Here is a 57,671-nt window from a genome sequence, read left to right as displayed (position 1 = left end):
GAAAACAACAAATTTGTTGTTTCAGTCGATAATGTGATTCCCCGAATGAACCAACGCTGGATGATCATGGTGAATGACAAGGAATTAATGGAAAACGGTTTGGATATGAAGTTGAATCCACGTGATGCAGTAAAGCTTGAATTGACTACTATATCTTAAGTATAACAAAAGCCCAATCTTCGTTATCGAAGATGGGCTTTTTTCATTTGCATATCAAATGTTTATAAGACGGGGAAATCCTCAGATGTCAGATTCGGCAAATTTCGTTAGGGCATAATTCGCAGTGGCAGATGCCCTGCAGCATCTGTAGATCCTTGATGACAATCATGCCGTTATCGTATTCAATGGCGTCTTTTTTACGCAAATCGCTTAACATGCGGTTGACACTTTCACGGGTCGCTCCAATCATATTGGACAGATCCGTGTGTGTTATTTTTTTATGAATCATGACATGCTCTCCATGGGGTTCGCCGTAGGAATTGGACAACCGAATCAGCGTGGAACAAAGTGCACCCGGTTTACCGTACAACATCAGATCACGGAATTTGGTCTGAGTTAACCGGTGATGGATGCCCATCCATTTCATAAAGTCGATCGCAAAGTCACAATGTTGGCAGATTAGCATTTCCAGGTCTTTGTGCTCCAGTACTCCGATCTCACTATCCTCCAGCACTTCCGCTGAAAAGCTGTGTTTGGACCCGAAGAACGGGTCGGCCTGACCAATCATATCACCGGATTGATACATGTACATGATCAGTTCCTTGCCTTCATCCGTGGATTTGGTGATCTGGGCACGGCCCCGTTTCATATAATAAAGTTTGTCAGAGACATCTCCCTCCCAATACAGATGGGTTCCTTCCGGATAGGTTCTGTCCTTCATCGTTACGAGCAGATGGTTGAAATTCGCTTCCGAGAAACAGTTGGTATTGCCGCGTTTTTCCAGTACACTCAGTTGTTCTCTCATAAGTCTATCTCCCCTTTGTGTCCATCGGACGGCCTTCTGCAGCTTGGACTGGCCTCCGTGGTTCGCCGCAAACCGTTGCCGTCCTGATCAGGGTCTAACTCGGCCGGGAAGGACGGTACAAATTGCGGTGGTTCAATTTTTAAGTTCAGTATATACCTAATCTTGCCGTTTGAGGGGCGTGGATAGGGGGCAAAAATGGCGAAATTTCAAACATTGTGATTAAATTCACTTTCAGAAGGGAAAGATGAATTGGACAGCCCTATAGTTTAAATAGGAAGTGTAAATGGCGAAGTGAGGGAACCACAAAACTTAAATTAAATTTGTTATACTTTGTGAAAAAAATCACATAATTAACCCTTTCCCCATGGTACGATGTGAATGTAAAGAAGAGAGACAAACCAATACGAACCTTTAGGAGGATGAGGGAGATGGCTGTAAAGAACGAAGTCGCCCCAGTAAAAGAACCGACAGCAGGTCAGTATATTCAAACGTTAATTGACAAAGCGAATAAAGCACACGCAGCTTTCATGTCCATGGATCAGAAACAGATTGACCGGATCGTGCAAGCGATGGCGCTTGCAGGTCTAGACAAACATATGATGCTCGCCAAAATGGCCGTGGAAGAAACAGGCCGGGGTGTGTATGAGGATAAAATCACCAAAAATATATTTGCAACAGAATATGTGTATCATAGCATCAAATATGACAAAACAGTAGGGGTTATTGAAGATAACGAGTACGAAAGCTTCCAGAAAATTGCGGAGCCTGTCGGCATCATCATGGGGATTACCCCGGTAACCAATCCGACATCCACCACGATGTTCAAAGCATTGATCTCCATCAAAACACGAAACCCGATCATCTTCGGTTTCCACCCATCTGCACAGAACTGTAGCCGCGAAGCTGCCAAAATTCTGCGTGATGCAGCAGTGAAGCATGGCGCTCCAGCAGATTGCATTCAGTGGATCGATGATCCTTCTATGGATCGTACAAATGCCTTGATGAATCATAACGACGTGGCGCTCATTCTGGCGACAGGCGGATCAGGCATGGTGAGAGCTGCATACAGCTGTGGTAAACCGGCACTGGGCGTAGGGCCAGGGAACGTACCTTGCTTTATTGAGAAAAGTGCAGATATCAACCAAGCAGTAACGGATCTGATTTTGTCCAAATCGTTCGATAACGGCATGATCTGTGCTTCCGAGCAAGCAGTCATTATCGAAGAACCGATCTTCGATCAGGTGAAAAAGAAAATGATTGCGAATGGCTGTTACTTCGTTAACAAGGATGAGGCAGCAAAACTGACAGCAGGAGCGATTAACGCTGAAAAATGTGCGGTTAACCCTGCCATTGTTGGTCAATCCGCAGTCACTATCGCACAAATGTGTGGTATTGAAGTTCCAGCAGGCACCAAAATTCTCGTAGCCGAGATTGAAGGGGTAGGTACGAAGTTCCCATTGTCCGCTGAGAAACTAAGTCCGGTACTGGCTTGTTACAAAGTGAAAACGGCGGCTGAAGGGATTGAGCGTGCAGCAGAAGTGGTTGCTTTTGGCGGCATGGGTCACTCCTCGGTTATTCATTCGACGAACGAAGAAGTGATTAACAAATTCGCAGATCGTCTGCAAACCGGACGGATTATCGTGAATTCTCCTTCCACACACGGCGCCATAGGTGACATCTACAATACCAACATGCCGTCACTGACACTGGGCTGCGGATCGTATGGACGTAACTCGACTTCTTCGAACGTAACTGCTGTGAATTTAATCAACGTGAAAAGGGTGGCTCGCCGTACCGTGAATATGCAGTGGTTCAAAGTGCCGAACAAAGTCTACTTCGAAAAAGGTGCAACACAGTATCTTGCCAAAATGCCGGACATCACTCGTGTAGCCATTATTACGGATGCCATGATGGTCAAACTCGGTTATGTAGAAAAAGTAGAGCACTATCTGCGTCAACGTCAAATGCCGGTAGCTATTGAAGTGTTCTCTGACGTAGAACCCGATCCATCGACAACAACAGTAGACCGTGGTACGGAAATGATGCGCCGCTTCCAACCAGACTGCATTATCGCACTCGGCGGGGGATCACCGATGGATGCCGCCAAAGCGATGTGGTTGTTCTACGAATATCCGGACACAGACTTTAACGACTTGAAGCAAAAATTCATGGATATCCGCAAACGGATTTACAAATATCCACGTCTCGGTGTAAAAGCGAAATTCGTAGCGATCCCGACAACTTCGGGTACAGGTTCGGAAGTCACATCGTTCGCAGTTATTACAGATAAAAATCAAGGCAATACGAAATATCCACTGGCAGACTACGAGTTGACACCAGACGTGGCGATCGTGGACCCGGAATTTGTATACTCTCTGCCGAAAACCGCTGTCGCGGACACAGGTATGGACGTACTGACTCACGCCATTGAAGCTTATGTATCCGTCATGGCAAATGACTACACAGATGGTCTGGCGATTAAAGCCATCCAACTGGTATTCCAATACCTGGAGCAATCGGCGCTACAAGGTGACAAACTGGCACGTGAGAAAATGCATAATGCTTCGACGATTGCCGGTATGGCTTTTGCCAATGCATTCCTGGGCATTAACCACAGTTTGGCACACAAATGGGGCGGTCAGTACCATACAGCACATGGACGTACCAATGCGATCCTGATGCCACACGTCATTCGCTATAATGCGAAAAAACCGACCAAATTTGCATCGTTCCCGAAATATTCGCACTTTGTGGCAGATGAGCGTTATGCCGAAATTGCCCGCATTCTCGGATTGCCTGCACGTACGACAGAAGAAGGGGTTACCAGCCTCATCAATGCCATTCGCAAACTGAACAAAACATTAGGTATTGAAGAGTCGTTCCAGGAAATCGGATTTGATGCCAAAGACTTTGAAGCACATGTGGATTATCTGGCAGACCGTGCCTTCGAAGATCAATGTACAACAGCCAATCCAAAAATGCCGCTGGTGACTGAACTGGCAGATGTATACCGCAACGCTTTCTACGGAAAGTTTGAATAACGAATTTAGAACTAAGAGAGTGCCTTACGGTAAAAGAGATCAGGGTTCCCCAAGAGGGGAGCCCCGATTGCCGTCTTTTTAGAGGTTATACGAAATTCGTAATTGAGTGAGACATTAACACGATGACGAACAGAGCAGAACGGGCAGAAAAACGGAAAAGCGAAGTATCCGTTTTTCAGGAAATAGCTCTAAGCCCTTGTTTGCTCCGAGTATAACGGAGCAATAGTTTAAAGAGGTTCAACGAAATCGGTGATGTGGCTGTTTGAGCCAGATGTTCACACAATAACGAAGAGGGCAGAAAAACGGAAAGGCGAGTATCCATTTTTCAGGAAATAGTTCTAAGTCCTTGTTTGCTCCGAGTATAACGGAGCAATGGTGCTATAGAGGTTATATGGAATCCGTGATGTGGCCGTTTGAACGATCCCTTTACACGACAACGGAGGGGCAGAAATAACCTGAAAAAGCGAAGCGCTCGCCTTTATCCCCGGATTTTCCCTTTTCGGAAGGGAATCAAAAAAAATCTGGGGATAACAGCGATTGGAAGGTTGTTCTGCCACGCAGTGATCCTGTGTAAAGTTGCGGGTTCAATGAGACACAGCGCAGGTGGAGTGAGTTAGTTCACTGACTTTGTGATAAAAATCACAGAGTGGGAGAGAACGACGACGTATACTGAAAGTGTAAGAAAAACATTCATTCCGCGGTTCCGGTTCCCAAGTAGAGAGAACGTGTTCCGGTTACATGTGAAATTAATCACATTAATCGCGGCTCTGGGCACAGATGAGACGAGTAAAGCATCCTGTCATGTGTCCGGAAATCCAAATTAGTGGAGGGATTACAATGTCGGTGATCGAAAAAGATGTCAAACAACAAACAGGCTGGAGAAACTTTACCAAAGGAACATGGACCAAATCCGTAGATGTGAATGATTTTCTGACTCACAACCTGTCACCTTATTATGGTGACGAAGCATTCCTTACAGGGGCAACCCAGAATACAAAAGAATTATGGGATATTGTATCTGATCTGACCAAAAAAGAACGTGATAACGGCGGCGTCCTTGACGTTGATGTGAACACACCAGCTACAATCGTTTCACACCAACCAGGATATCTGGATCAAACCAAAGAGCAGATTGTCGGCGTTCAGACTGATGCCCCATTCAAACGTTCCATTCAACCAACAGGCGGAATCCGCATGATGATTGATGCATGTGAAGCATACGGCTTTGAATTGCCTCAAGGCGTCATTGATATATTTACAAATATTCGTAAAACACATAACCAGGGTGTGTTCGATGCTTATACTTCCGAGATGCGTGCAGCTCGTAAAGCCGGAATCATTACAGGTCTGCCAGATGCGTATGGCCGTGGCCGGATCATCGGTGACTATCGTCGGGTAGCTCTCTATGGCGTAGACTTCCTGATTCGGAATAAAAAAGGCGAACTGAATGCACTCGAAGTTGATGTGATTGATGAAGATGTCATTCGTCTGCGTGAAGAACTGTCCGAACAGATTCGGGCATTGCAAGAATTGAAACAATTGGGCGAAATGCACGGTTTCGACATTTCCTTGCCAGCCACAACCGCAAAAGAAGCGTTCCAATGGCTCTACTTCGGTTACCTGGCTGCGATCAAAGAGCAAAACGGTGCGGCGATGTCGCTCGGACGTGTCTCTTCTTTCCTGGATATTTACATCGAACGTGATTTGCAAGAAGGCTTGCTCACGGAGGAACAGGCTCAGGAATTGGTTGACCATTTTGTCATGAAACTGCGGATCGTCAAGTTCCTGCGTACGCCGGATTATAACGAGTTGTTCAGTGGAGACCCAACATGGGTAACCGAATCCATTGGTGGTATGTCCGTTAACGGTGAAACCCGTGTTACGAAAAACAGCTTCCGTTTCCTTCACACCCTGAACAATCTTGGTCCTGCACCAGAACCAAACTTGACTGTGCTCTGGTCCACAAAGCTTCCGGAAGCGTTCAAACAATACTGTACGAAAGTATCCATTGAAACGAGCTCGATCCAGTATGAAAATGACGATCTGATGCGTCCAATCTATGGAGACGATTATGGGATTGCCTGCTGCGTATCTGCCATGAAGATCGGAAAACAAATGCAGTTCTTCGGTGCTCGTGCCAATCTCGCCAAAGCATTGCTGTATGCAATCAACGGTGGTCGTGACGAGAAATCGGGGGCTCAAGTGGGTCCTGAATATCCGGCAATTACAAGCGAAGTACTGGATTACAATGAGGTTATGAAACGTTTCAAACCGATGATGGAATGGCTCGCCAAACTGTATATGAACTCGCTCAACGTCATTCACTACATGCATGATAAATACAGCTATGAGCGTATTGAAATGGCTCTGCATGATCGGGACATCGTTCGTACGATGGCATGTGGTATTGCCGGCCTCTCGGTTGCAGCAGACTCTCTGAGCGCAATCAAGTATGCCAAAGTCAAACCGATCCGCAACGAACAAGGCATCGCGATTGATTTTGAAATTGAAGGCGACTTCCCTTGTTACGGTAACAATGAAGACAGTGTCGACAGCATCGCAGTTGAACTCGTGGAAAGCTTCATGGGTATGATTCGCAAACACAAAGCATATCGTAATGCGATTCCAACGCAATCTGTACTGACCATCACATCCAATGTTGTGTACGGCAAGAAAACAGGTACAACACCGGATGGCCGTAAAGCAGGCGAACCATTTGCACCAGGAGCGAATCCAATGCATGGTCGTGACAAAAAAGGTGCGCTGGCATCTCTGGGTTCTGTAGCCAAATTGCCATATGAACACAGTCTTGATGGTATTTCCAATACCTTCTCCATCGTGCCAAAAGCACTAGGTAAAGAGGAGAATACACGTAAATCCAATTTGACTGCGATGCTGGATGGTTACTTTGGTCAAGGTGCACACCATCTGAACGTAAACGTATTTGATCGTCAGCAGTTGATTGACGCGATGGATCACCCGGAAAACTATCCGCAACTAACAGTACGGGTATCCGGTTACGCGGTTAACTTCATCAAGCTGACACGTGAGCAGCAGCTCGATGTCATCAACCGGACGTTCCATGGTTCCATGTAAATGAAATTAAAATGAGAAAGCCGCCCGGAAAGACAGACTGAACCACATATTAAACGCACAGCGGATGCGGATACAGAAAGGAAGAGGCATCATGGTTAACGGACATATTCATTCACTCGAAACTTTCGGGACGGTTGACGGCCCAGGCATCCGCTTCGTGCTTTTTATGCAGGGATGTCTGCTCAAATGCCAATATTGTCACAACCCGGATACTTGGGCATTGGACGGTGGTAAAGAAATGAGCGTGGAGGAGGTACTGGCCGAGATTGAGCCATACTTGTCCTACTATCGCAGCTCTGGTGGCGGACTCACCGTATCTGGTGGGGAGCCTACATTGCAGGCTCATTTTGTAGCCGAGGTCTTCAAGGAAGCGAAACGGCGCTGGGGCTTGCACACCACGCTGGACAGCAACGGGTTCAATGAACCGGACCGGATTCATGACCTTTTGGATCATACAGACCTGGTATTGCTTGATTTGAAACATATCAATGATGAGAAACATATTAAGCTAACAGGCAAATCTAACGAGAGAACGTTGCGCACCGCACAGTGGTTATCTGAACAGGGACGAAAAATGTGGATTCGCCACGTGTATGTGCCAGGGATTCACAATGAGGAAGAAGATTTGCTTAATCTGGGACGGTTTATTGGAACGTTAAATGGAGTTGAGAAGTTCGAAATCCTGCCTTATCACCAGATGGGCATCTACAAATGGCAGGCGATGGGTAAAGTGTATCCACTCGACGGCGTTCCTTCTCCAAGTGAAGAGGAAGTGGAGCGGGCATATCGCCTGATTGAACAAGGTCGCTCCGAAACAGCGGGTGTCACTTGCTTCAATAAGTAACTACCGTTATATATAGATCTTCCAACCAAGCAGTCCTTGCGAACATGTTTCGCAGGGGCTGTTTTTGTTGTTGTTATCCATTGTAAGTGCAAGAAGTTTTGTCCAGTGAAGGATTTTATCCCTCCATTGATGAATTGTCATCCTTACGATGTAAGCTCCGGCTTTTTATAATCAGAGTGTAAAGCCAAATGCTCAATATCTTGAGGAGGGTCAACCAGATGAAAAAAGGAATGACATTACTGCTTTCATTATTACTTATCACTTCATGGACTTTGGCGGGATGTTCGAGCTCAAGTAGTGAACCGCAGCAAGGAGGCGGTAATGCGCCCGCGGAGACGCGCAAGGAGCCGGTTGAGATGCTTCTCCGTCACACCCAGGTGGGCGCCGACAAACAAAAAAGGCTGGCCATTCTGCAGGACGTCGTGGGCAAAGTAGAGAGCGAGGTACCCAATCTGACCTTTACGCTGGACGGAGTCGAATCGGATGTGAACCGCAAGGAGAAACTTCGCGGGGAGATGGCTGCAGGCAATCCACCGGATATCTTCGAATTGTTCGGTAGCCCGGACTCCAAAGTGTATGCCAAGGAAGGCATGTTGCTGGATCTCACGCCGATTCTGCAAGAGTTGGGTATTCAGGACCAATTCTCATCACTTGAGCCATTCACCTATGAAGGCAAAGTGTATGGACTTCCAATTGGGGGCTCCGGTGAAGGTTTCTTCTACAATAAAGAGTATTTTACACAAAAAGGTTGGAAAGCGCCTACAACGATGGCTGAGCTCGACAACATGCTGGCCGAGATCAAGGCTGATGGCAAAGTACCACTCGCTTCAGCTTCCAAGGCTGGCTGGGTTCCGCTTATGTTAACGAACCATCTGTGGTCCCGTTACGCTGGACCTGATATTACGGCGAAGTTTGCGACAGGCGAAGCCAAGTGGACTGACCCGGGCGTTGTTGCAGGGTTTGCGAAGCATAAAGAATGGGTGGATAAAGGCTATTTCAAAAAAGGTGAACTTGGCTTCGAATATGCGGAGTACACCACTCAATTCACGAGCGGTGAAGCCATTCTGATGTATGACGGAACTTGGAAATCTTCTGTTTTCAAGGAAGGGCAAAGCGGAGAATCGCTGATTGGCAAGGTCGGTTTCTTCAATATGCCTCCGGTAGAGAACGGTGCTGGAGATCAAACAGCTTTGATGCGTGACGTAAATAATGGATACGGTTTCTCCGCAGCAGTTGCGGATGACCCGCAGAAACTTGCGGCAGTTAAAGCGTTTATCAAGAACTTCTACAACGAAGATATGCAAGTTCGCGGGCTCGTAGAAGATGGTGTGTTACCAGCGATGAAGCTGGATGAAAAAGTACTGACAGACAGCATCACCGACGATTTGATGAAAGAAATCGTAGCTGTGCTCAATGCATCCCAGACTTCGTTCCCTGCATTTGATGCCCTCGTACAGGCGGATGTAACCACTGAGATCAGCAACCTGCAAATTCAGAAGCTGGTTGGTGGACAGACCACTCCTGAGAAGATGGCGGAAGAACTGCAAAAAGTTCAGGAAGAGGCTAATGCTTCAGTCGAATAATGGATCTATCTTGCAAAGAATGAATATCTCTTGATCACCATGCTGGCTTACCCCGGTTTGAATTATTTCCGGGGTACGGCTCTTGGTTTAATGAAAGAATTGCACTGCTGAGGAATCTGTACGATTCATGAGCATAAGAAGTTGAAGTCACTGAAGGAGGTTGATCATGAACACTTCACTCCGCAGCCCGCTGATCTATACGTTGTTTGTGTTGCCGGCATTGATCCTGTTTATTATGTTTTTCCTGTATCCGATCGGCAGTTCACTTTATTATAGTCTGACCAGTTGGAACGGGGTATCCGCAGAGCCGCGTTTTGTGGGGCTTTCGAATTACGCAAAGGCACTGACAGACGAACGGTTTTGGATTTCCACTCGCAATAACGGTTTCTTTATCGCATTTTCCGTGTTGATTCAGGTACCTATTATTGTGCTTTTTTCACTGCTTATTGCGAACGTTAAGAAACTGAAGGGATTGTACAAGACGGCTGTCTTTTTACCGTCTATTATGTCAACAGCGGTCATCGGTATTCTGTGGGGATTCATCTACGAGCCCAACATTGGCCTGTTGAATCAGTTGCTTGAAGTCGTCGGTATATCCCCGGTCTATTGGTTGTCCGATAACCGGTTCGCAATGATATCCATTCTCGTAACTAACGCTTGGCAGTGGACGGGATTCTATATTGTCATGGTTTTGGCCGCCATTTTGGCTATTCCCAAGGATCTGGATGAAGCGGCGGCCATTGATGGAGCCACTGCGGTACAGCGAGCGTTTAAAATTACGTTGCCATTAATCAAACCGATCATTTCCGTTGTGGTCATGTTGTCCATTGCAGGAGCGATGAAAGCAGCGGATATTGTGCTGGTTATGACCAAAGGCGGGCCCGCAGGATCTACCGAAGTGCTTGCCACGTATATGATCAAATATGCGATTACCAATTTTAAATACGGTTATGGGAACACGATTGCGGTTCTGATCTTTGCTCTGACGCTTGTGCTCACCGCGGTGTATCAGTTGCTGGTGGCGAGACGCAACGAAAGGGTGGAATATTGATGGCAAAAAGCATAAAAGGCAGTATACCTCATGTGTTGTTAATGCTTTATTTGATTGCAATTCTGTTTCCCTTTTTATTCGTAATCTTCTCATCATTCAAACAGGATAACAACGAGATTGCACTGAATCCGTTCGGTCTGCCTTCAACCTGGGTGTTTAACAATTACGTGGAGGCCTGGGTGAACGCCAAGATCGGAACGTATTTCTGGAACAGTATGTACATATCGGTCTTGTCCTCTGCCGGAACCATTGTGCTGGGAGCGATGTTTGCTTTTGCCATCACCCGGATGAGACACCGCAAATGGAGTATGATTCTGTACAGTCTCATTCTCGCGGGCATGCTGATTCCAAACAATGCACTTATGCTGCCCATATATTTGCTGGTACGCAAGCTGGGCATCTTGGATACACATCTGGCGCTGATTATTCCTTATGTTGCGAATGCAATTCCGTTCACGATTATTATTCTGGCAGCCTTTATGCGATCACTTCCTGGAGAAATTGAGGAGGCCGCGGTAATGGATGGGTTGAGGGCTCCGGGTATCTTTGCTAGAATAGTGATACCCCTTACAGTTCCGGCCATAGTAACGGTGTTTATCGTGAATTTCCTCGGCAACTGGAACGAATTTTTACTCGCCAACTATTTCTTATCTACCGATAAACTGCGTACCCTGCCTGTCGGCATGGTCCAGTTTCGTGATCAGTATCAGATGAATTATGCTCAAATGTCAGCAGGAATTGTATACAGTGTTGTACCGGTTATTGTGATTTACGCTGTGCTTCAGGAGAAAATTATTGAAGGTGTAACGGCGGGCAGTGTCAAAGGGTAATTAACGATGCGCTTTATAGGGAGAACGAGAAATGAACTTGCGGATGAAGCTGGCCATGGCATTTCTGTTGCTCATCATTGTACCGATGTGCGCGCTTGGAATCGGCATGTTTTTGGTCACATCACATACGATTGAGAAAAAATACAATCAGCAGTCTGAATATGCACTCCAGGCGATTAGCTACAATATCGAGAATGTTTTTCAGCAGATCAACAATGTTACGGACAACGGGATTGCCACATCGGTTTTCCAGATGGCATTGAACGCCAAAGATCCGACCAAACAAGATCTTGGAACCGGTAACCAATTGTCCCTGAATGCCAGCCAGCGTAATTTCCGTTCCCTGTTATACAATTATCCATTCATCAGTTATGCCTTTTTGTATGATTTACGTTCGCGTTCATCCGAGGACAGTCAGATTGTCTCTATTTTTACCAAAGAAAATTTTCAGGCTCTCCCTTTTCAACAATTCAAGGTGCATCCATTATTCAAAGAAATTCAGGAACTCAACGGTGTACCCAAGTGGCTGGCCCCTTTGGAATACCCCGAACTGACCGGCGTGGAGCCTGTGTTTACCCAAATCCGATTGGTCAAAGAACTTAGTTATTTTCAGAATATCGGAGTTTTGGTCGTTCAGATCAAAAAAGGGGAGATGGATCGCATCTTCCGCCATTTGAAAATAAGTGATCCTGCACAGGATACTTCGTTCCTGCTGATTAATGAGGAAGGGCTGATCGTATACGATCCTTCCGGTCGCTACAGCGGAGAGAAGATGGAGAACCTGGGCGTGCGTTCTGGAAGTTACGGGACGGGGTTTAGCAGCAACAGAGCCGTGTTTGACGGCAGTGAAAGCATTATTTCACAATATCATCTAAAAAACTATAACTGGAGTCTGGTCAGCGTCACTTCATGGGAAGCGTTATCCGCAGAGACGAATGTATTTGCAGGCTGGTCCATCATTATCATTCTGCTGTGTCTGCTTGCTGCAATGGTCTTCAATGTGTTCTTCATGAACCGAATTACGGGCAACATTGCTGTGCTTGTACGATTCATGAGGCGTGTGGATGACGGTGACTTTAATGCCCGGGTTGAAGGAAAAGGTTTTGACGAGATGCAGCTGCTTGCCCAAGGCTTCAATGAATTACTGGATCGAATCGGCGGTCTGTTCCGGCGTGTACGTGCGGAGCAGCAACAGAAGGCCAAGGCGGAGCTGCGAGTGCTTCAAGCCCAGATCAAACCTCATTTTCTGTTCAATACACTGGAATCCATTAACGGACTAGCATTGAGGGGAGAAGGGCGTAAAGTAAGTGAAATGGTGACACGGCTTGGTAATATGCTGCGCATCAGTATTCAGGATCAGGAGGAAATATCGCTCGGTGAGGAGCTTAGGCACTTGCAGAGTTATCTGGAGATTCAACATTACAGATTCAGTGATTTGTTTCGGTATGAGCTGGACATTCCAACTCATCTGTACACATCGTCCATGCTCAAGCTTACCCTCCAGCCTCTTGTAGAGAATAGTATCCAGCACGGGTTTGAGGGGATTGAATATCAGGGCGTACTTCGAATCAGCGCGTTTGTGGTACGACATAATCTGGTGCTGCGAGTTGAAGATAACGGTATTGGTATCCCTCAGGAAATGTTGGCACGATTCGAATACATGGCAGAAGACCCGCCTGAATACATCATGGCAGAGGGAACGAAGCCAATATCTACCATGGCAGAACGCAGAGGGCTGGGATTAAGAAGTGTAGCAGATCGGATACGGATTCAATATGGAACCGGATATGGGGTGTTTATCTGTTCATCTCCGGGGAATGGCACGATCATTCAATGTATTATTCCACAATATGAGCAGGGGGAAGATGAATGAATCTAACCGCGTTGCTGGTTGACGATGAGCTGCCGATTTTGGAAAACCTGAGTTTTATTTTGCCTTGGGAAGAGATGGGCATTGAAGTTGTGGGCACGGCCAGAAGCGGTGCTGAAGCGCTCGATAAAGTTGCAGAATATCATCCCGATATTATGTTGTGTGACATTCGTATGCCATCCATGGATGGTTTGGAGTTGATTCAAACATTGCGGGAACAGGGTGAAACATGCGAAATTATTTTGCTGACTGGATACCAGCAGTTTGAGTATGCCCGTACAGCTATTCGTTACAATGTCCATGAATACATATGCAAGCCAATCGATTACTTGGATCTGGAACATAAATTGCGTGAGCTTGCCGGGCAGATTCAGAAGAAACGGATCGAGTTGGAGGCGGAAACCCACCGCAAATCGGAGATGGAAGCCTGGGTCAGATACAAACATATCATTGACCTGATGCGAAGAGAAGAGGATTCGGCGTTGTTTCCTTACCCAACGTCTGTCCCTCAACCCCAGTTATCTTCCTTAAGATATATCTTGCTGCTCATTGATGTATCGGGTTATTTCAAGCATTCCATTGGATGGTCCGTATCCCGTCATCAAAGCTGGCATGGGATGATCCGTTCCAGGCTTAGGGAGCTTACTGACAGAATCAGTAATGGTACCTTGCTAATTTCGGCCCGTAAGGGAGAATGGTGCATGTTGGTGGAGGCAACTGATGAATGGAGACTGCGGGCGGATGCGTTGGCTCGGCAGATCACTTTGGAGTTAGATGCGACATTTGAGCCCGATTCAGGCATGAAGACACGGGTCATTCAGGATGTTATGCCTGTGAAGCTGGATGACCAGATTGCTGAGAGGTACCGCCACTGTCAGAGACTGCTGATCATGAGTGACTCGGACCCGTGCAGTGTGAAGTTAAAGCAGGGAATTTCTGAACCTTCCTTAGAGATATCGAAGGAACCATCCGGAAGGGCAATGATGTGGGTTGCAAAAGAAGATCTGGACTCCATCACTCGCTGGATCAGGCAGGGAAATAAGCAGGGCTTGATTGAGTTGTTAACCATGCTCAAACATCGGATGAGTGAACATAAGAGTGCGCTGGATGGTGTCGCTGAAAATAGTCTGCGTTTCTTGCTTGTACATATGCTGCGTGAATTGCGCGAAGTACATGTGATGGCTGAACAAGACGAAATTCATTTCTGGAGCGCATTGCATTCAGCGACCTCCATCAAAGAATTAATCGAACTGGCTGAGGCGCTCGCCCATGTTTGTTATGACAAGAAAAGCGTGCCACGTCCTTCTGTATCGGAGCTAATGACGTCAGCGTGCGAGTATATGAACGCCAGACTGGAATGTGATTTGGGTATTGATGAAGTTGCCGATTGGCTGGGAATCAGTCCGGGTTACTTTTGCCAGCTGTTCAAAAATCATATGGGTGTTACGTTTGTTGAATATATGACCCAGAAACGGATGGAGAGCGCAGCTTTATTGCTAAGCACAACGGAGTGGAGCATAACAGCCATTGGAGAAGCAACGGGATTTAAGGAGCGGCGATATTTCTCCAAAGTATTCCATAAACATTTTCATATGAAACCATCGGAATTCAGGTCAAACCAAAGAGCAGGTTCTTAATGGGGGAGTGAAGCATGCGTATGAAATCAATCGATCGTCTTTCGTTGGAACAACGGGTAGGTCAGATGTTTATGTGTGGATTTCATGGACAGCACGCGGATGAACAGATCAATAAGTTGATCCGTGATTATCATGTGGGAGGCGTCATTTATTTCCGGAGAAATGTGGAAAGCGTGGGCCAGTTAACCCGTCTGTCTGCCGACTTGCAAGCGATTGCGGCGGAGGCCGGAGAATTGCCCCTGATGATCTCTGTGGATCAGGAGGGCGGTATGGTGGCCCGGATTGACAAAGAGGGAGTGACCCAGGTACCTGGCAATATGGCGCTTGGAGCAACAGGGAAGCCCGACTATACCCTTGAATGTGCCCGAATTTTAGGTCGGGAATTGAAAAGCATCGGTATCGACATGAACCTCGCTCCTGTCGTGGACGTGAATAACAATGTTCTTAATCCGGTCATCGGCGTGCGTTCCTATGGCGAGAATGCGGGAAGTGTAGCTGTCCATGGGGCAGCAGCTATCAAAGGGTACCAATCCCAGGGCATTGCTGCAACAGCCAAACATTTTCCCGGACATGGGGATACAGCTGTGGATTCTCATCTCGGCATGGTGACTGTACCTCATGATCGGGACAGGCTGGAGCAGATTGAATTGCTGCCATTCCGTCGGGCTATTGAGGCTGGAGTGGATGCCATCATGACAGCCCACGTAATCTTTCCAACCATTGAACCGGAGCCGATTCCAGCGACATTGTCACGTAAAGTGCTGACAGGCCTGTTGCGCGAAGAAATGGGATTTGACGGTATTATTATTACAGACTGTCTGGAAATGCATGCGATGTCCAAGCCCTATGGTGTACCCGAGGCCGCCATTCGTGCTGTGGAGGCAGGAGCTGATCTGGTTCTGGTCAGTCATACTCTGCAAGATCAGATCTCCGCCGTGGAAGCAGTTGTTGAAGCTGTTCAAACTGGGCGTATTGCAGAAGCAACCGTTAACCGGGCACTGGAACGTATCATTGCATGGAAGGCAGCACGTTGTGGTCAGTGGGGAAACTATCTCGTTTCCCTAGAAGCAGATGATGCAGTAGCTGCTTTACCAGATAGAACTGATGTGGGTGAGCTTTTTTTTACATCACAAGATAAGGATGAATCACCAAGATCGCTGGCCTACATCGAATCCACACTGAATGAGATCGCCTCCAATAGCATTACAGTGGTTCATGATGATGGGTTGCTTCCACTGAATCCAGAACAGGACGTGTATGTGATCTGGCCGGAAGTCGTGCAACGGACTGAAGTCGATGAACCATGGTCACATACGGATTCGCTTGGCGTGGCACTATCGCAGCGGAGAGGCAGAGTTCGGGAGCACAAAATAACCACCCAGCCAACTTATGATGAAGCGGATCGGATATTGAAGGATGTGTCGGAGGGAGATCAAATCATCGTATGTACGTATACTTCCGCTGGACATCTTCCGAAAGGACAACAGCATTTGGTTGAAAAACTTAGTGAGAAGTATTCTCTGATTGTGGTTGCTCTGCGTAATCCGTATGATCTATTGGAGATTCCAAAACCGGGATGTTATGTGTGCACATACGAGAACACGCCTGCAGTGGTTCGTACATTGTCCCTCCTGTTAACAGGTGAATTGCAGTCAACCGGAAGTCTGCCCGTCAGTTTGCGTTAGCACGTTCGAAATCTCTAAATCTCTCTGTGACGTGGTGCGATCCTCCCATGTCCTGGAGAGATTTTTTTGTTGGAATCTGCGGCAGGATTTAATACAGATTTTTCACTCCAAATCGAAAGTGTAATAGATAACTATTTTCATAGTATTTATGCTCTATTAAAAGTTTACAATTCTTATCAAATATTTTTAGCAACTTTTCCCGGTTACAAGCGTCTAATAGTATGACTTTTTGAGGGGGATATTTATAAAATGGGAGCAGAAGGAGCCAAAGACAAAGAATGAATCTGAAGAAGAAATTATCTATACTTACCGCTTTAGCTGTATTTCAAGCGTTTGCAGCGATTCCCGCGAATGCACTGGCAGCCGATCAAAGTGATACAACAACAGCAAATACAGCCACCGTTAAATCCGTAGAGGTTGTGAAGAAAGAACAAACGATCGCCGAATCGGAAGTGAAGTCCGGATCTGGTACAACTCAAACGGATAATGGAACTGTAGAAGGCACAAAAGAAGGCACAAATCCGGTGACAACTGAACCATCAGGTACGGATGTTACTCCGGTTGAACCAGTTACAGACCCTGCTGATGAAGAAGGTACGGAAGAAGAAACAACAGTTCCTACGACTCCAGTTGAGGTTGAGCAGCCATCTACAAGCGGTCAATCTGCTGCCGGAAGTAAAGGCGGAGATCTGACACTGTACATGAACAGCAATAAAATGATGCAGGACGGTAAAACCTATCTTGCCGGACAGCCAATGGCAGTTAAAAATGGAGTATCCTATGTAGCGATCCGCGCACTGGTGGACCGGGTTGGTTATAATGTTAAATATGACAATACAACCAAGGAAACCATAATTATTAGTGGCGAAGATGAGCTTCGCTTCAAAACGAACAGTACCATTTATACCGTTAACGGTGAATCCAGAACGATGAAAGGCCCTGCCTATCAACAAAAAAATACGTTCATGGTGCCACTGACTTCGATTACTCAGGCACTCAACATTACTTATAAAGTTAATCAGTCTGCCAAGACTGTTGTCCTGAACCTGAATACCAAACCGGTAGCCAGTTTCACGGTACAAAAAGAGATTTTTGCAGGAGATACGGTAACATACAGCACCAAATCCAGCTCTCCCAAAGGACTGGAAATTGTAGACGAACGCTGGACTGGCCGTCAGGATTCATTTGACCAACCAGGTACATATACGGTAACGTATGCTGTCCAGGATTCGAGTGGACAGTGGAGTGATCCGTACGCTGTAACGATTCAGGTTCAGAAACCGAATCTTCCTCCAGTCGCGATGTTTACGACAGACAAGGAAGAGTACAAAATGGGTGAAAAGATCACGTATATTGATCAAAGCACCGATGATGAAAATGCCATTGATAATGATAAAACCGTATGGGAAAACAATGCGCTGGCATTTTTTGTTCCGGGACCAAAGACTGTAACGTTAACCGTTACAGATAAACATGGTGCAAGCAACAGCTATACCAAAACCGTTAACATTACAGGTGAAACGCTGTACACCATGTCTGATTTTAATCAGTTGTTTACACCGGTAGGTGATAAGTTTATCTTCAACGGCAGTGAAGTTACTGCCATGGAGAAAGTTCCTTACACGTATTATGACGAGCCAAGTTTGCTGATTCGCAGTAACAGCCCGGAAACCGTTAATTCGGAAGGGATTGTGTACAAAGAGTCTTCCATTGGTCAGACTCGATTCATGATTCACCACGTAAACAATACAGGCAAAAGAGTGAAAATGTATGTTGTTGCAACAAATAACAATGCATATACAGCCGTATTCGAACAACAAAATATGGGCTTCGCGGGACCTACTCCGTTTGCTACCGTAGCCGGGAAATTGTCTATTGATAAATGGTTCAAGTCGATTCAGACCGGAGCCGATCAAAAGAAGGTGTATATTCAACCTGGAGAAAGCAAGTTGATTTTGACCGAACTCAATAAACTTCCGATGAAAGAAGGACAAGTTATCTCCCTCTACTCGGATGCTTTTAGTGATTATAGACTGGACTATAACATTATCATGATCGAAGAAAATAAAGATCCGATGACGGTATTGTCCACTCTGCCTGTTCTGGATCGTGATGGTGTGCACAACCGCGGTACGTATCCGAATGCAACACGTGTCATTACGTACGACCAGGAAGTAGGTTCGAAGCCTGCACGTTTGCCGCTCGGGGATAATGCAAGTGACCCGAATCTGGTCGGAACAGATCCAATGGCGTACACAGATGCTTCTAACGCGGGTAACTTCGGCGTACTGTACAAAATTACACTGAACAATGTGGCTCCTCGCACATTGATCTCGTTCAACCCTCGTGGAGGCAAATATTCAGGAGTAGCACTCGTGAATGGTCAGGTTGTTCAGGTTTCGAATGGCAAAACCTTGAGTGCGCCAAATGAACAAGGTGTGCTCTATCGTACAGGTTCATACGGCGAGAGTGTAACCATTCTGTTCTCGGCTGCACCAGGAAGCAATCTGCCAGTCAACCTGCTGTTTACACCGCTTCCGGCTGAGAAATAATCAACCTTTTCCATAGGCACGGACGGTTTGGTGTGAAGTTATATAATATTATCCTGTCACCCCAAAAGTCGCCCGAAGGATGAAGCATCTGAACCGTCAAAAGATGGAGCTGTCCCCACGTCATGCAATTGACGGGGGGCAGCTCTTTTTTGGCTCAGCTTGTAATTAGCGGTATCCGAGCGCTCTCGTTGACTATGAACTTCATTTAAGGCATTATTAGTAGTATATAAATTAAGCATAAGTATCAGCATTTTGCATAATTTGACTCCACACGCTTAGGGGTACAATTCCTAGACGAATAGAACCATTCCGACCTAGGATGGCTGGATTGAATTCGCTCTTTGGACTTATGCAGAATGCTCGTATGACAGGAGGTGCTTTTGGTCATGCTGTCGACAGAACAGATTATTACGACTATGTCCTCGCAGGGGCTTCGCATTACGGATCAGCGGAAGACACTGGCCCGGTTATTTGCCGAATCCCAGGGGTATCTGACACCCAAGGACGTCTATGAATATATGGGTAAGACATACAGCGGCCTGAGCTTTGACACGGTGTACCGGAATTTGCGGGTCATGCAGGAATTGGGTGTACTGGAGCAGGTTATCTTTGAAGATGGGGTCAAGTTCAGAGCACATTGCAGCGAGGATCACCATCACCACCATATGATTTGTCTGAAATGCCAGAAAACATATCCGATCATTTTTTGTCCGATGCAGCTTGCAGATGCGCCTGAGCAATTTCAAGTCGTCGATCATAAATTTGAAGTTTTCGGGTATTGTAAGGACTGTGCCGAACATGTACCTGCCAAAGTGTCGTCTGGACATCAGCACACTCACGGGAAGCACTGACAATGAAATTATCCCGCAGACTCGTTCAGGCTCCCATTCGGGTGTATCGCAGCTATATCTCTCCATTGAAGCCGCCGACGTGTCGATTCTATCCCACTTGCTCGGCTTACGCGATGGAGGCAATTGAGGTGCACGGTGCGTTGAAGGGATCGCTGCTTGCGGCAAAGCGCATTGCGAAATGCCATCCGTTTCATCCAGGCGGGGTGGATCTGGTGCCACCGAAGGCTGAAAAGTCTGTGATGGTATCGGATTAACGGCCCAACGTTCGTTTTTTGCAGAGTTATTTAAGAGTGCTGTCCACTTGACAAAGGAGGCAGTATTTCAGTATATTTTTCGTATAATGATTTCCAGTGAAGGGATAAGTACAGACACACCCCCAGTGCAGAGAGCCGGATGAGCTGAGAACCGGTCTGGGAGGAGGATGGAATATGGTCCCGGAGGAACCTCTTTCGAGCGTGCAGACGTTGATAAGGACGGTTGTCGTAAGGCTGAGGCGTGATCCAGCGTTAATGGGCGGTCGAAGGACCGGCAGAGCCTGTGGTTTGTGAAAAGCACGGGGAATTTGGGTGGTAACACGTGAGAGCAACTCTCGTCCCATACAGGGACGGGAGTTTTTTGTGTTCTTTTTTAGACAAAACAGTATTTCAAAAGCAGGAACATCCGAAGGAGGAGAAGTCATTAATGGCTGATCAAAAAACTTTTTATCTAACAACACCAATCTATTATCCGAGTGACAAACTGCATATTGGGCACGCGTACACAACTGTGGCGGGTGATGCCATGGTTCGTTACAAGCGTCTGCGCGGCTACGCGGTTCGTTATTTGACAGGAACCGATGAGCATGGTCAGAAGATTGAGCGCAAGGCCCAGGAGAAAGGGCAGTCACCGCAAGCTTTTGTAGACGACATCGTTGTGGGCATCAAGGAACTGTGGAACAAGCTGGACATTTCCAATGATGATTTCATTCGTACTACGGAGGAGCGGCACAAAACGGTGGTTCAGGATATCTTTGACCGTTTGCTGAAACAAGGGGATATCTACAAGGGTGAGTACGAAGGCTGGTATAGTATCCCGGATGAGACGTATTACACGGAAACCCAACTTGTGGATGTGGAGAAGAATGACAAAGGCGAGATTATCTCGGCCAAAAGCCCGGATAGTGGACATCCCGTTGAACTGGTAAAAGAAGAATCCTACTTCTTCCGGATGAGCAAGTATGCCGATCGTTTGCTGAAATATTATGAAGAGAATCCAGGTTTTATTCAGCCGGAGTCTCGCAAGAACGAAATGATCAACAACTTCATCAAGCCGGGTCTGGAAGACTTGGCCGTATCGCGGACGACATTCGAATGGGGTGTCAAAGTTAAAGGCGATCCGAAACACGTTGTATACGTATGGATCGATGCGTTGTCCAACTATATTACAGCCCTGGGCTACGGTTCATCCGATGCATCCCTGTATGACAAGTTCTGGCCTGCGGACGTACATTTGGTAGGTAAGGAGATTGTTCGTTTCCATACAATCTACTGGCCAATCATGCTGATGGCCCTGGACCTGCCGCTACCGAAAAAAGTATTTGCCCACGGTTGGTTGTTGATGAAAGACGGCAAAATGTCCAAATCCAAAGGCAATGTCGTTGACCCGGTAACCTTGATTGACCGTTATGGTCTGGATGCACTTCGTTATTACCTGCTTCGTGAAGTTCCATTTGGTTCAGATGGTACGTTTACTCCGGAAAGCTTTGTGGAACGTGTGAACTCGGACCTTGCGAATGACCTTGGAAACCTGTTGAACCGTACAGTTGCGATGGTGGACAAATATTTCGAAGGCAAGGCTCCTGCGTTTACTTCCGGTGTGACGGAGTTTGATGCATCGCTTGAAGAAGCGGGTCATGCTGCTGTGGAAAAAGTGGAGCAGGCCATGGAAAATCTGCAATTCTCTGTAGCGTTGACAGCGATCAGTCAGTTTGTGAGCCGCAGCAACAAATACATTGACGAGACTCAGCCTTGGGCTCTGGCTCGTGATGAAGCGAAGCGGAATGAACTGGCATCTGTAATGTCGCATCTGATTGAAAGCTTGCGGATTGCTTCTATCCTCTTGCAGCCGTTCCTGACACGTGCTCCACGTAAAATCTGGGAGCAGCTCGGCATTCAGGAAGGTGAACTGACGGCTTGGGATTCAGCGAAACAATGGGGCGTTATTCCAGCTGGAAATGCCTTGCAGAAGGGTGATCCGATCTTCCCACGTCTGGACTCCGAACAGGAGATTGCTTATATTTCTGAAGCGATGACTGGAGGCAAAAAAGCAGAAGCGCAGCCTGAGACAACTCTAGCTGATGCTGGAGGCTCTTCGGAAGCCGCTCAACCCGTCGCTGCACCAGAAGGCAAAGAAGAAATCGGCATTGACGATTTCGCCAAAGTGGAACTGCGTGTCGCTCAAGTTATTGCCTGTGAACCAGTCAAGAAAGCCGATAAATTGCTCAAGTTGCAGCTGGATCTGGGCTATGAACAACGTCAGGTTGTATCGGGAATTGCGAAGTTTTATTCACCTGAAGATATGGTTGGACGCAAAGTCATCTGTGTGACTAACCTCAAACCGGTGAAATTGCGCGGTGAACTGTCCCAGGGCATGATCCTGGCGGCATCCCACGGCGATCAGCTTACACTGGCAACGGTACCAGACAACATGCCTAATGGCGCACAAGTGAAATAGGATCGTGTAACCAAGGGTTTGGTTTGTATTGCTACAATAAAAGTGGCTCGATGAATAATCGGGTCACTTTTTATTTTTGGATGGAATCGGATCTGTTGCGATGAAAACAGGCATATACTGTTATGAACTCCGTGCTCAAGGAAAGAATGAATAGGACAGAGCAGCTTGACAAGTTCGTGCAGGTTACCTATAATTCTTTCAGTAATGTTTACGATTAAGAGATGCGGAGTGAATACTAGTGAAATTTTATAATGGAAGAAATCGAGACAAGGTAAACCGGACTCTAGCAACAGGTAGAAGAAGCCATCTGAAGCCGTTGCTCAGCGGTCTGCTTATTCTTAGTTTGCTGATATTGTCGGCATGCGGCCAAAATAGTTCGGAGAGTGCCAAGCTGGTGGAAGGTAAAGTGAATGTGATCACGAGCTTCTATCCTGTTTATGCGTTTACTGCGACAATAGGCGGGGAAGATGCGAATGTCATTAATTTACTGCCAACAGGTGTTGAACCACATGACTGGACGCCGAAGAGCCAAGATATCGTCAATACATCCAAAGCCCAGTTGTTCCTATACAATGGTGCAGGTCTTGAGGGATGGGTTCCCAACTTCCTGAAGTCACTGAATAGCGATACGAAGGTAAAGTCAGTTGCAGTAAGTGATGGAGTTACCCTTTTGACAGCTGAAGGTGATGATGGACACGGTCATGGCGAAGAACAGGTAGATGAACATAGTGACGAACATGCTGATGAAGCTAACGCAAAGGATATTGCAGATCATCATGTGGACCCCCATACATGGGTAAGTCCAAAATCGGCAATGGTAATGGCTGAGAATATCAAAAACAGTCTCGTTGAAGTAGATCCTGCACATCAAGAAGGATATGAACAACGCTATCAAGAGCTGCGGACCAAGCTGGAAACGCTGGATCAGCACTTTACAGATGAACTGTCCAAGGTTCCTAACAAAGAAATTGTCGTATCACACCAAGCTTTTGGGTACCTTGCACGTGATTACGGGTTGACCCAGCATGCGATTATGGGACTTTCTCCAGATGCAGAGCCCACAGGCCAGGATATTGTGAAATTGTCCAAATTGGTGAAAGATGAAGGGATTAAATATATTTTCTTCGAAGAGCTGGTATCGGACAAACTGGCGAAAACCCTTGCGAATGAAGCAGGTGTAGAGACAATGGTCCTTAATCCGGTTGAAGGTTTAACCAAAGAACAGGCTACCAACGGGGATGATTATTTCACCCTAATGGAGAAAAATTTGCAAAATCTGCTGATCGCATTAAAATAAGATAGACTGAAGGATTCGTTTGCAATCCTTATATATAATGAAGGGCGGCTTTGCCATGCAGCAAATCATGCCATTGTGTCATGATCCAATCATAGAGATCGAGAAACTCTCCTTTTCCTACGGTGACCAGCGAGTGATCGAAAATCTTGATTTTATGGTCCAGGAAAGGGATTTTGTCGGGATTATCGGTTCAAACGGGGCAGGCAAAACGACACTGTTACGGATGTTGGTTGGACTCTTGCCTCCAGCTGAGGGAGATATCAAGCTGTTCGGACAGTCGATTCGCCGATTCAAGGATTGGGAACGAATTGGTTATGTTCCTCAAAAAAATGCGTTTAACCCATTGTTTCCTGCCACGGTAAGGGAAGTCGTGATGTCCGGTTTGTACAATAATAAAAATATGTTCCGCCGAATGTCCCGTAAATGTCAGCAGCAGTGCACAGATGCCCTGCAAGTGATGCGGATTGAGGACCTGGCGAACAAACGGATCGGACAACTGTCGGGCGGACAGCAGCAGCGCGTATTTTTGGCACGTGCGCTTATTAATCACCCTGATCTGCTGATTCTGGACGAACCCACAGTGGGTATTGATGCCGAATCCCAGGCCAGCTTTTTTGAACTCATTACCCATATGCATGAACACCACCGGATGACATTCCTGATGGTTTCGCATGATATGGATCGGATGGAGAGTTATCTCGGTTCCAAAGCGGCAGCGACGAACGGAAAAATACATTTCCATGTCCGTCATTCCCATGAGGTGGAAGACTGTGCCGAGACGAATTTGCAGCATACCACCACCCAGGTGCGTTAGACCGAGTACACAAGCAGATTAGAGCAAGGCCGAAGGAGTCGTGTGTGTTTTGGAAATTTTAATGAGTGATTTTTTTCAGCGGGCGCTGGCAGGGGGATTGCTAATCGGAATCACTGCACCCTTGATCGGATTGTTTTTGGTGCTTCGGCGTTTATCCATGATCGGGGACACCTTGTCTCATGTGACTATTGCCGGTGTTGCACTCGGATTCCTGATTGAAGTGTATCCGATAGCCGTTGGCCTTATTTTTGCCGTGCTTGCATCATTTGCGATAGAAAAGCTGCGCAAGGCGTACAAGAGTTACGCCGAATTATCGATTGCAATCATCATGTCCGGTGGAGTGGCGCTGGCTTCGTTGTTTTTCACGCTGGGCAAAGGATATAATACAGATGTTATGAGTTACCTGTTCGGCAGTATTTATACACTAGACTCCACGGATTTGAAACTGGTTGGTGTGGTTACACTGATCGTGGTCATCGTTGTAGCGCTGTTACATAAGGAGTTTTTCCTGCTCAGCTTTGAAGAGGATGCCGCAGCGGTTACCGGATTGCCTGTGAAACTGTTGAACATGCTGATTACCGTGATGACCGCCCTGGTCATTAGTACGGCCATCAAAATCGTTGGTGCATTGTTGGTATCGGCATTGCTGACCATTCCGGTAGCTGTGAGCTTGCTCATGGCACGAAGTTTCAAATCGGCGATCATATTGTCCGTGGTCATTGGTGAAATAGCAGTGGTCATTGGATTGGTTGTGGCGGGTATCTGGAACCTTGCCCCGGGAGCGACGATTGTACTTTTGCTTATCATGATGCTGATTCTTACGATGATTGGAAAAAAAGGGTTCCGAGCCTAAGTCTAACATGAGCAAGTGAGCCCCCAGGGAAGGGAGATATCCGCTTCATGCCTGATGTTAATGTATGGCTGGCTTTTGTAGCAGGATTAGCTTCGTTTATATCGCCATGCTGTCTTCCGCTGTATCCTTCGTACCTCTCTTACATTACAGGGATGACGGTGCAACGGTTAAAGGATGAGCGCAATCAGCGTGAAGTTCGCTTCAAGACGTTGACTCATACGCTGGCGTTTATTTTGGGCTTCTCGGCTGTATTTTATTCGCTGGGGCTGGGAGCCGGATTGTTTGGTCAATTTTTCAATGATAACCGTGATCTCATTCGTCAATTATCTGCGATCCTGATTATGTTAATGGGGTTATTCTTGCTTGGTTTGTTCAAACCGCAGTTCCTGATGAAAGAACGCAAGATGGATATGAAATGGAAACCTGCGGGCTACTTGGGCTCATTTATATTTGGCATTGGCTTTTCGGCAGGCTGGTCGCCTTGTATTGGACCAATCCTGACCGCCATTATCGCGATGGCTGCGAGCGAGCCGACGACCTGGTTGGCATTGATTACTGGCTATACAGCCGGATTTGCATTACCTTTTTTCATACTGGCCTTTTTTATCGGCTCTACACGCTGGATTTTGCGATACTCCAATATCATGATGAAGGTGGGGGGCGCATTAATGCTGTTCCTCGGTGTACTGTTATTTACCGATCAGATGACCAAAATTACGATCTGGCTACAGCAAATTACACCTGACTGGATGATTATCTAGACTGGGAATTTTCGTCCATGATCAAAATAAGAACAAAGCAGGCTGCATGCACCAGACAATTCTGGCTCATGTAACCTGCTTTTTTAATCAGAACCTGTGTGGGGCGCCATATGTTCAGTGCACTTTATGTTTTAAGTGAAGTAATCAATGTTGGCCAGTGGGAAATGCTCAAAAATGCGCTCAGTAATATACTCGCGCAGGGCATCCTGCTGGTCATCCTTATACACATACTTGTACTGGCCCCAACGACCCCATTTCATTTTACGCTTTTCGATATCCATCTCAAGTTTCGTTTTGGGATAACGCTTCTCAATCGTCGCTTTGGCTGTTTTGGTGAATCGATGCTGAATCATCTCAAAGGTTAAATCTTTGGTTGCTTCGTCGGGGAGTGTATCGGCAAGCTTTTGTAAAAGCTCACTATACCCTTCTTCCCATCCGTCGTACCACATGATTGGGGCAATAATGAATCCGAGCGGATAACCGGCATGAGCTATTTTACCTGCGGCTTCTATACGCTCTTCAAACCGTGAGGTAGCTGGCTCAAAATTTTTGATCACATAATCGGAATTCACGCTGAAACGAATACGAGTGTGTCCGTTATGCTTGATATTTAATAAAGGATCAACATGATGATATTTGGTTACAAAGCGAAGTCGCCCGTGCTCCTCATCAGCCATAAAACGAATCAGGTCGCCGAGGTTTCCCGTAATATGTTCCAGTCCTACTGGATCGGATGTACACGCCGCCTCGAAACGAGTAAGTTCAGGTGCACGTTCCTCGATGTATCCTTTGGCTGCCTGAATAATCTCTTCCGTGTTTACATAGACACGGACATAAGGTTTGGCCCCGAGCGTCGTTTGAAGATAACAATAATGACAGTGGCCCATACAGCCTGTGGAGATGGGAATAGCGTATTCGGCTGATGGCTTGGATTGATCAAATTTAAGTGTTTTACGTACACCGACGACAAGGGTTCGTTTGGCCATTCGGTACTTTTCCTGTTCCGTTTCACCGGGGAGATTGGTAATTCGATTATGGGATGTTGTCATTTGATATGGGATATCCCTGGATGTAACCCATTCCATAATCCGTTTGCCTTTCTCATATTCAAGCGCTCCAGGTTCAAAATACACCAAATCGGGAATAAAAGGTTTAGTTCCCTTTACTTTGCGAACGGGTGGATGCGCTACACTTGTACTCACAAAATCACTCCTTTCATTACGGAACATTGCTTAGTGTGCCTCGTTTGCAGATAAGTCAGCCTTGCCAATACTTTCGCAAGGAGTGCCTGTTAAGTAATGAGAAGTGTTTAATGAACAGTAACAAGTGAATGAATTGTGCAGGACTTGCCAATGCGTATTGATAACATGTATCATTATAAGATAGGGACCAGGCAAGAATATTGTCGGTCAGAGAGAAGAGAGGGAAGCAGATGCCAACGCCCAGTATGGAAGATTATTTGGAGCGTATATACAAATTAATTGATGAAAAGGGCTATGCTCGTGTGTCTGATATAGCTGAAGGTTTGGAAGTGCATCCTTCATCAGTGACGAAGATGATCCAAAAGCTGGACAAAGACGAGTACCTGATCTATGAGAAGTACCGCGGGCTGGTGCTTACGCCAAAAGGCAAAAAAATGGGCAAACGTTTGATGGAGCGCCATCATCTGCTTGAACAATTTTTGACGACCATTGGTGTTCAGGAAGAAAATATCTACCAGGATGTTGAAGGAATTGAACACCATCTCAGTTGGGATTCCATTACCTGCATTGAGTCTTTAGTTGAATACTTCCGACAGGATGAAAGTAGATTACGTGATCTGAAAAGTATTCAGGATGTCATGAGCAATACCGAATCCTAGGGTGTAAGCCAGACCTCACTTTGTAAATTGAAGTGCATATCCATCCAAAATCAGAAGATGTTTCTCGCCATGAAAAAGGGCGGAGAAGCATCTTTTTGCTTTTTTTGACCAAAATTTGAGATTATTCGCAACTAAACAAACCGTTGAAGCGTCTATTAAACTAGCAGAATTTGCCGCGAATTTATAATTATTTTGGAGGATTGCACTGATGAAGTTTCGTAAAGGATTAATGCTGCTGCTTATTTTTGTTCTAGGTCTACAATCAGCAGGTATGACGGCGCAGGCAGCCAGTCAAAAGGAAATTGTTATTTATTTGGATGGTCAACGTCTGGAATCGGATGTATCACCTTACATTTTACCGAAAGTCAATGTTACCATGGTGCCACTTCGGGTCATTAGCGAGGGACTGGGGGCGTCTGTGCTATGGTCTCAAGCTACACGCACCGTTACAATCAAGAAATCCGATTCAATCATTACGATGACGAGTGGACGCCAGCAGGCAACGGTGGATAGTACTGTAGTGGATCTTGATGCTTCCGTTGAGTTAAAGCAGGGTCGTGTCATGGTGCCGATTCGATTTGTCAGTGAGAATCTTGGAATTCAGGTGACCTGGAACCAGTCCGCGCAGACAATTGATCTGACAACAGGAAATGAGCCGAATCCTACTCCTGTTACACCAGCAGAACCTGGAGGCACAGGAAATATACCAAATACGGATGAGATGCGAGGAGCCTGGATCTCAACTGTAAACGGTGATTGGCCTACATCTGGTGCCAAAGGAAACGTGGAGAAACAAAAGCTGGAGTACATTCAGCAGCTTGATACGTTGAAGGACATGGGAATTAACGCCGTATTTGTTCAAGTGCGAGCCAATGGGGATGCGATCTATCCATCAAGTCTTGTACCGTGGAACAGCGTTCTTACAGGAACACAGGGGAAAGACCCAGGGTACGATCCACTTGCATTCATGATCGAGGAAGCTCACAAACGCGGTCTTGAGTTCCATGCATGGTTCAACCCATTCCGAGCAACCAATTCGGCAAGTACAACCGGGCTCGCCTCCAATCATGTATCCAAGCTGCACCCGGACTGGATCGTGAACGCATCCGGCAAATTGTATATTAATCCGGGTATTCCGGAAGCGAGACAGCATATTATTGATACTATCATGGAAGTGGTCAATCAGTATGAGATTGATGGTGTACATCTGGATGACTATTTCTATCCGTCGAATGTCACATTCAATGATGACGCTGCGTTCAAAGCGTACAACACAATGAATACGAAAGATCGTGCAGAATGGCGCCGTGATAATATCAATCAATTCGTCAAGCAGCTCGGAGAGAGCATTCATCATGTGAAATCGGGCGTTGAATACGGAATTAGCCCATTTGGAGTATGGCGTAACAAATCTGTTGACCTGACAGGTTCCGATACGAAAGCAGGGGTAACCGCTTATGATAGCATGAATGCGGATGTACGGACATGGATCAAGCAGGAATGGATCGACTATGTTGCACCGCAAGTGTACTGGAGCATGACACTCAGTGCAGCACGATATGACAAGGTGGTTGACTGGTGGGCCAATGAGGTGGCAAATACAAATGTGAAATTGTATATTGGTCACTCGCCCTATAAGCTGGGCACACCCGAAATTGGTTGGCAAACGTCACAGGAAATTATTGATCAGCTGATATACAATGAGAAATATGATACGGTGAAAGGGGATATTTTCTTCAGTTCACAATACCTGACGAAAAGTCCGCTCGGCTTGATCGCGAAACTAAAAGCCTATTATGGACTTTAAAACATTTTAACGTAATAAGACCAACCCCTGTTCTCATACAGTGGCAGTAGTAACATGGACTGCCTGGAGAACGGGGGTTTTATTGTGTTAGTTAATGGGGTATTTGAAGGTGGCGGCGTAAAAGGAATTTCGCTCGCAGGTGCCGTAAAAAGTGCTGAAGATCACGGTGTCGAATTTAATCGTGTGGCGGGCACATCATCCGGCTCCATCGTAGCGGCATTGCTCGCAGCGGGATATCCAGCTGAAGAGATGAAGGGGATTATTGAGAATACACCGTTTGCCTCGTTGCTGCGGCGTTCTCCCCTATTTGATATAAGGTGGATCGGCCCGGCAGCAAGATTGTTTTTGAAGAAAGGACTGTACTCTGGGGAAGCACTGGAATCGTGGATTCGGGATATGCTGAAAAAAAAGGGGGTTCGGACGTTTGCTGATCTGCCGCCAGGCAAGTTGCTAATCATCGCATCAGACATTTCCAATGGCAACATTTTGGTGCTGCCTGACGATATAAAACGCTTTGGTATAGATCCAGCGAAGCTGGAGGTAGCCAAAGCGGTACGCATGAGTTGCAGTATCCCCTATTTCTTCGACCCGGTAGCGATTCGCAGATCCCCGGTCCTGTCCAAAGGTTTACGTTTTGCAGACCAGTTTGTTTACATCGTCGATGGGGCACTGCTGAGTAACTTTCCCCTCTGGCTGTTCGACGGGGAGCGAACAGAACGGGGAGGAGATATTATCCCTGTTATCGGGTTTAAAATGGTCGGGAAAACGGAAGGTGAGCCATCGAGAATCAGGGGGCCCCTCAGTATGCTCCAGGCACTGGTTGAAACGATGCTTACTGCCCATGATGAGCGCTACATTGAACAGATCAATCGTTTCCGAACAGTGAAAATTCCCACCCTTGGCATTAAACCTACGGAATTTCATCTTTCTGTGGAAGACAGTACAGCCTTATATCAATCCGGGGTTACCGCAGGCACAGAATTTTTCAGGGGGTGGAATACCAAGATCTATGGTGAACAGCTGGACAAACAGCGACGAGAGCTAAGAAAGAGACAAGCGGATACGCCCCCTCTAACACCTGTATAAAAATGAAACTGAAAAAGCAATTCTCCGCTTGTTGGGAGAATTGCTTTTCTGTGTGTTCAGCCGAAATCAGTGTTTTAGTGATACTTGGGTACGTCTTCGTCGCTTTTACCCTTTTGCCCTTGAATGACTTGGAAAGGGTAATCTTTACGTTTTTTTGAAGAACTGCTGCTCTTTCTGGCGCCGGACTGAGCATTAACTTTAGCCATGGTCCGAGCCGATGGCTTGATCTTCGGTGATGATGTCTTGCGTGCAAAGCGGCGGGGCGGATATTTATATAGCAGGAACACAACTCCGAACACGATTAGGGGTATCACAAATTGAGATACACCTTTACTCCACAGACTAGTCAAGATTCCAACAGCAGCCAGTGCGATGAACGTCCAAAATAGGATGGCCTGCTTCTTCATATCATTCACCCTTTCACAGGATCAAATGTTGCAACAGGAACTTCCGAAGTGGCTGATACGTTTGCAAGCTTGGCATCCAATTCACGCATACGGTTAAACGAAGCAATGGATACTTCCACCTGTTCATTCGTTGGTTCTTTGGTTGTCAGCAATTGCAGCCACAGCCCCGGGTATCCAAGATAACGAAGGACAGGGACGTCACGCACGGAGTTGGTCAACTTCAACAATTCGAACGAAATACCGAGCACGATTGGCAACAACAACAGCCGCTGCCCCATACGTTCCCATAGGTTATCGTATGTGAAGAGCGAGTACAAGAATACCCCGATAATGACAGTCAGCATAATAAAACTGCTTCCGCAACGGTAATGCAGACGGCTGTACTTCTGCACATTATCTGGGGTGAGCTCTTCTCCGGCTTCGTGAGCGCTTATGACTTTATGCTCTGCTCCGTGGTATTGGAACAGACGTTTGATCATTGGAGTCTGAGAAATCAGCCACAGATAGGCAAGCAACAGAATGAGCTTAATTCCGCCTTCCAGTAAATTATGCAAAAACTGATTGTCGAATGCATTTTTGAACAGAAAATTCTCGATGACAACGGGCAGCAACGTAAGCACAACTTTACCGAAGAGGAAAGAAAGAATAGCTACAGCGGTGACGCCAATAATCATGCTAAGGCTCCAACCTGAGCCTTCTTTTTCTTTTTGCTTCGCTTTTTCTTCGGGTTCAAGTTCATCATCAGCATAAGCGTCAGCAGAATAATTGAGATGTTTACTGCCTTTGACACTCGAATCTATAATGCTGACAATCCCGCGCAGTAATGGAATCCGCCGCAATTTCATGACCCAGGACTTGTCTTGCTTTGGGACTTCCAGATACGTAATTTCGCCGTCTTTTCTTCGAACAGCAGTAACGTTGACATGTTTACCGCCGAACATTACGCCCTCAATGACAGCTTGCCCCCCGTAGCTGACAGGCTTGGATTGTTGAGGCAAATTATTCACCTTCCTATTCTGTTCTAGGCCTTCAGTGTCGAAGACTGTTTAATAACCCTATTGTATCGAATATTGAAGGTAATTTCTAGTTTACGAGACAATCTAGAGGTGATGTTGTTAAGTTTGCCCTGATTTGAACATACTACCCGGTAGAGTTAGGACAAGAATTCGGTTATAACCCCAATGACGCGAACTGAACGTGAAGGAGAATATCAATGACAGAACATAAGGATGAACGCACATCATATATGGAAAATAAACGTTCTGATGAGCGGAATCAAAAGGACCGGGGCAGCCGCCCTACCCAGCGTCAAGGCCAGGCCCATTACTTCACCAAGCCGTTTCCCTTTGCAGTGGAGCTCGGTTTTTTCGCAGGTTTTATCTGGGGAGGCTTGCATTGGTTGTTCTATCTGCTTCATTTTACGATTGTACCATTGGGATTTTTGGCTGAGCCTTTTTTCAAGCACAATTTTATCTATACTGCAGCAGGGCATTTGACCGGCTGGCTGTTTTTTATTGTCTTTTCGGTCCTTGCCTCATTGATTTACACGTTAACTTTGAAAAAATGGAAAGGACCGCTTCCAGGCATGGGTTACGGGATTCTATGGTGGCTCATTATCTTTGTTCTGGTAGGTCCCAAACTGGATATGGTGAAGCCCATAAACCGCTTAACCTGGGATTCCATCATTACAGAATTTTGTTTCTTTTTGCTGTGGGGGCTGTTCATTGGCTACACCGTAGCTATGGAGTTCACGGATGAACGGAAACGTGAGCCGGAGCAAGCGGGAGCATAGCCGCAAAAAAGCTTCTCAATCCGGCAATGGCTGTGTTAAAATAGCAGATGGTTATTTGCAGAAAGGGTGGAGCAGCTATGAAACGGATTGTTGTAATCAATGGCCCGAACCTGAACATGCTCGGCGTACGTGAACCTGGCATCTATGGAACGCTTAGTCTGAAGGATATTGAAGAACAAATTCGCAGACAGGCGGAGGATCTTGGCGTCTCCATCGCTTTTTATCAATCCAATCATGAAGGGGACATCATTGATCGTATTCATGCAGCGATGGGCGATGCGGATGGAATCATGCTGAATGCCGGAGCGTTGACTCATTACAGTTATGCCGTGCGTGATGCAATCAATGCCGTGAAAGTTCCTACAGTAGAAGTACATCTATCCAACATTCATGCACGCGAAGAATTCAGACATCATTCAGTAATTGCTGCAGAAACAATCGGGCAAATTGCCGGATTTGGAGAAGTAAGCTATGAGCTGGGGCTGCTGGCTCTCGTGCGTCATCTGGACAAGCAAACCTGAGCCGGGGACCCGGGAATGTGAGAGAAAGAAGGGTTACCGATGGAAAACAAACGAGTAAATAAGTTGCGTGAGGCCATGCGTGAACATGAACTCACGGCTATGCTGATTACAAATCCGATCAACCGTCGTTACATGACGGGCTTTACAGGTTCAGCAGGATATGTGCTGATTACGGAACAAAAAGCATTCTTGCTGACCGATTTCCGTTATATGACACAGGCACCGCAACAAGCTAAAGGCTTTACCGTTGTGGAACATGGACCGAAACCATTGGAATCCGTACGTGATCTGCTTGCATCGGCGAATATCAAACAGGTTGGCTTTGAGCAGGATCATGTCACTTATGGTACGCATACTGCTTATGCTGAAGCACTTCAATCCATTGAATTGAAAGCTGTTTCCGGGATTGTGGAACAACTGCGCATTTTCAAGGATGAAGATGAGATCGCTGTAATGCAAAGAGCTGCGGATTTGGCAGACGCAACGTTTAGTCATGTTTTGCAATTCGCAAAACCGGGTATGACTGAACGTGAAGTGGATTTGGAGATGGAGTTTTTCATGCGCAAACATGGAGCAACCTCCTCTTCGTTCGACACCATCGTTGCATCGGGTGAACGTTCTGCTATGCCTCACGGTGTAGCAAGCAGCAAGGTCATCGGACAAAATGAGTTAATTACATTTGACTTCGGTGCACTTTTGGATGGATACTGTTCAGATCTGACACGTACCATCGCAACTGGCACGCCTGTACCTGAACTTCGTAAAATTTACGACATCGTACTGGAAGCTCAGTTACATACACTGGCTAACCTGAAACCGGGCATGACCGGACGGGAAGCAGATGCATTGGCACGTGATATCATTGCAGGACACGGATATGGAGAGCAATTCGGACACAGCACAGGCCACGGCCTAGGTATGGAAGTTCACGAGGCTCCTCGTTTATCCAAGCTGAGCGACGATGTATTGAAACCGGGCATGGTGGTAACCGTTGAACCGGGGATCTATATTGACGGCCTTGGCGGCGTGCGTATTGAGGATGACGTTGTGATAACCGAGACAGGTATACACATTTTAACGAAATCAGACAAGAAGTTCACCGTAATCGGCTAATTTACAGCCAACGGTGATATAAGGCGATTTTTAATTTATGCTTTTGAATAAGTCAACTTGAAATTCCACAATAACGGAGAGGGCAGAAAAAACCTGAAGAAGTGGAACGTTCGCCTTTATCACCGGATTTCTCCCTATTAGGATAGGGATTAAAAAGAAATCTGGGGATAACAGCGATCGGAAGGTTGTTCTGCCATCGTAGTGGTCTGTGGAATATGACGGTTTGACTTTTCAAACTTAAATTAACCCATCGTCTCATATCACCTACTTTTCAACCATATCAGGAGGGATTTTTTGTGATTTCAGTAAACGATTTTAAAACAGGCTTGACCGTACAAGTAGACAACGACATCTATACCGTACTTGATTTCCAACATGTTAAACCAGGTAAAGGCGCTGCCTTCGTACGTTCCAAACTGAAAAACCTGCGCAACGGTAACACCGTTGAGAAAACATTCCGTGCAGGTGAAACCATTGGCCGTGCCATCATCGAAAACCGTGGCGTTTCTTACCTCTATGCTAGCGGTACAGAGCATACGTTCATGGACAACGAAACATATGATCAGTTCACACTGACAAGCGACCAACTGGAGTGGGAATTGAACTTCCTCAAAGAGAACATGAACGTAAAAATCGTTAGCTACCAAGGTGAAATCCTCGGAATCGACTTGCCTACAAGCGTAGAGTTGAAAGTTATCGAAACAGAGCCAAGTGTAAAAGGTAACACTGCACAAGGCGCTACCAAAAACGCAAAAGTTGAAACAGGCTTAAATGTACAAGTGCCATTGTTCATCAACGAAGGCGACGTTCTGCTGATCGATACTCGTGAAGGTAAATACTCTTCTCGCGCGTAACGTTCACTTGGTGTAAGTTAAATAAAGCATGAATTCAACCCTCTGCCATTCCTTTGGCAGAGGGTTTTTTCGAAAAAAGATTAGCCTATCAGACGCTTTCGTAATATACTGGGTTAAAGTCATTTTTCGGAGAGAATAATGACGATGGACATCAATTATGCATACTGCACAAGGTAGGGAGTGGATTTGCTTTGTCATTGTACGTCATGAAATTTGGGGGCAGCTCGGTCGGAGATACAGAGCGCATGAAGCGTGTAGCCGGACGTGTTGTAGAAAAAGCGGATGAAGGACATCAGTGTGTAGTCGTGGTTTCGGCCATGGGGGATACCACGGATGATCTGATTGATCAAGCAAAACAGCTGAACAGTGAACTGCCTGCACGTGAGATGGATATGCTGTTGACAACGGGAGAACAGATCTCGATTTCCTTGTTATCCATGGCGATTCAGGCGCTGGGACGCAATGCCATTTCATTTACAGGCTGGCAAGCGGGATTCCGGACGGAGCCGGTACACGGCAAAGCTCGGATTAACGATATTCATCCGCAGCGGGTGAATCAGGCGTTGGCTGAAGGTAATATCGTTATCGTTGCAGGTTTCCAGGGAATGACGGACGACGGCGAGATTACGACACTTGGCCGTGGAGGCTCCGATACAACGGCAGTAGCCCTGGCAGCAGCCATCAAGGCGGACGCTTGCGAGATCTACACGGATGTGGACGGTATTTATTCCACGGATCCGCGAATTGTTAAGGTAGCACGCAAACTGAAGGAAATTTCGTACGACGAGATGCTGGAACTGGCCAACCTGGGAGCAGCGGTATTGCATCCGCGTGCAGTTGAATACGCGAAGCATTCCGGTGTGCCTTTGATTGTAAGATCCAGCTTTAACCATAATGAAGGAACGGTTGTGAAGGAGGAAGCAACAATGGAACAAGGCGTGGTAGTTAGTGGAATTGCCTATGACAAAAATGTGGCTCGCATCAGTATTTTGGGTGTGCCTGATGTACCGGGAGTTCTCGCCGAAGTATTTGGTGCCCTTGCATCAGAACAGCTGGATGTCGACATTATCGTACAGAGCGGTGTAATGGACGGTAAGGCTGACTTCTCGTTTTCTGTTGCGCTGTCTGACCGGGAGAACGCACTGCGTGTCATTGAAGCCCTTCACAGCCGCCTGCCTTACCGTGAAGTGACTTCCGAAGAAGACCTGGTTAAAGTCTCGATTGTTGGTGCTGGTATGGTTAGCCATCCGGGCGTTGCTGCCAAGATGTTCAAAGTCATCTCGGGTGAAGGCGTAAGCATCAAGATGGTCAGCACTTCCGAGATCAAGGTATCTTGTGTTATCGATGGAGAGAAACTTCATGATGTAATCAAGGCGCTGCACACAGCGTATGACCTGGATACGGCAGAGCAGGCTGTGATTGGCGGACCGCAAGTTCGCAGATAAAAGCAGTAATATAGCCAGACATACCAAAGGTGTACTCAATCCCTTCAGGGGAAGCGGTACACCTTTTTGAGTTGTTTGTATTACAACAATCGAAATACCCGCTCTTTACGTGATCCTTTAAAAGGTTGCATTCGGTGCCCTTCCCCCATCTCGGGAACGCAGTCCAGCAAATCCAATTGTGTGCAGTAGGTTACATCATGCACCCTGCCCAGTTTCTCCAACCTTCGCCCACCAGCCGATACTCTAACCAAATCGGGCAATTTATCCTCGGCATGAGTTGCAGCCTGATGGAGCGCCAAGCCCAGGTCACTCAGCATGATGGGAAAAGGGGATTGTTGGTACAGCTCTTCGATAATGCTGCCTGCACATAAACCATCTTCCAGCGCGAACTCCCCCTGATCTCCGGCACATAACAATAAGATATCCCTGCGAAGCTCGCACAGAACTGCCGCCACAGCCTTAACATTGAGAAACGAGCCTGCGAATACATATCTGGCCTTGGATGCTTTGATCAGGGCACGTGTACCATCTGTTGTAGTTAGAATAATGGTCTTACCCGCGATACTTGGAGTCATATATTCATAGGGGGAATTGCCCACCTCGAATCCTGTAATTTTTTTATCAAAACGCTCCCCGCCACGAATAGCATCCTTCACGTTCAATTGTTTCGCTTGAGGAACAGTCTCTACAGCGATTACATCTGCTGCATCGTAAGCCAGTGCCGTCACAATCGTACTGGTCGTTCGCAACACATCAATCACCACCACACATCGGCCTGCAATATCCATTTTTCGCACTTCATTCACATTGCCTACCACATCGACTCGCACTCCCCACAACTCCTTTCTGCATTTGGGGATAGGTTGTTCTCTTTCTTTCTTTATCCACAAATGGATAACACCTGTTTGCAAGCACTATATGCAATTGTATCTAGACGGGTGCCTAGACCGAGAACAAGGAGCTGATCTATGATTTTTTAACTCTCATCCCTATTCTGAAGAAAATGATAGATTTCAGCGTCATAAAATCAATGTACACACATAAACTTGAATATGAACAAGCACCAGAAACGCGATAAAACCGAATTCAAGGTTGGAGGGGCCTATTCATGATGGTGAACTGGAAGGATATCTTTCCGGAACCGATTCGAACCATTCTGGGAAGAATGCCGCCCGCTTTATTGGAAAAAGTGGAGGAAGTACGTATCCGTGAAGGAAGGCCACTGGAAATCAATGCAGGAGACACCTATCACTTCCTTACCCCTCAGGGCAGTCCGACAGCGAAGCCTGATGAAGCCTACATCCCCTTAAAAGAGGTAACTCACAGGCTGCTGGATCTGATCAGCAATCATTCGCTTTATACATTGGAAGAAGAGCTGCGCAAAGGGTTCATCACCATTCCTGGCGGTCATCGAATTGGGTTAGCTGGCCGGACGGTGCTCAGCGGTGGTCGGGTGGAATACTTGCGCGATATCAATGGATTCAATATCAGGGTTGCGCGGGAGATACATGGAATCGCTGATCGGATCCTGCCCTATCTGCTGGACATGAAGAGTGGTCAGGTACTGCACACCTTAATTCTTTCGCCTCCCCAGCAAGGCAAGACCACATTACTGCGGGATCTGGCGCGGCAGATCAGCAGTGGAACCAAACTTATGGGTGTCAGCGAGCTTGTTCAGGGTATACGTCCGCGGCTTAAGGTTGGCATCGTAGATGAGAGGTCGGAAATCGCCGGAAGTTACAAGGGAGTACCGGGATTCGATGTGGGACCCCGTACCGATGTCATGGACGGCTGTCCGAAGGCTGAGGGCATGATGATGATGTTACGCTCCATGTCTCCCGATGTCCTGATTGTGGACGAGATCGGCCGTCCAGAGGATGCTGAGGCGGTAATGGAAGCACTCCATGCAGGTGTATCCGTCATCGCCACGGCACACGGTCGTGATTTGGCCGAGCTTTCTTCCAGACCTGCGTTGAGGACCCTGATTGTCGAGCAGATGTTTCAACGCTACGTACAACTGCAGCGGACGAGCCGGGGCATGACCTTTCGACTGGCTGATGGCAAAATGCGCGGCCTCCAGCAGACGGAAGTGGGAGGTGAGGCATTTGCTTAACATGCTCGGAGCTGTCATCATTCTGCTGGCCAGCACGCTCGCCGGATTCTACAAGGCAAGGCAATTTGCCTTGCGGCCCAGACAATTGCGTGAGTTAATTGCCGCTCTCCAGCGGCTGATGACCGAAATCAACTATGGGCTGACTCCTTTGCCTGATGCCATGGGAAAAATGGGGGCTCAGACGAAAGAGCCTGTTCGGACGTTATTTCTCCACGCAGCCAAGCAAATGGAACCCCCTCATGGGCACACCGCTCGTGAAAGTCTTCAGTCTGGCATTGAAGAGGCGTGGGGAAAATCAGCCATGAAGGCAGACGAGCGGGAGGTCATGCTGCAATTAAGTTTCAGCCTTGGCACCAGCGATCGTCAGGATCAGACCAAGCACATCTCGCTAGCCATTCAACAACTAATGCATGAGGAATCCCGTGCTCAGGCCGATCAAGTGAAATATGAACGAATGAGTCGCAGTCTCGGGATGCTTGTAGGAGCGTTAATCGTCATTCTGATCTTCTGAAATAGCCGGGATAGTGAGGTGCCAAGGTCATGAATTTAGAAGTGAACGCAATCTTTCAAATTGCGGGCATCGGAATCATTATAGCAATGATTCATACGGTGCTGAAACAAATGGGAAAGGAAGATATGGCTCACTGGGTGACCGTGATCGGATTTGTCGTTGTATTGTTCATGGTGGTCCGTATGTTGGACAGCCTGCTGCAAGAGATCAAATCGATATTTCTTTTTCAATGAAAACGGTCATGAAGCCGGGATGGTGGTGACCTGTGGAAATAATCCAAGTTGTAGGTCTGGCGCTCATCGCAACGGTTCTCATTCTAGTTATCAAGGAACAGAAGCCCATGTTCGCTTTTTTGATTGCTGCTGCTACCGGCATCGTGATCTTTATGATGCTGATTGGCAAGATCGGCGCAGTAATCGACGTACTGAAACGGCTTGCTGAAAATTCGGGCATGGAGAGCATTTATCTGAAAACCGTGCTGAAAATCATAGGCATAGCCTACATTGCTGAATTTGGTGCACAGATTGTCAGGGACGCAGGGCAGGAGAGCATTGCTTCCAAGATTGAGCTCGCTGGCAAGGTGCTGATTCTTGTCCTCGCCATACCGATCATCAGCATTATAATCGAAACCGTCATGAAGCTAATGCCGGTGTAGAAGGAGGAGGCGTGCGGACTTCATATGAAAATAATGCATAACAAGCCGCAGTGGCGCCTTACCTTTGTGCTGATGCTGTGCTTTCTATTTGCGATCATGGGACAGGTCGCTGCCGGCTCCCCTTCTGATGAATGGATGCAGCAGCAGGCCGATCAGCTTCCCAAAGATCAGGTGGAAAAATATTGGGATCAACTTATGCAGCAATATGGAGGATTTTTCCCGGAAGGAAAGACGCCTTCCTTTATGGATATGTTAATTCCCGGCAATGAAGGATTCAGTCTGAAGTCAGTGTTCATAGCCATCGGAACCTTCATGCTGCATGAGATTTTATATAACGGCAAGCTTCTGGTCACGATTGTGATGTTGAGCGTGCTGAGTATGATTCTGGAGACGCTCCAGACCGCTTTTGAGAAAAACAATATTAGCAAAATCGCCTATTCCATCTGTTACATGGTCATTATTATCATCGCCATAAACAGTTTCAGTGTGGCGATTGGATACGCCAAGGATGCGATTGCCGGCATGATTAACTTTATGATGGCCATGGTGCCCCTGCTCTTTACGCTGCTGGCATCAATGGGAAATGTTATCACCGTATCAGTCACTCATCCGCTCATCATTTTCATGATTCATCTGGTGGGTACGTTGATTCACATTCTGGTGTTCCCACTGTTGTTTTTCTCGGCTGTATTGCATCTCGTCAGTTCCTTGTCTGACAAGTACAAGCTGACTCAGCTAGCAGACTTGTTACGCAACATTAGTGTGGCTCTGCTCGGTATATTACTAACGATGTTCCTGGGCGTAATTTCGGTGCAGGGTGCGTCAGGCTCCGTAGCAGATGGAGTCAGTCTGAAGGCGGCGAAGTACATCGCGGGGAACTTTGTCCCCATCGTGGGCAGAACGTTTGCGGATGCAACTGATACAGTCATCACGGCTTCACTGTTGGTCAAAAATGCAATCGGGCTAACCGGTGTCATCATTATCTTGTTTCTATGCGCTTTTCCAGCGCTTAAAATCCTGACCCTTGCCCTCATATACAACATTACAGGCGCTATAATGCAGCCTTTGGGTGAAACGCCAATTGTAGGTTGCCTGCAGGCGATTGGCAAAAGCATGCTTTACGTATTTGCAGCACTGGCAGCTGTGGGACTGATGTTTTTTCTGGCCATCACGATCCTGCTAACTGCCGGTAATCTGACGGTCATGATGCGATGAGGGGATTGTTAGAGAGAAAGGGGCTGGAAGGATGGGGTGGCTGAGCAGCTGGCTCCGGGAATTGATCATGATCGTTCTGCTGGCGACCTTTGTGGATATGCTATTGCCCAACCGATCCATGGAACGCTATGTCAAGCTTGTGCTGAGCCTTCTTATCCTGCTAACCCTTTTATCCCCTATAACAAAGCTCCTACGAAGTGACCCCGTTGCCGAGCTGAAGCGAGCGATGACAGCCATGGACTCACCATCGGATGGAAGTGCAACACTGGAACAGATCCTGGCTCAGGGCAGGAAGCTGCAGTCGAACGAACAGGAACAATCCTTGCAATGGACAGCCAGAGAACTGGCTAACGTGATGAAGGGGCAAATTGAAGAAACAACCGGGGAGCGAGTACAGTCCGTCGAGGTGAAGCTTGCCATGGATACAACCAAACCGGAGAAGGATCTGGCATCCTCCGTGGAATTGCCCGCAATCCAGTATGTTTTGGTGGAGATGGCAGGTGAGACAGCAGCCGGTAAAGCCGGCTCCAACACAGGTTCATTGGAGGAAGCGGCAAGCACCGATCCATTATTCGGCGCTGAATCCGAATCCGAACCTGCTAAATCGAATACAGCACAAGAGCCAATCCAGATCGGTCAGATTGAAGTGCCTGATGTACAGATTAAGGTGGATAATGGCAGCAATCATGACAGCAGCGTGGACAACGGAAATCTTGAAGGCTCTCCAAATCGACAGGAAGCTCACTCCACACCTGTTTTGGGTGATCAGTCAGAGACAAACCCTCAGCAAGAACAAACGTCCTCCCGATCAGAGCGAGCAGTACAAATTATTACGCTATTGACTGAGAAGTGGGATGTTGATGCGAGCAAAGTACAGGTGAGGGAAAAGAAAAGCGCTTCGGCGCTGTGAAAAGGAGGGTGTCCGATGAGGCAATGGCTCAAAAAGATGGAAAGCTGGCTCGGCGGCGGAGAAGGTGGACAACGGCGAAGTCAAACCTTTCGCTGGCTTATTATTCTCGGCTTGATCGGAGTAGGGATCATGCTGTTTAATTCCTTCGTCAATGTCAAAAAGATTGATTCCGAAAATATCGGTCGCGAACCTCCTGATCCGACTACATCCATGGCATCCATCCAGACGGATGCAACGGATCAGAATCCTTTTCAGGCGATAGAGATCGCGTTTGAAGACAAAATCAAGGGCGTACTGGAAAATATCGTCGGCGTGGGAACCGTTGATGTCATGGTTACTGTCGATTCTACAGAGGAGCTTGTTGTGCAGCGTAATGTGAAGGATTCGCAGCAGCTCACCGAAGAAACAGATGCTAACGGGGGGAAGCGGCATATGACGCAATATACCCGTGATGGCGAAATTATTACGTATGAAATATCAGGGGATCAGACCCCCATTGTCACCAAGAAGCTCAAACCGCAAATCCGGGGAGTGCTTGTCGTCGCCAGAGGCGCAGAGAACAAGGTTGTGAAGGACCTGATTACAGATGCTGTCGAAAAAGGACTGAATGTGGCGGCCTACCGAATCTCGGTTGTTCCGCGTAAGCAGGATTAATTCGGAATATTGAAACTCAGGATTCAATTCTTGTACAAGATTTAATTCACATAAGAATGAAGCCAATTCGAGGAGGAAGTTCTAATGAATAACAAACGTCAAACGGTATGGCTCGTATCCATGCTGAGTCTGATGGTCATTTTGTCCGCTTATTACTTGTTCACTGAAGATTCGGGTCCGGTTAATACGCCAGTAGCTGACAGCACGCAGGTGGATGGGATGAAGCAGGGAGAAGCGAAGGAAACGACTGGAATCCTTGATCCGACAGAAGGTCTGGTTGTGAATGAAGTGGTGAATGGCGGTGAAGTTACAGGGACTGAAGGAGAGCAGGCGGCAACTGAATCGGTTGATAATCCTGCGGTTGTAGACGGTAAAGAAGCCGGAGAAACCGAGAAATCCCCTGCTGCAGATTCGGGAGAGAAACAAGGTGAAGCAGGGAAAGGCAGTGAGAAGGGCTCTGACAAAGGTTCTGACAAAGGCGCAGCAACCAGTCCTGAGGCAAGTGGCGGAACTGACGGCAGCGTGACGAAAACCGATGAAGAAGTCCTTAAGGAAATGGAGGAGCAAAATACAGCAGCCTCTGCGAGCAGCCAGTTCCAGAACTATCAGTGGCAGCGTGAAGAAAGCAACAATCGCAAATATGAGGAACTGATGACCGTTGCGGGTGATCTGAGTAAAACGCCAGAAGAAAATGCCAAAGCAACTGAGCAGCTTCGTACGTTGGAAGAAAAAGAAGCGAAAATCAATGGTATTGAAGAAACCCTGTCGCAGCAGTTTGCCAATGCCATCGTTCAAGAGGATGCCGACAAGTATAAAGTTGTTGTTCTCAGTGACAAACTGGATGTGAAACAGGCGGTTTCCATTGTGGATCTGGTGATGAAAGAACTGGCAGTAACGCAAAATAAAATCAGCGTTCAATACGTAACAGAACAGTAATCCGATTCATGGAAAAGTAGCCCCGAGAGCTGGTTCAGTTCTCGGGCTCTTTCCATTTTTAACGATTATGATATAATACATAAAGCCATATGACCGTCCTAGTGAGACTGGCATGATGCCGAAGGAGTGAATAATGGAAATGTTTAAATTGAGTGAGATCAAAGAGCTGATCAAACTGGTAGATGAAAGTTCCGTTCAAGAGTTGGAAATTGAAAATGAAGGATCACGGTTGTCGATTCGCAAACCGGGTAAAACCGAGTATGTTCAGGCAGCTGCTATTCAACCGCAAATGATTGCTGCACCACAGGTGCAACCGGCTGCAGTTGTAGCTGAGGCTGCTCCGCAAGTCGATACTACAAGTCATTTACATAAAATTGTATCTCCGATGGTGGGTACTTTTTACAGAGCTTCCTCGCCGGAAGCTGGTCCTTTTGTAAGCGCTGGTGATAAAGTTGTTGAGAAAACAACGGTATGTATCATTGAGGCGATGAAGCTGATGAACGAGCTTGATGCTGACATCAAGGGAGAAATCGTTGAAGTGCTGGTTGAGAACGGACAGCTGGTTGAGTATGGACAACCCCTGTTCCTGGTGAAACCGGAATAACGGTTACAGCCGCATTACGGCAACTGCATGAGCTTCGAAGGAGGACAATAACGAAATGAAATTTCAAAAAATACTGATTGCGAACCGTGGCGAAATTGCGGTACGTATTATTCGTGCCTGTCGTGAAATCGGCATTTCGACGGTAGCAGTCTATTCGGAAGCGGATAAAGACTCCCTGCATGTTCGTCTTGCAGATGAAGCATATTGTATCGGGCCTACACTTTCGAAAGACAGTTATCTAAACTTCACAAACCTGATGAGTGTAGCTACACTGACGGAATGTGATGCAATCCACCCAGGCTACGGATTCCTGGCAGAGAACGCTGATTTTGCAGAAATCTGTGGTTCCTGCAATATTACGTTCATCGGCCCATCTCCGGAAGCCATTACCAAAATGGGTGACAAGGCTGTTGCCAAACAAACGATGAAGGATGCAGGTGTACCTGTAATTCCGGGATCCGACGGTTTGGTTGAAAATATGAATGAAGCCATTATGATTGCTAGAGATATTGGATATCCTGTCATTATCAAAGCTACCGCTGGTGGTGGAGGTAAAGGGATTCGTATTGCTGAAGATGAAGAGACGCTGATCAAGCAAATAACAGCTGCCCAGCAGGAAGCACAGAAAGCTTTTGGCAACGCCGGAGTATATCTGGAGAAATTCCTGACAGGCATGAAGCACGTGGAGATTCAGATCATTGCAGACAAGCATGGAAATGCAGTGCATCTGGGCGAGCGTGATTGTTCCGTTCAGCGTCGACGTCAAAAGCTGGTGGAAGAAGCGCCTTGTCCTATCATCTCTGAAGATGTGCGTACATTGATGGGAGAAGCCGCAGTACGGGCGGCGCTTGCCGTGGATTACTCCGGAGCAGGTACACTTGAGTTCTTGCTCAGCCCTAACGGTGAATTCTATTTCATGGAAATGAATACACGTATTCAGGTTGAACACCCTGTAACAGAGATGGTTACAGGAGTGGATTTGATCCGTGAAATGATTTCGGTAGCTGAAGGCAATCCACTTTCTTTCCGTCAGGAAGATGTTGTGATTAATGGATGGTCCATCGAGTGCCGTATCAACGCAGAAGATCCTGACCGTAACTTTATGCCGTCACCAGGCAAAATTGGTTTCTACCTTGCACCAGGAGGACCGGGTGTACGTGTAGATAGTGCAGCTTATCCAGGTTACACGATCTCTCCTTATTACGACTCCATGATCGCTAAATTAATCGTATGGGGAGCAAACCGGGAAGAGGCCATCGCAAAGATGAAGCGTGCATTGGCTGAGTTTGCGATTGAAGGCATCTCCACAACGATTCCTTTTCATCAGAAATTGCTGGATCATCCAACGTTTGTTCGGGGTGACTTTGATATCAAATTTCTTGAGGAAAATGAGATTTAAAAGGCATATTGGGCTTGTTTGTCATAATGTAGCCCAAATGATATAGTATGTAATAATAAGAGCGCATGTCTCCTGCAGAGGATAAGCCGTCACGTATGCGGATGAAGGTTGCAGGGGTTCCGGTAAAGCCGGACCGGAAGGGTATCTGAAGGTCAATCGATCTGAATGCCAGCGCCCTGACGGATGGCCGCAAACTTATTTCGCGAAAGGTGTGTTGAACAGTTATGAGTACATTGCCGACAGAATTTGAACGAACGGATATCGGTGAAATCCAGATCGCACCTGAAGTTATTGAAGTGATCGCTGGACTGGCTACAGTCGAAGTGAAAGGTGTTGCAGGCATGAGCGGCGGATTCGCTGGTGGATTTGCTGAATTGCTTGGTCGCAAAAACCTTTCCAAAGGCGTGAAGGTTGAAGTGGGTCAACGTGAAGCTGCGGTGGATGTTTCTGTTATTATTGAATATGGTTACCGTCTGCCCCAGGTGGCTACCGAAATTCAACAGAACGTGAAGCGCTCCATCGAGAACATGACAGGATTGAATGTGAATGAAGTTAATGTGCACATTCATGACGTTCAGTTCAAGAGCACCGAGAAAGTGGAAGAAATCGACCTGAACAGTCAGCGCGTAAAATAAAAGAAGACAGATTCCCCCGGCATCACTGCCGGGGTTTATCCCGTCTTGGACAGGTCTTTGGGGCAGTGGAAGCGTGCACTTGAGGATCACCCTTTTGCGTATGGGCAGGTTAAGCAATGTTAGTGAGCAAGGGAGGCTGTGCAGTTCGTGGCTAAAATACTGGATCGGCTTCTGTTGTTTATATACAGCATAAGCGTTGGAGCAATATCGGCAGCAGTTATACTTCTTATCAGTGGTGTGCTGCCTTACGAATTGAATTACCAGCAGGAACAAAACGTCATTATTGCGGCGGTTGTTGCAGCAGCGATTTTGTTTATCCTGAGTTTGCGATTTTTCTACATTTCGGTTCGGCGAGATCGTGCTTCGTTGCCATCTGTGGACCAACGTACCGAGTACGGGGATGTACAGATTTCAATGGAGACGATTGAGAATCTCTGTCTCAAAGCGACTTCCCGTTTCCGGGGAGTGCGTGATGTCAAAGCACGTATTCGTGTAGTCGAATCGGGACTGGAGATTATGATTCGCGCGGTAGTGGATGGGGAGTCGCCAATTCCTGCGCTGACATCCGATCTGCAGAAGGCAATACATGATCATGTACAGGAGATTACGGGTATCCCGGTTTCTTTTGTTACCGTATATATTGCCAATGTTACCCAGTCACCTAACTACAAGAGTCGAGTGGAATGAGGTGAGTTTCACTGATGTTGTGGAGAGAGATTTGGGATAGTCACAAAGGCCGGATTACCGGAATAATCGGCGGCATCTTTTTTGGGTTTCTTTATGTATGGATCGGTTTTTGGGATATGTTGTTCTTTGCACTCTTGGTGTTCATCGGTTATACGTTAGGCAGACGAAGCGACTCGAAGCTGGGCTCGTTCATTCCCTGGAGGGAATGGGGACAATGGCTTGGTGACCGCTGGCGTCCGTTCAAGTGAGCCATCTGAACCCTGCAATATGTTTCTTCCGAAAATAGAACTGTAATTTAGGTTGCCCGTTTTTTGGAGGAAACGTAGTGCAGGTTTTTTTGTGAAAAGGGATAACAATATAATAAGATCTCTGATTCCATCAAAGATTTTACTATTTTAAAATAAGCATGATGACGCTCCAGAAGGAGCGCTGCAGGAGGCAGGACATGAAAAGACGTTTGGCAAGGGAAATTGCAGTACAAAGTCTGTATCAGATGGAAATGAATGAAGTGGGCGCAGCTGAGGCTGTGAATATGCTGATCAATGAAGCCGCTGAAGACAATGAAACCGAAGTGGTTATTCACGATGCAGATGTAATGCGTACCTACGTGACCGAAATCGTACAGGGTACATGGAACAATAAGGAAGCAATCGATGGCTTGCTCGTCGATTATTTGAAAGGCTGGCAGATTAGTCGTCTATCACGCGTAGACCGTCAGATTTTACGCCTTTCAACCTATGAGATGGTGTTCCGTGATGACATCCCGGCAAAGGTATCCGTCAATGAAGCGATTGAATTGTCCAAATATTTTGGTACAGATGAATCCGGCAAGTTCGTCAATGGCGTACTTGGACGCATGATTCAGGAAGTTGACGCCATCAAAGCAAAATTGTCTTAATTACGAAAGTTATTTTATTTTTATTCACATAAGGGAGAGAGTACAATGACAGCATCTATTATTAACGGCAAAGAAGTATCCCAAGAGCTCCGCGCAAGCATGACGACCGAAGTAAAACAGCTTAGCGAACAGGGGGTAGTACCTGGTCTTGCTGTGGTGCTCGTCGGGGAAGATCCGGCATCCCAAGTTTATGTGCGTAATAAAGAAAAAGCATGTCATGATCTTGGTTTTTATTCCGAGGTGCATCGTTTGGATGCAAACACGTCGCAGGAGGATCTGCTCGCTCTGGTGGACAAGCTGAACAGACAGGAAACCATTAATGGTATTTTGGTTCAGCTTCCATTACCGAAGCATATCGAGGAAAAAGCAGTTATCGATGCAATCGCCGTGGACAAAGACGTGGATGGGTTCCATCCGGTCAATGTGGGTAACCTCGTCATTGGTGACGACAGTCTGCTCCCATGTACTCCTGCAGGTGTAATTGAACTGATCAAGCGTACGGGTCTCGAAATGTCGGGCAAACATGCAGTAGTCATTGGACGCAGCAACATTGTAGGCAAACCGGTATCCCTGCTGCTTCAACGTGAAAACGCAACAGTAACGATGTGCCATTCCCGTACAGCGAACATGAAAGAAATCACGCGTCAGGCAGATATACTTGTCGTTGCCATCGGCCGTGCAAACTTTGTGGATGCTGATTTCGTTAAACCAGGTGCAGTTGTCATCGATGTAGGGATGAACCGTCTAGATAACGGCAAGCTGGCAGGAGACGTGGATTTCGAGAGCGTGAAGACGGTATCTGGCCCAATTACGCCGGTTCCTGGAGGCGTTGGCCCTATGACCATTACGATGTTGATGCAAAATACACTGATCGCAGCCAAACGCGCTCACGGATTGGCCTAGGTTACCGTCTGTGGCAGATCAAAAGATCTTCTCCATCAAAGACCTGAACCGCTACATCCGAATGAAGCTGGAATCAGATCAGGTCCTGTCGGACGTCTGGCTGCGCGGAGAGATCTCCAATTTTACACATCACTCCAGCGGTCATATGTATTTTACATTGAAGGACAAGGACAGCCGGATTAAGTCCATTATGTTTGCGTCCCATAATCAGCGATTGCCCTTTGTACCGAAGGAGGGTGCAAGGGTTATTGCTCGTGGTAACGTTTCGGTGTATGAGCGGGACGGACAATATCAATTCTACGCCACACACATGCAACCGGATGGTATTGGAAGTCTTTATCTGGCATATGAACAACTGAAAAAAAAGCTGGATGAAGAGGGGCTGTTCTCTGCATCGCGCAAAAGGCAGATTCCCCGTTTTCCACAGACGATAGGTGTGGTTACTTCACCTACAGGAGCAGCCGTAAGGGATATCATGATTACATTGCAACGCAGATATCCGTCAGCCCGAGTAATTCTATATCCTGTACTCGTTCAGGGTAAAGGGTCGGCTCCTTCCATTGTGAAAGCCATCAACAACCTGAATCGTATGGGTGAAGCCGATGTGTTGATTGTCGGAAGAGGCGGGGGATCCCTGGAGGAATTGTGGGCTTTCAACGAGGAGATCGTGGCAAGGGCGATTGTTGCCTCGACCATTCCAGTCATTTCAGCCGTGGGGCATGAAACGGATTTTACGATTGCCGATTTTGCTGCTGATCTTCGGGCGGCAACGCCCACGGCTGCTGCCGAGCTGGCCGTGCCTAACCGTGCCGAACTGCTTGATCAGATTGCTCAGCGCCAGCGTCAGCTGCAACACAGTTTACGTCAGCGTGCTGTTCATAATCGCGAGCGGCTGACGAGATTACAACGCTCACCTGTCCTTGTGCATCCCAGAAGGACCTTAATGCAGCATACGGAGCGATTGGATATGCTGAAACAGCGTCTTGTGCGAACTGTAGATACACGTGTGAAATGGACAACCGAGAAACAGGAGCGTTTGCGTGCTGCCCTGCAGCGGTTTAATCCTCGTGATCAGGTGAATGCAGCAAGGCGGGAGAATGCATCAGCCCGGCGTCAGCTGGAGGTTGCGATCCGATCCATTACGAGAGGCAAGCAGCAGCAGTGGAAATCATCCGTAAGGCATCTGGATGCGCTTAGCCCGCTTAAGGTCATGTCAAGGGGATACAGCCTTGTCTATGACGAGCAGGAACAACGCTTGATCAAATCCATAGAGGATGTACAGCCTGGAGATTCCATAAAGATTAAATTAACAGACGGACAGCTGGACTGTCAGGTTTGGGGAATGAAGGAGGACGACAATACCGATGGCGAATGAACCGGAATTGAATTTTGAAGAGGCAATGGCGGCATTGGAAGACATCGTAGGTCAGCTTGAGCATGGAGATGTTCCATTGGAACAGGCCATCGATTTGTTTCAGCGCGGGATGAAATTATCACAACTTTGTGGGCTGAAGCTGGAACAAGTGGAACGCAAGATCGAAATGATCGTAGAAGAGGATGGGGAACTTCGCAAGAAACCGTTCGGCACTGCCGTCGATGAGAGCGGTGAAATCAATGAGTAATCGTCCTTCGTTTGAAGTGTATCTTCAGGAAATAACGGCAGAGGTGACAGGAGAGTTGCAGCAGACTCTTCCTGTTCACTGGGATGTCCCCCAGTCACTGGTTGACGCGATGCAGTATTCTCTTATGGCCGGGGGCAAACGTCTTCGTCCGCTCCTGGTCGTTGCTGCGGCGGAAGCCTTCGGTGCACAGCGTAAAGCTGCACTGCCGGTAGCCTGCGCCGTGGAGATGGTTCATACGTATTCATTGATCCACGACGACCTGCCAGCGATGGATAATGATGATTATCGCAGGGGAAAATTAACGAATCACAAAGTATTCGGCGAAGCAACGGCGATTCTGGCTGGTGATGCTCTGTTGACGCATGCTTTCTATAGCATTGTGCAGGCAGGTCGCCGCTGCGGTGTTTCGACAGACGCCTTGTTGTCCATTGTGGAGGAATTGTCTGAACTGGCTGGAGCAAGAGGCATGGTCGGTGGGCAAGTGGCTGACATGGAAGGCGAGCAGGGGATGACAGATTTGGCACAGCTGCAGTACATTCATCTGCACAAAACTGGGGATTTAATTGTGTTTTCCCTTCTCGCTGGAGCTCGTATCGGTGGTGCGACTGAAGGGCAATTGGAAGCGCTGCGCGTATTCGGTAGAGATCTGGGCCTGGCTTTCCAGATTCAGGATGATATTCTTGACCTGACGGGTGACGAGCAAAAAATGGGCAAAAAAACGCAAAGTGATGTGAGTCAGCACAAGGTGACGTATCCTTACTTTATTGGTATGGAAGCCTCACTTGACGAGGTTAAGTCTCTTACACAATCTGCGAAAGATGCACTTGGTAGAGCTGAGTTACCTGATCCGTCAAGACTGATGGAGATTGCTGATTATTTAATGAGTCGAGATCATTAAGCTCCGCTTTCGGATCGCGCTCCTTGTTTCAAAATGCCTGTAGAGGTGTAATGCATTTAATGTGCTTTTTCTGCCTTCATAGAGCAAGTCAGTTCCGAGAAAACGATGGAATACATACAGAGGAAGATCATTGAACCTTGCTGGCGAAAATGCTCGTTATCTGGAGTATAGTGCCGTAAATTATGATTCTTGTTCTTTTATGTTATAATGTTTTAATGTCATTTAATAAATTGTGTATATATAGATTACACCAACAATCAAACAATCTAGGAAAGCGGGGAGATTCTCGTGCTGCTTCCACAAATTAAACAACCCAGTGATCTAAAGTCGATGTCTCAGGATGATCTCGTTCTTTTGTCGGCAGAGATCCGGCAGTTTCTGATTGAGAAACTGTCCGTTACAGGGGGCCATCTCGCACCCAACTTAGGAGTGGTTGAGCTCACGGTAGCCCTGCATTACTGTTATAACAGTCCAGTGGACAAAATGATTTTCGATGTAGGGCACCAAGCTTATGTGCATAAGGTTCTGACAGGGCGTATGGATCGCTTTGATACATTGCGTCAGCACAATGGCTTGTGCGGATTTGTCAAACGTAACGAGAGTGAACATGATGTATGGGAAGCGGGTCACAGTAGTACATCATTGTCTGCTGCAATGGGTATGGCGCTTGCGCGTGATCTCAAAGGTGAAGACAATCAGGTTATCGCGATGATCGGGGATGGAGCGCTTACAGGAGGAATGGCTTTTGAAGCACTCAATCACATTGGTCATGAGCAGAAAAAACTGATGGTCATTCTGAATGATAATGAAATGTCCATTGCTCCCAATGTCGGAGCTATGCATAAATATTTGAGCAAAATTCGTTCGGATCGTCACTATTTGAAAGCCAAAGATGACGTGGAAGGAATGCTCAAAAAAATCCCTGCCATTGGGGATCGTCTGGCCAAATCGGCGAGCTGGATTAAAGATAGTGTCAAATATATGATGGTTCCAGGAGTTCTGTTCGAAGAGCTGGGTTTTACTTATTTGGGACCCATTGACGGTCACGACATTCCCAAGTTGATTGAAACGTTCAAACAGGCGGATAATGTGGATGGCCCTGTCATGGTTCATGTGCTTACAACCAAAGGCAAAGGGTATCAGCCGGCTGAGGCCGATTCACACAAATGGCACGGAATTTCTCCGTACAAGATTGAATCAGGCCAAGTACTCAAAGCTGTGGGCAAACCAATGTATACAGAAGTGTTTGGTAAAACGCTGGTTGAACTTGCCGAACAGGATAAGCGAATCGTGGCAGTAACTCCAGCCATGCCAACAGGATCGGGCCTCATTCCGTTTAGCAAAGAATTTCCAGAACGGATGATTGACGTGGGTATTGCAGAGCAACATGCAGCAACGATGTGTGCGGCGCTCGCTATGGAGGGTTTGAAACCGGTATTTGCCGTCTATTCGACGTTTATGCAACGAGCATATGATCAGATTGTTCATGATATCTGCCGTCATAACGCCAATGTGATGTTCGCTATTGACCGTGCAGGATTTGTAGGCCCGGATGGCGAGACGCATCAGGGGGTATACGATGTGGCGTTTATGCGTCATATTCCGAATATCGTGCTGATGATGCCAAAAGATGAAAACGAACTGCGCCATATGATGAAGACAGCGCTTGAATATAATGAAGGTCCCATTGCTTATCGTTATCCACGAAATAATGTGGTAGGTGTGCCTCTTGATGATGAACTCATTCCCATTCCGATTGGCAGATGGGAACAACTTCGACCATCTGAAGGTTATGCTGTTATCGCTTCGGGATCGATGGTACAACTTGCAGAAGAAGCAGCAGAGACGGTTAAAAGGGAAGGTATCACGGTTGGCGTCATTAATGCCCGTTTCCTGAAACCGCTGGATGAACAAATGCTGCGTGATTTGGCTGTTCGGGGTACGAAACTTATTGTGCTTGAAGAAGCATCACAGGCGGGAAGCATGGGAAGTGCTGTATTGGAGTTTTACGCTGAACAAGGGCTGCACGATGTTCATGTGCAACTGATGGGGATTCCGGATCGTTTCATCGAACATGGCAGTATTGAGGAGCAAAGGGAAGAAGTGGGACTCACCGTCGAGAATGTGAGTTCAGAGTTGCGCAGTATGGCAGCCCAATCTTCATACGGCATGTCCAGAACTCGGTTCCCTTCATAACTGAAACACATTATTGAATATTAGGATTACTACATGATAGGAGAAAGACATGTCACTCCCGAAAGAACGAATTGATGTTCTGCTGGTTGAGCAGGGATATTATGAAAGCCGTGAGAAGGCAAAGGCTGCGATCATGGCTGGACTGGTATATGCTAACAACGAGCGGATTGAAAAAGCGGGCATGAAGATTCCACGGGAAGCTGAACTCAAAGTAAAGGGTTCAGTACATCCCTATGTTGGGCGAGGCGGATTAAAGCTGGAAAAAGCGATCCGTCACTTCGACCTCAAGATGAATGGACTTGTGATGCTTGATATTGGTTCGTCAACTGGCGGTTTTACCGATTGTGCCCTACAACATGGAGCAGCGCATGTATATGCGATCGATGTAGGCTATAATCAGCTGGATTGGTCCCTTCGTAATGATGAACGGGTTACTGTAATGGAACGAACGAATTTCCGATATGTGACTCCGGAAGATCTGAATGGACCTGTACCTAACTTTGCCAGTATCGATGTATCCTTTATTTCACTGAAAATTATCTTGCCACCGCTGCTGGCACTTCTAAAACAGCCGGCAGACATTGTAGCACTAATTAAACCGCAATTTGAAGCAGGTCGTGAGAAGGTCGGGAAGTCGGGCGTCGTTCGTGATTCAAGGGTACACAAGGACGTCCTGCAGACGATGCTTCGTTTCGCCAATGAGCTTGGGTTGAAACTGCAAGGACTGACGTTCTCCCCAATTACTGGAGGAGAAGGCAATATTGAATTTCTCGCCCACTGGCGTCTGGAAGCACCAGGACCAACACAACTAGAGAACGTTGGGGCTTCACTTGATGCACTTGCAGACCAAGTTGCAACAGAAGCCGCCCATACTTTTACAGGAAACTCATCATAGGATGGGTTTCTTTTCGCTGGAAAGGTGACAAGCTAAAAGGAAATTGGTTGTCGAACCTCGAATAAGTCTTCGAGGTGAGCGATGATGGATGGGCAATATGACACAATCGTTATTGGTGTATTTGCTGTCTGCTTGATTTTGTGGCTGTTCTTTGGCTTAAGAAATTGGGTTAACCGACCGATTCCGGTAAGCTTGTCCGGCATGCAATTGAATTCGGAAATTCAGGATTCACCTGCAGTCGATCTGCTTGAGGCGGAAGGATATGAAGTCATCGGAGGCAAAATGAAAGTTCCTTTAGCTTTTGAAGCGGATAAATCCGTTTATTACAGCAGACTGTTCATAGATTATATTGCAGAGCGGGATGATCTCAGGTATCTCGTAAAGACGTCACGTCGCAGGCAACCGTTTGAACTTACTGGACCAGCGCTGCGGGATCGCTTTCTGTATTATTTATTGTTATACCCCGGCTGTGAAGGATTGCTGTATGTAGACATGGAGGAGTCGGATATCAAAGTAATCAGGCTTATGGACTATCAGGAAGATGTGTATGACGGAGATGGGCTGGATTAGTGGCATATATAAAACTGGAACCAGATTTGATAATTGATTGACAACAAAATTGCTGGCAAAGGCCTCATGAATAACCAACGGACTGCCGGCTTATTGCAATACAATGAACTGGAGGCATGTATGAAAGGACAACGGCACATTAAGATACGTGAAATTATTAGTCAAAACGAAATTGAAACCCAGGATGATCTGGTTGAGGCACTGCGTCAGTCAGGATTTCAAGTGACACAGGCCACGGTATCCAGGGATATCAAGGAGCTCCTTTTAATCAAGATTCCCATGGATGATGGAAGATACAAATATTCGCTGCCTACAGATCAACGCTATAACCCGATTCAGAAATTAAAACGTGCCCTTGTGGACAACTTCTTGCACATTGATCATACGAATAATCTGGTCGTAATGAAGTGTTTACCTGGAACGGCAAATTCCATTGCTGCTTTGCTCGATAATATTGAATGGACTGAAGTCATGGGTACGATCTGTGGAGATGACACCATACTCATCATTTGCCGGACGGAAGATAACAGTGTGACTGTAATCGAGCGAATTATGGGTTACATTTCCTAGATCATTATTGTTCAAAAACATAATTTCTGAGTTAGCCATCCGGAGGTGTTTTTGCAGATGTTAGTAACATTATCGATTCGTAATCTGGCTGTAGTGGAAGAGGTGGATGTTGTATTTCACCAGGGATTTCACGTCTTATCAGGTGAAACAGGAGCAGGTAAATCGATTATTATTGATGCACTGGGTTTGATTGCTGGCGGACGAAGCTCCGCAGATCTCATCCGCTATGGATGTGAGAAGGCCGAGATGGAGGCTCTATTCGAAATGGAGCCTAGTCATCCGGTATGGGAAACACTGGAGAAGCTTGGTATTCATTGTGAACCAGAGGAGCATCTGGTGATTCGCCGAGAACTGAACATCCAAGGCAAAAGTACATCTCGAATTAACGGACAGCTGGTCAATCTGACCATGCTTCGTGAAGTAGGCGAAAAACTAATCAATATTCACGGACAGCATGAACATCAAAGCTTGCTGCGTGCAGAGAGCCATCTCGGGCTCCTGGATACATACGGCGCGACAGTTATAGGCCCTGTCAAAACGGAATATCAGCAGCGCTATAGCAAGTTCATTACTGCCGAAAAAGAACTGCGTGCACTTCAGGAATCCAGTCAGCGTGCATATCAACTGTTGGACATGTATCGCTTTCAACTTGAAGAAATTGCAGCTGCATCTCTAACCCAGGGTGAGGATGAATCACTTGGAGAAGAACGGGTCAAACTATCCCATAGTGAGAAAATGATGGACAGTGTTGCCGGTGCATATGATCTGCTTAGCGGTCAACGTGGGCTGGAGGCCGTAAGTATCGCTTTGTCACGAATTGAGGATATTTCGGGATATGACAGCAAAGGGTTACAGCCTATTGTGGAACAGCTCCAGTCTGCATTTTACCAGCTGGAAGACGCCACGTTTCAGTTGCGCGATTATCGAGAGAAGATTGAATTTAATCCAGCAAGATTGGAAGAAGTGGAACAGCGGCTGAATCTGATTTCTGGCCTCAGACGGAAATACGGGGACAGTGTCGAACTTATTCTGAATTATTATGAACAAATCAGCCATGAAACCGACCAGCTGGAGAACAAGGATGAACGGCTGGAGAAGTTGCGTAATGAACGTGACAAATTGCTCAAGCTGGTCATGGAGTCTGCCGAGGAGCTCAGCCGGGTTCGTAAGCAATGTGCAGAGGATCTGGCAGCCCAGGTGGAAAGTGAACTGAAGGATCTCCAGATGGAAAGAACAACGTTGCGGGTACAGATTACTCCCTTTGAAGATCAGAAAGGGATTGAATGGAATGGTCGACGCATACGTCTGACCCGTCAGGGGGCAGATAACGCGGAATTCCTGATTTCACCGAATCCTGGGGAGCCTCTACGTCCGCTTGGCAAGATTGCCTCCGGGGGTGAGTTGTCCCGGATGATGCTCGCGATGAAGAGTATCTTCGCACGTCATGACCGGATCCCCGTGTTAATCTTTGAC

The 57,671-nt window shown here is 47.0% G+C and carries 54 protein-coding genes (2 of these 54 running past the window's edge); 49 read left to right on the top strand and 5 right to left on the bottom strand.

Annotated features, from left to right (window positions below):
- Nucleotides 1–159, top strand: the end of a protein-coding gene (locus tag ACFTRD_RS18270) for a hypothetical protein (protein WP_379382454.1). 555 nt of this gene lie to the left of the window's left edge; only the last 159 of its 714 coding nucleotides appear in the window; the start codon falls outside the window, past its left edge; the stop codon is at nucleotides 157–159.
- An 88-nt stretch (nucleotides 160–247) separates the two neighbouring features.
- Here ACFTRD_RS18270 and ACFTRD_RS18265 read toward each other — a convergent pair whose 3' ends face one another.
- Nucleotides 248–964, bottom strand: a complete 717-nt coding sequence (locus tag ACFTRD_RS18265; RefSeq protein ID WP_379382452.1) for a Crp/Fnr family transcriptional regulator — start codon at nucleotides 962–964, stop codon at nucleotides 248–250.
- 428 nt (nucleotides 965–1,392) lie between these two features.
- Here ACFTRD_RS18265 and adhE point away from each other — a divergent pair, with 428 nt between their 5' ends.
- The 17 genes from adhE (at nucleotide 1,393) to ACFTRD_RS18180 (ending at nucleotide 26,441) form a co-directional block, all read left to right on the top strand.
- A complete protein-coding gene (adhE, locus tag ACFTRD_RS18260; protein ID WP_379382450.1) occupies nucleotides 1,393–4,005 on the top strand; it encodes a bifunctional acetaldehyde-CoA/alcohol dehydrogenase in 2,613 nt (870 codons plus the stop codon).
- An 837-nt stretch (nucleotides 4,006–4,842) separates the two neighbouring features.
- Entirely contained in the window at nucleotides 4,843–7,101 is a 2,259-nt protein-coding gene (pflB, locus tag ACFTRD_RS18255) for a formate C-acetyltransferase (RefSeq protein ID WP_192268588.1), read from the top strand.
- Nucleotides 7,102–7,192: 91 nt separating this feature from the next.
- Nucleotides 7,193–7,945, top strand: a complete 753-nt coding sequence (pflA, locus tag ACFTRD_RS18250; RefSeq protein WP_379382447.1) for a pyruvate formate-lyase-activating protein — start codon at nucleotides 7,193–7,195, stop codon at nucleotides 7,943–7,945.
- A gap of 218 nt (nucleotides 7,946–8,163) precedes the next feature.
- On the top strand, nucleotides 8,164–9,528 hold the full coding sequence (locus tag ACFTRD_RS18245) for an extracellular solute-binding protein (protein WP_379382445.1): 1,365 nt from the start codon (nucleotides 8,164–8,166) through the stop codon (nucleotides 9,526–9,528).
- Between the two features lie 166 nt (nucleotides 9,529–9,694).
- Nucleotides 9,695–10,579, top strand: a complete 885-nt coding sequence (locus tag ACFTRD_RS18240) for a carbohydrate ABC transporter permease (protein ID WP_192268582.1) — start codon at nucleotides 9,695–9,697, stop codon at nucleotides 10,577–10,579.
- Nucleotides 10,579–11,409 carry a carbohydrate ABC transporter permease gene (locus ACFTRD_RS18235; protein ID WP_379382443.1) on the top strand — a complete coding sequence of 277 codons (831 nt, stop codon included), beginning with the start codon at nucleotides 10,579–10,581 and terminating at the stop codon, nucleotides 11,407–11,409. Before ACFTRD_RS18240 ends, ACFTRD_RS18235 begins: the two co-directional genes overlap by 1 nt.
- 31 nt (nucleotides 11,410–11,440) lie before the next feature.
- Entirely contained in the window at nucleotides 11,441–13,282 is a 1,842-nt protein-coding gene (locus ACFTRD_RS18230) for a cache domain-containing sensor histidine kinase (RefSeq protein WP_379382441.1), read from the top strand.
- Nucleotides 13,279–14,916 (top strand): response regulator transcription factor, encoded by a 1,638-nt coding sequence (locus ACFTRD_RS18225; RefSeq protein ID WP_379382439.1) that lies wholly within the window; start codon nucleotides 13,279–13,281, stop codon nucleotides 14,914–14,916. Before ACFTRD_RS18230 ends, ACFTRD_RS18225 begins: the two co-directional genes overlap by 4 nt.
- 14 nt (nucleotides 14,917–14,930) lie before the next feature.
- Complete coding sequence (gene nagZ / locus ACFTRD_RS18220; RefSeq protein ID WP_379382437.1) at nucleotides 14,931–16,601, top strand: beta-N-acetylhexosaminidase; 1,671 nt, start codon at nucleotides 14,931–14,933, stop codon at nucleotides 16,599–16,601.
- Nucleotides 16,602–16,879: 278 nt separating this feature from the next.
- A complete protein-coding gene (locus tag ACFTRD_RS18215; protein ID WP_379382435.1) occupies nucleotides 16,880–19,153 on the top strand; it encodes a stalk domain-containing protein in 2,274 nt (757 codons plus the stop codon).
- 386 nt (nucleotides 19,154–19,539) lie between these two features.
- Entirely contained in the window at nucleotides 19,540–20,004 is a 465-nt protein-coding gene (locus tag ACFTRD_RS18210) for a Fur family transcriptional regulator (RefSeq protein ID WP_192268572.1), read from the top strand.
- Between the two features lie 2 nt (nucleotides 20,005–20,006).
- A complete protein-coding gene (gene yidD, locus ACFTRD_RS18205) occupies nucleotides 20,007–20,258 on the top strand; it encodes a membrane protein insertion efficiency factor YidD (RefSeq protein WP_053784390.1) in 252 nt (83 codons plus the stop codon).
- Nucleotides 20,259–20,580: 322 nt separating this feature from the next.
- Nucleotides 20,581–22,716 (top strand): methionine--tRNA ligase, encoded by a 2,136-nt coding sequence (metG, locus tag ACFTRD_RS18200; RefSeq protein WP_379382432.1) that lies wholly within the window; start codon nucleotides 20,581–20,583, stop codon nucleotides 22,714–22,716.
- A 307-nt stretch (nucleotides 22,717–23,023) separates the two neighbouring features.
- A complete protein-coding gene (locus ACFTRD_RS18195; RefSeq protein WP_379383113.1) occupies nucleotides 23,024–24,013 on the top strand; it encodes a metal ABC transporter solute-binding protein, Zn/Mn family in 990 nt (329 codons plus the stop codon).
- A gap of 55 nt (nucleotides 24,014–24,068) precedes the next feature.
- Complete coding sequence (locus ACFTRD_RS18190; RefSeq protein ID WP_379382430.1) at nucleotides 24,069–24,827, top strand: metal ABC transporter ATP-binding protein; 759 nt, start codon at nucleotides 24,069–24,071, stop codon at nucleotides 24,825–24,827.
- Between the two features lie 49 nt (nucleotides 24,828–24,876).
- Nucleotides 24,877–25,680, top strand: a complete 804-nt coding sequence (locus ACFTRD_RS18185) for a metal ABC transporter permease (RefSeq protein WP_024631018.1) — start codon at nucleotides 24,877–24,879, stop codon at nucleotides 25,678–25,680.
- A gap of 47 nt (nucleotides 25,681–25,727) precedes the next feature.
- Complete coding sequence (locus tag ACFTRD_RS18180) at nucleotides 25,728–26,441, top strand: cytochrome c biogenesis CcdA family protein (RefSeq protein ID WP_062324346.1); 714 nt, start codon at nucleotides 25,728–25,730, stop codon at nucleotides 26,439–26,441.
- A 131-nt stretch (nucleotides 26,442–26,572) separates the two neighbouring features.
- Here ACFTRD_RS18180 and splB read toward each other — a convergent pair whose 3' ends face one another.
- Nucleotides 26,573–27,670: a spore photoproduct lyase gene (gene splB / locus ACFTRD_RS18175; protein ID WP_379382427.1), complete on the bottom strand. Its 1,098-nt coding sequence runs from the start codon at nucleotides 27,668–27,670 to the stop codon at nucleotides 26,573–26,575.
- Between the two features lie 203 nt (nucleotides 27,671–27,873).
- On the opposite strand from splB, the gene mntR reads away from it, so the two are divergent.
- The 3 genes from mntR to ACFTRD_RS18160 all read left to right on the top strand — a co-directional run bounded on the left by mntR (nucleotide 27,874) and on the right by ACFTRD_RS18160 (nucleotide 31,195).
- Nucleotides 27,874–28,302, top strand: coding sequence for a transcriptional regulator MntR (gene mntR, locus ACFTRD_RS18170; RefSeq protein WP_062324348.1), 429 nt, complete (start codon nucleotides 27,874–27,876; stop codon nucleotides 28,300–28,302).
- 208 nt (nucleotides 28,303–28,510) lie between these two features.
- Nucleotides 28,511–30,109 (top strand): family 10 glycosylhydrolase, encoded by a 1,599-nt coding sequence (locus tag ACFTRD_RS18165; RefSeq protein ID WP_379382425.1) that lies wholly within the window; start codon nucleotides 28,511–28,513, stop codon nucleotides 30,107–30,109.
- A gap of 84 nt (nucleotides 30,110–30,193) precedes the next feature.
- On the top strand, nucleotides 30,194–31,195 hold the full coding sequence (locus tag ACFTRD_RS18160) for a patatin-like phospholipase family protein (RefSeq protein ID WP_379382423.1): 1,002 nt from the start codon (nucleotides 30,194–30,196) through the stop codon (nucleotides 31,193–31,195).
- A 74-nt stretch (nucleotides 31,196–31,269) separates the two neighbouring features.
- Here ACFTRD_RS18160 and ACFTRD_RS18155 read toward each other — a convergent pair whose 3' ends face one another.
- Together ACFTRD_RS18155 and ACFTRD_RS18150 are read right to left on the bottom strand one after the other, a co-directional pair.
- Nucleotides 31,270–31,602: a hypothetical protein gene (locus ACFTRD_RS18155; RefSeq protein WP_379382421.1), complete on the bottom strand. Its 333-nt coding sequence runs from the start codon at nucleotides 31,600–31,602 to the stop codon at nucleotides 31,270–31,272.
- Nucleotides 31,603–31,607: 5 nt separating this feature from the next.
- Nucleotides 31,608–32,600 (bottom strand): DUF1385 domain-containing protein, encoded by a 993-nt coding sequence (locus ACFTRD_RS18150; protein WP_192268555.1) that lies wholly within the window; start codon nucleotides 32,598–32,600, stop codon nucleotides 31,608–31,610.
- Nucleotides 32,601–32,815: 215 nt separating this feature from the next.
- Here ACFTRD_RS18150 and ACFTRD_RS18145 point away from each other — a divergent pair, with 215 nt between their 5' ends.
- The 5 genes from ACFTRD_RS18145 to ACFTRD_RS18125 all read left to right on the top strand — a co-directional run bounded on the left by ACFTRD_RS18145 (nucleotide 32,816) and on the right by ACFTRD_RS18125 (nucleotide 37,327).
- Nucleotides 32,816–33,394, top strand: coding sequence for a YqhR family membrane protein (locus tag ACFTRD_RS18145; RefSeq protein ID WP_379382419.1), 579 nt, complete (start codon nucleotides 32,816–32,818; stop codon nucleotides 33,392–33,394).
- 77 nt (nucleotides 33,395–33,471) lie between these two features.
- Nucleotides 33,472–33,915, top strand: coding sequence for a type II 3-dehydroquinate dehydratase (aroQ, locus tag ACFTRD_RS18140; protein WP_192268551.1), 444 nt, complete (start codon nucleotides 33,472–33,474; stop codon nucleotides 33,913–33,915).
- Nucleotides 33,916–33,954: 39 nt separating this feature from the next.
- Nucleotides 33,955–35,028 (top strand): M24 family metallopeptidase, encoded by a 1,074-nt coding sequence (locus ACFTRD_RS18135; protein ID WP_379382416.1) that lies wholly within the window; start codon nucleotides 33,955–33,957, stop codon nucleotides 35,026–35,028.
- 296 nt (nucleotides 35,029–35,324) lie between these two features.
- The gene (efp, locus tag ACFTRD_RS18130; RefSeq protein WP_024631007.1) at nucleotides 35,325–35,882 is read left to right on the top strand and encodes an elongation factor P; all 558 of its coding nucleotides are present in this window, start codon (nucleotides 35,325–35,327) and stop codon (nucleotides 35,880–35,882) included.
- 191 nt (nucleotides 35,883–36,073) lie between these two features.
- Nucleotides 36,074–37,327 carry an aspartate kinase gene (locus ACFTRD_RS18125; protein ID WP_379382414.1) on the top strand — a complete coding sequence of 418 codons (1,254 nt, stop codon included), beginning with the start codon at nucleotides 36,074–36,076 and terminating at the stop codon, nucleotides 37,325–37,327.
- A gap of 80 nt (nucleotides 37,328–37,407) precedes the next feature.
- Here ACFTRD_RS18125 and ACFTRD_RS18120 read toward each other — a convergent pair whose 3' ends face one another.
- Nucleotides 37,408–38,157 (bottom strand): 2-phosphosulfolactate phosphatase, encoded by a 750-nt coding sequence (locus ACFTRD_RS18120; protein WP_379382412.1) that lies wholly within the window; start codon nucleotides 38,155–38,157, stop codon nucleotides 37,408–37,410.
- A gap of 278 nt (nucleotides 38,158–38,435) precedes the next feature.
- On the opposite strand from ACFTRD_RS18120, the gene spoIIIAA reads away from it, so the two are divergent.
- The 23 genes from spoIIIAA to recN all read left to right on the top strand — a co-directional run.
- Nucleotides 38,436–39,440, top strand: coding sequence for a stage III sporulation protein AA (gene spoIIIAA, locus ACFTRD_RS18115; protein ID WP_379382410.1), 1,005 nt, complete (start codon nucleotides 38,436–38,438; stop codon nucleotides 39,438–39,440).
- On the top strand, nucleotides 39,433–39,951 hold the full coding sequence (spoIIIAB, locus tag ACFTRD_RS18110; protein WP_192268545.1) for a stage III sporulation protein SpoIIIAB: 519 nt from the start codon (nucleotides 39,433–39,435) through the stop codon (nucleotides 39,949–39,951). Before spoIIIAA ends, spoIIIAB begins: the two co-directional genes overlap by 8 nt.
- Before the next feature lie 29 nt (nucleotides 39,952–39,980).
- Complete coding sequence (spoIIIAC, locus tag ACFTRD_RS18105; protein WP_017687585.1) at nucleotides 39,981–40,184, top strand: stage III sporulation protein AC; 204 nt, start codon at nucleotides 39,981–39,983, stop codon at nucleotides 40,182–40,184.
- 32 nt (nucleotides 40,185–40,216) lie between these two features.
- Nucleotides 40,217–40,606, top strand: a complete 390-nt coding sequence (spoIIIAD, locus tag ACFTRD_RS18100) for a stage III sporulation protein AD (protein ID WP_192268544.1) — start codon at nucleotides 40,217–40,219, stop codon at nucleotides 40,604–40,606.
- A gap of 72 nt (nucleotides 40,607–40,678) precedes the next feature.
- On the top strand, nucleotides 40,679–41,821 hold the full coding sequence (gene spoIIIAE / locus ACFTRD_RS18095; RefSeq protein ID WP_379383111.1) for a stage III sporulation protein AE: 1,143 nt from the start codon (nucleotides 40,679–40,681) through the stop codon (nucleotides 41,819–41,821).
- Between the two features lie 31 nt (nucleotides 41,822–41,852).
- Nucleotides 41,853–42,731, top strand: a complete 879-nt coding sequence (spoIIIAF, locus tag ACFTRD_RS18090) for a stage III sporulation protein AF (RefSeq protein ID WP_379382406.1) — start codon at nucleotides 41,853–41,855, stop codon at nucleotides 42,729–42,731.
- Between the two features lie 15 nt (nucleotides 42,732–42,746).
- On the top strand, nucleotides 42,747–43,385 hold the full coding sequence (spoIIIAG, locus tag ACFTRD_RS18085; RefSeq protein WP_379382404.1) for a stage III sporulation protein AG: 639 nt from the start codon (nucleotides 42,747–42,749) through the stop codon (nucleotides 43,383–43,385).
- A gap of 84 nt (nucleotides 43,386–43,469) precedes the next feature.
- Entirely contained in the window at nucleotides 43,470–44,321 is an 852-nt protein-coding gene (locus tag ACFTRD_RS18080; protein ID WP_379382402.1) for a SpoIIIAH-like family protein, read from the top strand.
- A 139-nt stretch (nucleotides 44,322–44,460) separates the two neighbouring features.
- Complete coding sequence (gene accB / locus ACFTRD_RS18075) at nucleotides 44,461–44,925, top strand: acetyl-CoA carboxylase biotin carboxyl carrier protein (protein WP_063565765.1); 465 nt, start codon at nucleotides 44,461–44,463, stop codon at nucleotides 44,923–44,925.
- Nucleotides 44,926–44,980: 55 nt separating this feature from the next.
- Nucleotides 44,981–46,324: an acetyl-CoA carboxylase biotin carboxylase subunit gene (gene accC, locus ACFTRD_RS18070; protein ID WP_099858204.1), complete on the top strand. Its 1,344-nt coding sequence runs from the start codon at nucleotides 44,981–44,983 to the stop codon at nucleotides 46,322–46,324.
- A 224-nt stretch (nucleotides 46,325–46,548) separates the two neighbouring features.
- Nucleotides 46,549–46,959: an Asp23/Gls24 family envelope stress response protein gene (locus tag ACFTRD_RS18065; RefSeq protein WP_024630996.1), complete on the top strand. Its 411-nt coding sequence runs from the start codon at nucleotides 46,549–46,551 to the stop codon at nucleotides 46,957–46,959.
- 147 nt (nucleotides 46,960–47,106) lie between these two features.
- On the top strand, nucleotides 47,107–47,646 hold the full coding sequence (amaP, locus tag ACFTRD_RS18060; RefSeq protein ID WP_192268531.1) for an alkaline shock response membrane anchor protein AmaP: 540 nt from the start codon (nucleotides 47,107–47,109) through the stop codon (nucleotides 47,644–47,646).
- 14 nt (nucleotides 47,647–47,660) lie between these two features.
- Nucleotides 47,661–47,894: a DUF2273 domain-containing protein gene (locus tag ACFTRD_RS18055; RefSeq protein ID WP_192268529.1), complete on the top strand. Its 234-nt coding sequence runs from the start codon at nucleotides 47,661–47,663 to the stop codon at nucleotides 47,892–47,894.
- 197 nt (nucleotides 47,895–48,091) lie between these two features.
- Entirely contained in the window at nucleotides 48,092–48,544 is a 453-nt protein-coding gene (gene nusB, locus ACFTRD_RS18050) for a transcription antitermination factor NusB (RefSeq protein ID WP_192268527.1), read from the top strand.
- A 45-nt stretch (nucleotides 48,545–48,589) separates the two neighbouring features.
- Nucleotides 48,590–49,447 carry a bifunctional methylenetetrahydrofolate dehydrogenase/methenyltetrahydrofolate cyclohydrolase FolD gene (folD, locus tag ACFTRD_RS18045; protein WP_379382399.1) on the top strand — a complete coding sequence of 286 codons (858 nt, stop codon included), beginning with the start codon at nucleotides 48,590–48,592 and terminating at the stop codon, nucleotides 49,445–49,447.
- 10 nt (nucleotides 49,448–49,457) lie between these two features.
- On the top strand, nucleotides 49,458–50,822 hold the full coding sequence (xseA, locus tag ACFTRD_RS18040; protein ID WP_379382397.1) for an exodeoxyribonuclease VII large subunit: 1,365 nt from the start codon (nucleotides 49,458–49,460) through the stop codon (nucleotides 50,820–50,822).
- The gene (gene xseB / locus ACFTRD_RS18035; RefSeq protein WP_062324368.1) at nucleotides 50,812–51,069 is read left to right on the top strand and encodes an exodeoxyribonuclease VII small subunit; all 258 of its coding nucleotides are present in this window, start codon (nucleotides 50,812–50,814) and stop codon (nucleotides 51,067–51,069) included. Before xseA ends, xseB begins: the two co-directional genes overlap by 11 nt.
- The gene (locus ACFTRD_RS18030; RefSeq protein ID WP_379382395.1) at nucleotides 51,062–51,967 is read left to right on the top strand and encodes a polyprenyl synthetase family protein; all 906 of its coding nucleotides are present in this window, start codon (nucleotides 51,062–51,064) and stop codon (nucleotides 51,965–51,967) included. Before xseB ends, ACFTRD_RS18030 begins: the two co-directional genes overlap by 8 nt.
- A gap of 288 nt (nucleotides 51,968–52,255) precedes the next feature.
- Nucleotides 52,256–54,163 (top strand): 1-deoxy-D-xylulose-5-phosphate synthase, encoded by a 1,908-nt coding sequence (gene dxs, locus ACFTRD_RS18025; protein WP_192268521.1) that lies wholly within the window; start codon nucleotides 52,256–52,258, stop codon nucleotides 54,161–54,163.
- A 49-nt stretch (nucleotides 54,164–54,212) separates the two neighbouring features.
- Complete coding sequence (locus ACFTRD_RS18020; RefSeq protein WP_379382393.1) at nucleotides 54,213–55,058, top strand: TlyA family RNA methyltransferase; 846 nt, start codon at nucleotides 54,213–54,215, stop codon at nucleotides 55,056–55,058.
- 81 nt (nucleotides 55,059–55,139) lie between these two features.
- Nucleotides 55,140–55,628, top strand: a complete 489-nt coding sequence (locus ACFTRD_RS18015; protein WP_379382391.1) for a hypothetical protein — start codon at nucleotides 55,140–55,142, stop codon at nucleotides 55,626–55,628.
- Nucleotides 55,629–55,748: 120 nt separating this feature from the next.
- Nucleotides 55,749–56,198 (top strand): transcriptional regulator AhrC/ArgR, encoded by a 450-nt coding sequence (gene ahrC / locus ACFTRD_RS18010; RefSeq protein ID WP_062324373.1) that lies wholly within the window; start codon nucleotides 55,749–55,751, stop codon nucleotides 56,196–56,198.
- Nucleotides 56,199–56,255: 57 nt separating this feature from the next.
- A protein-coding gene (gene recN, locus ACFTRD_RS18005; protein ID WP_192268517.1) for a DNA repair protein RecN crosses the window boundary here: on the top strand, nucleotides 56,256–57,671 show its 5' portion. Its footprint extends 303 nt past the window's final position; the window shows 1,416 of its 1,719 coding nt (coding positions 1–1,416); its start codon is at nucleotides 56,256–56,258; its stop codon lies off the right edge, out of view.

The organism is Paenibacillus sp. NPDC056933 (assembly GCF_042674385.1).
GTDB lineage: Bacteria > Bacillota > Bacilli > Paenibacillales > Paenibacillaceae > Paenibacillus.
Note: the sequence above shows the minus strand (reverse complement) of the source record. Positions and strands in the feature narration are given on the sequence as shown.

What these genes read in the sequence shown, in the direction of transcription:
- ACFTRD_RS18265 (WP_379382452.1), bottom strand. Translation starts at nt 964, where the DNA reads ATGAGAGAACAACTGAGTGTACTGGAAAAACGCGGCAATACCAACTGT.
- adhE (WP_379382450.1), top strand. Translation starts at nt 1,393, where the DNA reads ATGGCTGTAAAGAACGAAGTCGCCCCAGTAAAAGAACCGACAGCAGGT.
- pflB (WP_192268588.1), top strand. Translation starts at nt 4,843, where the DNA reads ATGTCGGTGATCGAAAAAGATGTCAAACAACAAACAGGCTGGAGAAAC.
- pflA (WP_379382447.1), top strand. Translation starts at nt 7,193, where the DNA reads ATGGTTAACGGACATATTCATTCACTCGAAACTTTCGGGACGGTTGAC.
- ACFTRD_RS18245 (WP_379382445.1), top strand. Translation starts at nt 8,164, where the DNA reads ATGAAAAAAGGAATGACATTACTGCTTTCATTATTACTTATCACTTCA.
- ACFTRD_RS18240 (WP_192268582.1), top strand. Translation starts at nt 9,695, where the DNA reads ATGAACACTTCACTCCGCAGCCCGCTGATCTATACGTTGTTTGTGTTG.
- ACFTRD_RS18235 (WP_379382443.1), top strand. Translation starts at nt 10,579, where the DNA reads ATGGCAAAAAGCATAAAAGGCAGTATACCTCATGTGTTGTTAATGCTT.
- ACFTRD_RS18230 (WP_379382441.1), top strand. Translation starts at nt 11,441, where the DNA reads ATGAACTTGCGGATGAAGCTGGCCATGGCATTTCTGTTGCTCATCATT.
- ACFTRD_RS18225 (WP_379382439.1), top strand. Translation starts at nt 13,279, where the DNA reads ATGAATCTAACCGCGTTGCTGGTTGACGATGAGCTGCCGATTTTGGAA.
- nagZ (WP_379382437.1), top strand. Translation starts at nt 14,931, where the DNA reads ATGCGTATGAAATCAATCGATCGTCTTTCGTTGGAACAACGGGTAGGT.
- ACFTRD_RS18215 (WP_379382435.1), top strand. Translation starts at nt 16,880, where the DNA reads ATGAATCTGAAGAAGAAATTATCTATACTTACCGCTTTAGCTGTATTT.
- ACFTRD_RS18210 (WP_192268572.1), top strand. Translation starts at nt 19,540, where the DNA reads ATGCTGTCGACAGAACAGATTATTACGACTATGTCCTCGCAGGGGCTT.
- yidD (WP_053784390.1), top strand. Translation starts at nt 20,007, where the DNA reads ATGAAATTATCCCGCAGACTCGTTCAGGCTCCCATTCGGGTGTATCGC.
- ACFTRD_RS18190 (WP_379382430.1), top strand. Translation starts at nt 24,069, where the DNA reads ATGCAGCAAATCATGCCATTGTGTCATGATCCAATCATAGAGATCGAG.
- ACFTRD_RS18180 (WP_062324346.1), top strand. Translation starts at nt 25,728, where the DNA reads ATGCCTGATGTTAATGTATGGCTGGCTTTTGTAGCAGGATTAGCTTCG.
- splB (WP_379382427.1), bottom strand. Translation starts at nt 27,670, where the DNA reads ATGTTCCGTAATGAAAGGAGTGATTTTGTGAGTACAAGTGTAGCGCAT.
- mntR (WP_062324348.1), top strand. Translation starts at nt 27,874, where the DNA reads ATGCCAACGCCCAGTATGGAAGATTATTTGGAGCGTATATACAAATTA.
- ACFTRD_RS18165 (WP_379382425.1), top strand. Translation starts at nt 28,511, where the DNA reads ATGAAGTTTCGTAAAGGATTAATGCTGCTGCTTATTTTTGTTCTAGGT.
- ACFTRD_RS18155 (WP_379382421.1), bottom strand. Translation starts at nt 31,602, where the DNA reads ATGAAGAAGCAGGCCATCCTATTTTGGACGTTCATCGCACTGGCTGCT.
- ACFTRD_RS18145 (WP_379382419.1), top strand. Translation starts at nt 32,816, where the DNA reads ATGACAGAACATAAGGATGAACGCACATCATATATGGAAAATAAACGT.
- aroQ (WP_192268551.1), top strand. Translation starts at nt 33,472, where the DNA reads ATGAAACGGATTGTTGTAATCAATGGCCCGAACCTGAACATGCTCGGC.
- ACFTRD_RS18135 (WP_379382416.1), top strand. Translation starts at nt 33,955, where the DNA reads ATGGAAAACAAACGAGTAAATAAGTTGCGTGAGGCCATGCGTGAACAT.
- spoIIIAA (WP_379382410.1), top strand. Translation starts at nt 38,436, where the DNA reads ATGATGGTGAACTGGAAGGATATCTTTCCGGAACCGATTCGAACCATT.
- spoIIIAC (WP_017687585.1), top strand. Translation starts at nt 39,981, where the DNA reads ATGAATTTAGAAGTGAACGCAATCTTTCAAATTGCGGGCATCGGAATC.
- spoIIIAE (WP_379383111.1), top strand. Translation starts at nt 40,679, where the DNA reads ATGCTGTGCTTTCTATTTGCGATCATGGGACAGGTCGCTGCCGGCTCC.
- spoIIIAF (WP_379382406.1), top strand. Translation starts at nt 41,853, where the DNA reads ATGGGGTGGCTGAGCAGCTGGCTCCGGGAATTGATCATGATCGTTCTG.
- spoIIIAG (WP_379382404.1), top strand. Translation starts at nt 42,747, where the DNA reads ATGAGGCAATGGCTCAAAAAGATGGAAAGCTGGCTCGGCGGCGGAGAA.
- ACFTRD_RS18080 (WP_379382402.1), top strand. Translation starts at nt 43,470, where the DNA reads ATGAATAACAAACGTCAAACGGTATGGCTCGTATCCATGCTGAGTCTG.
- accB (WP_063565765.1), top strand. Translation starts at nt 44,461, where the DNA reads ATGTTTAAATTGAGTGAGATCAAAGAGCTGATCAAACTGGTAGATGAA.
- accC (WP_099858204.1), top strand. Translation starts at nt 44,981, where the DNA reads ATGAAATTTCAAAAAATACTGATTGCGAACCGTGGCGAAATTGCGGTA.
- ACFTRD_RS18065 (WP_024630996.1), top strand. Translation starts at nt 46,549, where the DNA reads ATGAGTACATTGCCGACAGAATTTGAACGAACGGATATCGGTGAAATC.
- ACFTRD_RS18055 (WP_192268529.1), top strand. Translation starts at nt 47,661, where the DNA reads ATGTTGTGGAGAGAGATTTGGGATAGTCACAAAGGCCGGATTACCGGA.
- nusB (WP_192268527.1), top strand. Translation starts at nt 48,092, where the DNA reads ATGAAAAGACGTTTGGCAAGGGAAATTGCAGTACAAAGTCTGTATCAG.
- folD (WP_379382399.1), top strand. Translation starts at nt 48,590, where the DNA reads ATGACAGCATCTATTATTAACGGCAAAGAAGTATCCCAAGAGCTCCGC.
- xseB (WP_062324368.1), top strand. Translation starts at nt 50,812, where the DNA reads ATGGCGAATGAACCGGAATTGAATTTTGAAGAGGCAATGGCGGCATTG.
- ACFTRD_RS18030 (WP_379382395.1), top strand. Translation starts at nt 51,062, where the DNA reads ATGAGTAATCGTCCTTCGTTTGAAGTGTATCTTCAGGAAATAACGGCA.
- ACFTRD_RS18020 (WP_379382393.1), top strand. Translation starts at nt 54,213, where the DNA reads ATGTCACTCCCGAAAGAACGAATTGATGTTCTGCTGGTTGAGCAGGGA.
- ACFTRD_RS18015 (WP_379382391.1), top strand. Translation starts at nt 55,140, where the DNA reads ATGATGGATGGGCAATATGACACAATCGTTATTGGTGTATTTGCTGTC.
- ahrC (WP_062324373.1), top strand. Translation starts at nt 55,749, where the DNA reads ATGAAAGGACAACGGCACATTAAGATACGTGAAATTATTAGTCAAAAC.